The organism is Pseudomonas sp. AC229, assembly GCF_979254655.1.
Genome location: NZ_CEEDHK010000004.1, coordinates 56628 through 114298 on the forward strand (window position 1 = coordinate 56628; position 57671 = coordinate 114298).

At 61.0% G+C, this 57671-nt stretch carries 43 protein-coding genes and 1 tRNA gene (1 of these 44 only partly in view); 12 read left to right on the forward strand and 32 right to left on the reverse strand.

The window, feature by feature from the left end; all coding sequences use genetic code 11:
• Positions 1–106: 106 nt before the first annotated feature.
• Positions 107–2425: a YgiQ family radical SAM protein gene (locus AC0IW7_RS06860; RefSeq protein WP_463384765.1), complete on the reverse strand. Its 2319-nt coding sequence runs from the start codon at positions 2423–2425 to the stop codon at positions 107–109.
• Between the two features lie 226 nt (positions 2426–2651).
• Between AC0IW7_RS06860 and AC0IW7_RS06865 the strand changes: the two genes are divergently transcribed.
• A complete protein-coding gene (locus tag AC0IW7_RS06865) occupies positions 2652–4544 on the forward strand; it encodes a diguanylate cyclase domain-containing protein (protein WP_471817006.1) in 1893 nt (630 codons plus the stop codon).
• 96 nt (positions 4545–4640) lie between these two features.
• Here AC0IW7_RS06865 and alr read toward each other — a convergent pair whose 3' ends face one another.
• Positions 4641–5714: an alanine racemase gene (gene alr / locus AC0IW7_RS06870; protein WP_471816641.1), complete on the reverse strand. Its 1074-nt coding sequence runs from the start codon at positions 5712–5714 to the stop codon at positions 4641–4643.
• A 180-nt stretch (positions 5715–5894) separates the two neighbouring features.
• Between alr and AC0IW7_RS06875 the strand changes: the two genes are divergently transcribed.
• The gene (locus AC0IW7_RS06875) at positions 5895–6260 is read left to right on the forward strand and encodes a VOC family protein (protein ID WP_471816643.1); all 366 of its coding nucleotides are present in this window, start codon (positions 5895–5897) and stop codon (positions 6258–6260) included.
• A 51-nt stretch (positions 6261–6311) separates the two neighbouring features.
• Positions 6312–7013 carry a helix-turn-helix transcriptional regulator gene (locus AC0IW7_RS06880; protein WP_471816645.1) on the forward strand — a complete coding sequence of 234 codons (702 nt, stop codon included), beginning with the start codon at positions 6312–6314 and terminating at the stop codon, positions 7011–7013.
• Positions 7014–7095: 82 nt separating this feature from the next.
• Here the strand turns inward: AC0IW7_RS06880 and dnaB are convergent, their stop codons facing one another.
• The 7 genes from dnaB to rnr form a co-directional block, all read right to left on the reverse strand.
• Positions 7096–8493, reverse strand: coding sequence for a replicative DNA helicase (gene dnaB, locus AC0IW7_RS06885; protein ID WP_122451570.1), 1398 nt, complete (start codon positions 8491–8493; stop codon positions 7096–7098).
• Positions 8494–8614: 121 nt separating this feature from the next.
• The gene (gene rplI, locus AC0IW7_RS06890; RefSeq protein ID WP_122491944.1) at positions 8615–9061 is read right to left on the reverse strand and encodes a 50S ribosomal protein L9; all 447 of its coding nucleotides are present in this window, start codon (positions 9059–9061) and stop codon (positions 8615–8617) included.
• Positions 9062–9082: 21 nt separating this feature from the next.
• Positions 9083–9973, reverse strand: a complete 891-nt coding sequence (locus AC0IW7_RS06895; RefSeq protein ID WP_471816647.1) for a hypothetical protein — start codon at positions 9971–9973, stop codon at positions 9083–9085.
• 36 nt (positions 9974–10009) lie between these two features.
• The gene (gene rpsR, locus AC0IW7_RS06900) at positions 10010–10240 is read right to left on the reverse strand and encodes a 30S ribosomal protein S18 (protein ID WP_002551829.1); all 231 of its coding nucleotides are present in this window, start codon (positions 10238–10240) and stop codon (positions 10010–10012) included.
• 28 nt (positions 10241–10268) lie between these two features.
• Positions 10269–10694, reverse strand: coding sequence for a 30S ribosomal protein S6 (gene rpsF, locus AC0IW7_RS06905; protein ID WP_122451573.1), 426 nt, complete (start codon positions 10692–10694; stop codon positions 10269–10271).
• A gap of 270 nt (positions 10695–10964) precedes the next feature.
• Complete coding sequence (gene rlmB, locus AC0IW7_RS06910) at positions 10965–11723, reverse strand: 23S rRNA (guanosine(2251)-2'-O)-methyltransferase RlmB (protein ID WP_471816649.1); 759 nt, start codon at positions 11721–11723, stop codon at positions 10965–10967.
• Positions 11720–14263: a ribonuclease R gene (gene rnr / locus AC0IW7_RS06915; RefSeq protein WP_471816651.1), complete on the reverse strand. Its 2544-nt coding sequence runs from the start codon at positions 14261–14263 to the stop codon at positions 11720–11722. The genes rlmB and rnr overlap by 4 nt, the downstream gene beginning before the upstream one ends.
• 210 nt (positions 14264–14473) lie before the next feature.
• On the opposite strand from rnr, the gene AC0IW7_RS06920 reads away from it, so the two are divergent.
• Positions 14474–14560: transfer RNA gene (locus AC0IW7_RS06920), tRNA-Leu, on the forward strand.
• Between the two features lie 132 nt (positions 14561–14692).
• Here AC0IW7_RS06920 and AC0IW7_RS06925 read toward each other — a convergent pair.
• From AC0IW7_RS06925 to AC0IW7_RS06985, 13 genes are all read right to left on the reverse strand, one after another.
• The gene (locus tag AC0IW7_RS06925) at positions 14693–16627 is read right to left on the reverse strand and encodes a methyl-accepting chemotaxis protein (RefSeq protein ID WP_471816653.1); all 1935 of its coding nucleotides are present in this window, start codon (positions 16625–16627) and stop codon (positions 14693–14695) included.
• 163 nt (positions 16628–16790) lie between these two features.
• Entirely contained in the window at positions 16791–18083 is a 1293-nt protein-coding gene (locus tag AC0IW7_RS06930; protein WP_463384056.1) for an adenylosuccinate synthase, read from the reverse strand.
• A gap of 50 nt (positions 18084–18133) precedes the next feature.
• A complete protein-coding gene (locus AC0IW7_RS06935; protein ID WP_471816654.1) occupies positions 18134–19321 on the reverse strand; it encodes an ATP phosphoribosyltransferase regulatory subunit in 1188 nt (395 codons plus the stop codon).
• 32 nt (positions 19322–19353) lie between these two features.
• On the reverse strand, positions 19354–19539 hold the full coding sequence (locus AC0IW7_RS06940; protein WP_471816655.1) for a DUF2065 domain-containing protein: 186 nt from the start codon (positions 19537–19539) through the stop codon (positions 19354–19356).
• A gap of 110 nt (positions 19540–19649) precedes the next feature.
• Positions 19650–20519: a protease modulator HflC gene (gene hflC / locus AC0IW7_RS06945; protein ID WP_471816656.1), complete on the reverse strand. Its 870-nt coding sequence runs from the start codon at positions 20517–20519 to the stop codon at positions 19650–19652.
• Positions 20519–21685 carry an FtsH protease activity modulator HflK gene (gene hflK / locus AC0IW7_RS06950; protein WP_471816658.1) on the reverse strand — a complete coding sequence of 389 codons (1167 nt, stop codon included), beginning with the start codon at positions 21683–21685 and terminating at the stop codon, positions 20519–20521. Before hflK ends, hflC begins: the two co-directional genes overlap by 1 nt.
• A 96-nt stretch (positions 21686–21781) precedes the next feature.
• Positions 21782–23083 (reverse strand): ribosome rescue GTPase HflX, encoded by a 1302-nt coding sequence (gene hflX / locus AC0IW7_RS06955; RefSeq protein WP_463384058.1) that lies wholly within the window; start codon positions 23081–23083, stop codon positions 21782–21784.
• Positions 23084–23095: 12 nt separating this feature from the next.
• Positions 23096–23356 (reverse strand): RNA chaperone Hfq, encoded by a 261-nt coding sequence (gene hfq, locus AC0IW7_RS06960; protein ID WP_108097895.1) that lies wholly within the window; start codon positions 23354–23356, stop codon positions 23096–23098.
• A gap of 93 nt (positions 23357–23449) precedes the next feature.
• The gene (miaA, locus tag AC0IW7_RS06965) at positions 23450–24424 is read right to left on the reverse strand and encodes a tRNA (adenosine(37)-N6)-dimethylallyltransferase MiaA (protein ID WP_471816661.1); all 975 of its coding nucleotides are present in this window, start codon (positions 24422–24424) and stop codon (positions 23450–23452) included.
• A gap of 12 nt (positions 24425–24436) precedes the next feature.
• Positions 24437–26338, reverse strand: a complete 1902-nt coding sequence (gene mutL, locus AC0IW7_RS06970) for a DNA mismatch repair endonuclease MutL (protein ID WP_471816662.1) — start codon at positions 26336–26338, stop codon at positions 24437–24439.
• Positions 26335–27765: an N-acetylmuramoyl-L-alanine amidase gene (locus AC0IW7_RS06975; protein ID WP_463384061.1), complete on the reverse strand. Its 1431-nt coding sequence runs from the start codon at positions 27763–27765 to the stop codon at positions 26335–26337. The genes mutL and AC0IW7_RS06975 overlap by 4 nt, the downstream gene beginning before the upstream one ends.
• Positions 27766–27769: 4 nt before the next feature.
• On the reverse strand, positions 27770–28252 hold the full coding sequence (gene tsaE / locus AC0IW7_RS06980) for a tRNA (adenosine(37)-N6)-threonylcarbamoyltransferase complex ATPase subunit type 1 TsaE (RefSeq protein WP_471816664.1): 483 nt from the start codon (positions 28250–28252) through the stop codon (positions 27770–27772).
• The gene (locus AC0IW7_RS06985) at positions 28240–29730 is read right to left on the reverse strand and encodes an NAD(P)H-hydrate dehydratase (RefSeq protein WP_471817008.1); all 1491 of its coding nucleotides are present in this window, start codon (positions 29728–29730) and stop codon (positions 28240–28242) included. The genes tsaE and AC0IW7_RS06985 overlap by 13 nt, the downstream gene beginning before the upstream one ends.
• Before the next feature lie 71 nt (positions 29731–29801).
• On the opposite strand from AC0IW7_RS06985, the gene queG reads away from it, so the two are divergent.
• The gene (queG, locus tag AC0IW7_RS06990) at positions 29802–30863 is read left to right on the forward strand and encodes a tRNA epoxyqueuosine(34) reductase QueG (RefSeq protein WP_471816665.1); all 1062 of its coding nucleotides are present in this window, start codon (positions 29802–29804) and stop codon (positions 30861–30863) included.
• Between the two features lie 541 nt (positions 30864–31404).
• Here queG and orn read toward each other — a convergent pair.
• A complete protein-coding gene (gene orn / locus AC0IW7_RS06995) occupies positions 31405–31950 on the reverse strand; it encodes an oligoribonuclease (protein ID WP_471816667.1) in 546 nt (181 codons plus the stop codon).
• 152 nt (positions 31951–32102) lie between these two features.
• Between orn and rsgA the strand changes: the two genes are divergently transcribed.
• Positions 32103–33134 carry a small ribosomal subunit biogenesis GTPase RsgA gene (rsgA, locus tag AC0IW7_RS07000; RefSeq protein WP_471816669.1) on the forward strand — a complete coding sequence of 344 codons (1032 nt, stop codon included), beginning with the start codon at positions 32103–32105 and terminating at the stop codon, positions 33132–33134.
• Positions 33135–33182: 48 nt separating this feature from the next.
• Here the strand turns inward: rsgA and motB are convergent, their stop codons facing one another.
• Together motB and motA are read right to left on the reverse strand one after the other, a co-directional pair.
• Entirely contained in the window at positions 33183–34244 is a 1062-nt protein-coding gene (motB, locus tag AC0IW7_RS07005; protein ID WP_471816671.1) for a flagellar motor protein MotB, read from the reverse strand.
• A gap of 3 nt (positions 34245–34247) precedes the next feature.
• Positions 34248–35099, reverse strand: a complete 852-nt coding sequence (gene motA, locus AC0IW7_RS07010) for a flagellar motor stator protein MotA (protein ID WP_110615721.1) — start codon at positions 35097–35099, stop codon at positions 34248–34250.
• Between the two features lie 130 nt (positions 35100–35229).
• On the opposite strand from motA, the gene AC0IW7_RS07015 reads away from it, so the two are divergent.
• The 5 genes from AC0IW7_RS07015 (at position 35230) to AC0IW7_RS07035 (ending at position 42687) form a co-directional block, all read left to right on the forward strand.
• On the forward strand, positions 35230–36750 hold the full coding sequence (locus AC0IW7_RS07015) for an HDOD domain-containing protein (protein ID WP_471816673.1): 1521 nt from the start codon (positions 35230–35232) through the stop codon (positions 36748–36750).
• Positions 36751–36799: 49 nt separating this feature from the next.
• Complete coding sequence (locus tag AC0IW7_RS07020) at positions 36800–37618, forward strand: rhodanese-like domain-containing protein (RefSeq protein WP_471816675.1); 819 nt, start codon at positions 36800–36802, stop codon at positions 37616–37618.
• 34 nt (positions 37619–37652) lie between these two features.
• A complete protein-coding gene (asd, locus tag AC0IW7_RS07025) occupies positions 37653–38510 on the forward strand; it encodes an archaetidylserine decarboxylase (protein WP_471816677.1) in 858 nt (285 codons plus the stop codon).
• 228 nt (positions 38511–38738) lie between these two features.
• Positions 38739–40553, forward strand: a complete 1815-nt coding sequence (locus AC0IW7_RS07030; RefSeq protein ID WP_471816679.1) for a molecular chaperone — start codon at positions 38739–38741, stop codon at positions 40551–40553.
• Positions 40554–40617: 64 nt separating this feature from the next.
• A complete protein-coding gene (locus tag AC0IW7_RS07035; RefSeq protein ID WP_471816681.1) occupies positions 40618–42687 on the forward strand; it encodes an EAL domain-containing protein in 2070 nt (689 codons plus the stop codon).
• A 144-nt stretch (positions 42688–42831) separates the two neighbouring features.
• Here the strand turns inward: AC0IW7_RS07035 and secB are convergent, their stop codons facing one another.
• From secB to AC0IW7_RS07050, 3 genes are read right to left on the reverse strand one after another with little or no spacing between them, the layout of a single operon-like run.
• Positions 42832–43320 (reverse strand): protein-export chaperone SecB, encoded by a 489-nt coding sequence (secB, locus tag AC0IW7_RS07040; protein ID WP_122451596.1) that lies wholly within the window; start codon positions 43318–43320, stop codon positions 42832–42834.
• A gap of 47 nt (positions 43321–43367) precedes the next feature.
• Positions 43368–43622 carry a glutaredoxin 3 gene (gene grxC / locus AC0IW7_RS07045; RefSeq protein ID WP_471816683.1) on the reverse strand — a complete coding sequence of 85 codons (255 nt, stop codon included), beginning with the start codon at positions 43620–43622 and terminating at the stop codon, positions 43368–43370.
• Position 43623: 1 nt separating this feature from the next.
• A complete protein-coding gene (locus AC0IW7_RS07050) occupies positions 43624–44037 on the reverse strand; it encodes a rhodanese-like domain-containing protein (RefSeq protein ID WP_471816685.1) in 414 nt (137 codons plus the stop codon).
• A 209-nt stretch (positions 44038–44246) separates the two neighbouring features.
• Between AC0IW7_RS07050 and gpmI the strand changes: the two genes are divergently transcribed.
• Positions 44247–45782: a 2,3-bisphosphoglycerate-independent phosphoglycerate mutase gene (gene gpmI, locus AC0IW7_RS07055; protein ID WP_471816687.1), complete on the forward strand. Its 1536-nt coding sequence runs from the start codon at positions 44247–44249 to the stop codon at positions 45780–45782.
• Between the two features lie 52 nt (positions 45783–45834).
• Here gpmI and AC0IW7_RS07060 read toward each other — a convergent pair whose 3' ends face one another.
• The 4 genes from AC0IW7_RS07060 to AC0IW7_RS07075 form a co-directional block, all read right to left on the reverse strand.
• The gene (locus AC0IW7_RS07060) at positions 45835–47370 is read right to left on the reverse strand and encodes a DUF2235 domain-containing protein (protein ID WP_471817010.1); all 1536 of its coding nucleotides are present in this window, start codon (positions 47368–47370) and stop codon (positions 45835–45837) included.
• 287 nt (positions 47371–47657) lie between these two features.
• Positions 47658–48398 carry a SapC family protein gene (locus tag AC0IW7_RS07065; protein ID WP_122491971.1) on the reverse strand — a complete coding sequence of 247 codons (741 nt, stop codon included), beginning with the start codon at positions 48396–48398 and terminating at the stop codon, positions 47658–47660.
• A gap of 24 nt (positions 48399–48422) precedes the next feature.
• Positions 48423–50075, reverse strand: a complete 1653-nt coding sequence (locus tag AC0IW7_RS07070) for a ShlB/FhaC/HecB family hemolysin secretion/activation protein (protein ID WP_471816689.1) — start codon at positions 50073–50075, stop codon at positions 48423–48425.
• A protein-coding gene (locus tag AC0IW7_RS07075; RefSeq protein WP_471816691.1) for a leukotoxin LktA family filamentous adhesin crosses the window boundary here: on the reverse strand, positions 50063–57671 show its end. Its footprint extends 10388 nt past the window's final position; the window shows 7609 of its 17997 coding nt (coding positions 10389–17997); the start codon falls outside the window, past its right edge; it ends in the stop codon at positions 50063–50065. The genes AC0IW7_RS07070 and AC0IW7_RS07075 overlap by 13 nt, the downstream gene beginning before the upstream one ends.

Genomic DNA, 57671 nt, shown 5'->3' on the forward strand with positions numbered 1-57671 from the left:
CCTCGCCCGCTTGCGGGAGAGGGGCTGGGGGAGAGGGCCGGGGCAGACTCGGTCACATACAAAAACGCCAACCCGAAGGTTGGCGTTTTTTGTTCATGCACAAGCCTCAGCGCGGAAACACAGGCTGCCGCGCCGGCTTCTTGCCGCCTTTGCCGCCCTTACCCTTGCCGCCTTTGGCCGCGTCGTGACGGGCTTTAGCGTCTTCCTTGCTCTTGGCAAACGCCGCCGCTTTGGCTTGCTCACGTTTGTCCCACGGATTGCCGCCGTCGCTGGCGCGCGGGGGCAGGCCGGTGTGCTGGGTGAGGATTTTGGTTTCCTTGGCCACTTTATGGCTGCCGGCCGGCGTCGAGTTTTTCCGCCGAGCGCTCTGGTAGCTGTCGGTAGCCGGCTGGTGCAGCGGAATGAGCTGGTTCTTGCCCGGCCCAATCAAGTCGCCACGGCCCATGCGCAGCAGCGCTTCGCGCAACATCGGCCAGCCTTTGGGGTCGTGGTAGCGCAGGAAGGCTTTATGCAGGCGGCGCTGCTCTTCGCTTTTAACGATGGTCACGCCGTCGCTCTTGTACGTGACTTTGCGCAGCGGGTTTTTGCCCGAGTGGTACATCGCCGTGGCGGTGGCCATGGGCGAGGGGTAGAACGCTTGCACCTGGTCGGCACGGAAGCCGTTGCCTTTGAGCCACAGGGCCAGGTTCATCATGTCTTCATCGGTGGTGCCCGGGTGCGCGGCGATGAAGTACGGGATCAGGTACTGCTCTTTGCCCGCCTCTTTCGAGTACTTCTCGAACATGCGCTTGAACTTGTCATACGAGCCAATGCCCGGCTTCATCATCTGATTCAGCGGGCCTTCCTCGGTGTGTTCCGGGGCAATTTTCAGGTAGCCGCCGACGTGGTGCGTGACCAGTTCTTTCACATATTCAGGCGATTCCACGGCCAGGTCGTAACGCAGGCCAGAGGCGATCAGAATTTTCTTCACGCCGGGCAACGCGCGGGCGCTGCGGTATAGCTGAATCAGGCTGGAGTGGTCGGTGTTCAGGTTCGGGCAAATGCCGGGGAACACGCACGACGGCTTGCGGCACGCGGATTCGATTTCCGGGCTCTTGCAGGCGATGCGGTACATGTTGGCGGTCGGCCCGCCGAGGTCGGAAATCACGCCGGTGAAGCCTGGCACTTTGTCGCGGATTTCTTCGATCTCGCGAATGATCGACTCTTCCGAGCGGTTCTGGATGATGCGGCCTTCGTGCTCGGTAATGGAGCAGAAGGTGCAGCCACCAAAGCAGCCACGCATGATGTTTACCGAGAAACGGATCATGTCGTAGGCGGGAATTTTCTCTTTGCCATAGGCCGGGTGCGGCACGCGCTGGTACGGCATGCCGAATACGTAATCCATTTCCTCGGTGGTCATGGGAATGGGTGGCGGGTTGAACCACACATCCACTTCGCCATGCTTCTGCACCAATGCGCGGGCGTTGCCTGGGTTGGTTTCCAGGTGCAGCACGCGGTTGGCGTGGGCGTACAGAACCGGGTCGTTGCGCACCTTTTCCATGGACGGCAGGCGGATCACGGTTTTGTCGCGGGTCATGCGCGGGCTGGCCAGAATCTGCACGACTTTGGCTTCTTCCGGGTCTTCAACCGGGCCCTTTTCCTGCTCGATGGCGCAGGCCTGGGTGTCTTGCGTGTTCACGTACGGGTTGATGATCTTGTCGACCTTGCCCGGACGGTCGATGCGCGTGGAGTCGACTTCGTACCAGCCCTGGGGCGTGTCGCGGCGAATAAACGCGGTGCCGCGCACATCGGTGATGTCTTCGATTTTCTGCCCGTACGACAGGCGCTGGGCCACTTCGACGATGGCGCGCTCGGCGTTGCCGTAGAGAAGAATGTCGGCGCTGGCGTCGATCAGAATCGAGTTGCGCACGCGGTCTTGCCAGTAATCGTAATGCGCGATGCGGCGCAACGAGGCTTCGATACCGCCGAGCACGATGGGCACGTTTTTGTAGGCTTCTTTGCAACGCTGGCTGTACACCAGGCTGGCGCGGTCCGGGCGTTTGCCGGCCAGGCCGCCAGGCGTGTAGGCGTCGTCGGAGCGAATTTTCTTGTCGGCGGTGTAGCGGTTGATCATCGAATCCATGTTGCCGGCCGCGACGCCGAAGAACAGGTTCGGCTCGCCGAGCTTCATAAAGTCGTCTTTGGACTGCCAGTTTGGCTGGGCAATGATGCCCACGCGAAAGCCTTGCGCTTCCAGCAGCCGGCCGATGATCGCCATGCCAAACGAAGGATGATCCACATACGCATCACCGGTGACGATGATGATGTCGCAGGAATCCCAGCCAAGCTGATCCATCTCTTCCCGGCTCATCGGCAGGAAAGGTGCAGGCCCGAAACACTCGGCCCAGTACTTTGGATAATCGAATAGCGGCTTGGCTGCTTGCATGGGGGAACCGTATGGCAGTTGCATGGAAAATCGCGGGCGCGGAATATAGCACAAAAAATGTACAGAATCCGACTGTGTCAGTCAGCTACTGGCCGATGGATCAAGAAAGTCGCTCAAGCCCTGTCATCAATTTCCGATACTGATAGCTATACTCGATCCAGTTTTAATCGCCCGGCCGCAGCGCTTGGCTTCAAGGAGTTATGCGGTGCGGCTGAACATTGTGCGGATGTGCCTGTATGCCTTGTTGACCGTGTGCGCTGCCCACGCGTCGGCGGCGGCGCCCATGCTGCTGGACCGCAGCAGCAGCGGGCAATCGCTGAACGGGCAGATTGAGCTGCTCGAAGATGTCGGCGCCACGCTGAACATTGCCGACATGGCCAAGCCCGACATTCAACAGCGTTTCGTGCCGGCCAACGGCAAGGCCAGCGTCGGCCAGAGTCGCAACCCGTGGTGGATTAAAGTCACCCTGCAACGGCGCAGCGATGCACCGCCGCTGTGGTGGCTTGAGATCGGTTCTGTCACCCAACTGAACATGCAGCTCTACCTGCCCGGCCCGCACACCGGTTGGCAACAGCGCCAGAGCGGCGAAGTGGTGAATTACGCCGAAGGTCGCGACTACCCGTACCGCCGCACGTTGTTCAAGCTGCCTGAGCTGGGCGACGAACCGCTGACCTTTTATTTGCGCAGCTACGACCCGGCGGGCAATTCGTTTCCGCTGAAGGTCTGGCAGCTCGATGATTTGAGCCAACTGGCCGCCACCGAAAACATCGGCCTGGGGCTGATCTACGGGGTCATCACGGCGCTGCTGCTGTACAACCTGTTTATCTTTTTCAGCCTGCGCGATGCGGCGTACTTCTGGTACGTGCTCGCCACCGGCGGCGCCCTGCTGTTTATCGTCAGCATGACCGGCCACGGCTTCCAATACCTGTGGCCCAACCACCCGGTTCCGGTGTGGCTCGACCGCATTGTGCTGCCCTCGCTGTGGGGCATTTTCGCCACGCGCTTTACCCAAACGCTGATGCAGACCAAGCGCTATGTGCGCTGGGCCCATCACCTGCTGAACCTGGCGTGCGTGGTGTACGTGGTGGCGATTGCGCTGGACGTTGCCGGACAGCGCGGCACGGCGGCGTGGATTATTGCGCTGCTGTCGTTCACCAGCATTCCGGCGGCCTTGGGCGCGGCGTTTATCCGTTGGCGGCAGCATTACTTCCCGGCGCTGCTTTATCTCTGCGGCTACGGCCTGATTCTGGGCAGCACCGGCTTGCTACTGCTACGCACGACGGGCGTGGTGCAACCGGCTGGCTGGAATGCGTACGTATTTCCGCTGGCGGTGGCGGCGGAGTCGATCTTGTTTTCCTTCGCCCTCGCCTACCGCATCCAGACCCTCAAGCAAGACCGCTCCACAGCGCTGCAACAAGCCGACCGCGAGAAGACCGCGCGCTTGTCGCAGATACAAGCCAGCGCCGACGAGCTTCAGCGTGCCGTGGAAGTGCGCACCGCCGAACTGGCGCAGGCCAACCAGCAACTGCGTGAACGCGAGCAAGCCCTGCAACACGCGGCCTTTCACGACCCGCTAACCGACCTGCCCAACCGCCGCTACCTGATTGAGCGCGTGGAAACGGCGTTGGCCGACGCCAGCCGCCGTCACGAGTCTGTGGCGCTGTTGCTGGTGGACCTCGACCACTTCAAACCGATCAACGACCGCCACGGCCACGACGCCGGCGACCTGATGCTGCGCACCATTGGCCAGCGCCTGCGCGAGCATGTGCGCAGCAATGACATGGTGGCGCGACTGGGCGGCGACGAATTCGCCATCGTCATCAGCGGCCCGGAAGCCGAGCAGCACGCGCAGGAAATTGCCGTGCGCTTGCTGAGCGAACTGGCCAAGCCGGTGCTGTATGGCGCGAACAATCTGGCCGTGACCATCAGCATTGGCGCAGCGCTGTTTCCGCAACACGCCAAGCAATTCGCCGGGTTATACAAGGCGGCGGACGAGGCGCTGTACCAGGCCAAGAGCCAAGGGCGCTCCGGCTGCATCATTCGCGGTAAGGATGGCTCGCTGACGCCGGAGCAGTGCCTGTTTCTGGATGTGCTGCAGGTGCCGACGGGGTTGGTGTAAGGGGTCCGCTAAGTTGGGTGCGGCTGGGCGGCATGCCGATCAAGCGCGATGTGGTTGGAGAGCATCGCGGCTGAAGCCGCTCCTACAGGGGCGGGGTTAGTTGTGATAGCGGCGCGGCACGCGGCCGGTCACTTTGGTCAGCAATTCATAGCCAATGCTGCCGCAGCGCTGGGCCAGTTCATCCACGGGCAGTTGCGCGCCCCACAATTCCACCGCATCGCCCACCTGCGCGCCGGGCACGTCCGTTAGGTCGATGCTGAGCATGTCCATCGACACCCTGCCCGCCAACGGCACGCGCTGGCCGCGCACCACCACTTCGGTGCCGGGCGGTGCGTGACGCGGGTAGCCGTCGGCGTAGCCGCAGCTGACGGTGCCAATCAGCGAGGGCCGCTGGGCGATCCAACTGGCGCCATAGCCCACGCTTTCGCCGGCCGGCACTTCACGCAGGGCGATCACCTGTGCGGTGAGCGTCATCACCGGCTGCAATCCCAACTCCTTGGCGCTTAGCTCGGCAAACGGCGTGGCGCCGTAGAGCATGATGCCGGGGCGCTGCCAGTCCATATGCGCGGCGGGAATGGTCAGCAGCGCGGCGGAATTGGCGAGCGAGCGCTGGTCGAAGTCGAGATCAAGAAGACTCAAAAACTGCTCGACCTGCTGCTCATTCAGCTCATGGCCGCGCTCGTCGGCGCAGGCGAAATGACCGAGCACATTGAGCTCGGCCACGTTCGCGGTGCCTGCCAGACGGCCATGCCATTCGCGCAACTCGGCGACCGAGAAACCCAGGCGGTGCATGCCGCTGTCGAGCTTCAGCCACACGTTCAGCGGCTGCGACAAGGCTGCTGACATCAGCGCCTCGGCCTGGGCGGCGTTATGCACCGCGACGTCCAGATTTAACGCGGCAGCCTGCTCGTATTCAGCCGGCTCGAAACAGCCTTCCAGCAGCAACACGCGCGCCTGCGCATTCACCTCACGCACGGCGTGCGCCTCTTCCAGGCAGCACACGGCGAAACCGTCTGCGTGCGCCAGCGCTGCCACCACTTCGCGCACGCCATGGCCGTATGCATTGGCCTTGACCACGGCGAACGCCTGCCGCCCCGGCGCGCAGCGATGGGCGACGGCATAGTTATGGCGCAGGGCGGCGAGGTCGATGGTGGCGATTAACGGACGCATAGCAGGCTCGGCAGCATGGAAAAAAGGGACGGCAGTTTAGCCCAGCACGGCGCAGAAATATCGGCGCAGGCTACTGACAGAATGCTGTCAGTAGCCTCCTCGTAAAGTGCTCGCCAGCAGCACGCAACGGCGCCCCGCCGACGGCTGCCGACTCCCTCAATACGCCAAGGAATGAATGCCATGAACGCCGTGAACTGGTTTGAACTCTACGTCAGCGACTTCGACCGTGCCCACACCTTCTACCAGCGCGCGCTGGATATCTCGATGCCGATTGTCGATGGGCCGATGTCGCGTATGGGCATTTTTCCCGGCGAAGAAAACGGCGGCGTCGGCGGCTGCGTGTGTGCGATGGCAGGTATGCATCCGGGCACGGGCGGCACGCGCGTTTACCTCAATGTGGAAGGCCAACTCGACGCCGTGCTGGACCGTGTCCCCAATGCCGGCGGCGTCATCCTGCAGCCCCGCACCGAGATCGCGCCGCACGGTTTCATTGCCTTGATTAAAGACAGTGAAGGCAATAGCGTTGGGCTGCACAGCGTGTCCTGACGTTTAAAACATCGCGGCGTTGGCCGCGATGGCCCACCACCGAGACCAGCCATGAGACGCGCCGACCGCCTCTTCCAGATCGTGCAGTTTTTACGCAGCCGCCGCCTGACCACGGCGCAGTGGCTGGCCGAACGGCTGCAGGTGTCGGTGCGCACCATCTACCGCGACATTCAGGATTTGTCGCTCTCCGGCGTGCCGCTGGAGGGCGAAGCGGGTGTTGGCTATGTGCTGCGCCAGCCCATGGATTTGCCGCCGCTGATGTTCGAGCGCGAGGAGATCGAAGCGCTGATGATCGGCGCCAAAATGGTCAAAGCCTGGGCCGACCCGGCCCTGCAACGTGCGGCCGAATCGGCACTGGCGAAAATCCACAGCGTGCTGCCGGGCGACCTGCGCAGCGAACTCAACCGCCACAACCTGTTCGCCCCCGAAACCAACCTGTACCCCGTGCATTGGCTCGGCCAACTGCGCCTCGCCATCCGCCAGCAACGTAAGCTCCAACTGAGCTACAAAGACGAAAAAGGCCAGAGCAGCGAACGCTGCATCTGGCCTTTGGGGCTGTTCTTCTGGGGGCAGACCTGGACGCTCTGCAGCTGGTGCGAACTGCGCGGCGCCTTTCGTAATTTCCGCGTTGATCGCCTGGATACGCTGACCGATACCGACGAACACTTCGAATGTGCCGACGGGCAGCGGCTTGAGGATTACCTCGCGCCGTATGTGGACGCGGATTTTATGACGCCGCGTTATAAGGCGTAGGGGTGGGTTCGCGGTGAATGTTGCTAGTGACTGCGATTTTGGCGAGCACCGCGCGACGCAGCCAGAACGTCGCGCAGTAGGTCTACTCGTCGTCGTCGAAGTTGTAGCTGCCGGGGGCTAGATTCTCGAATCTTGTGTATTTGCCCAAGAACGCGAGTCGAATAAAGCCAATCGGACCGTTCCGCTGCTTGCCGATGATGATTTCGGCCACGCCTTTGTGTTCGGTTTCGGGGTGATACACCTCGTCCCGGTACACGAACATGATCACGTCGGCGTCCTGCTCGATGGCGCCGGATTCACGCAAGTCGGAGTTCACTGGGCGCTTGTTGGGGCGTTGTTCCAGGGAGCGGTTGAGCTGGGACAGCGCGACCACGGGGCAGTTGAATTCCTTGGCCAGGGCTTTCAAGGAACGGGAAATTTCCGAAATCTCGTTGGTCCGGTTGTCGCCGCTGGAGCCTGGGATCTGCATCAGTTGCAGGTAGTCGATCATGATCAGGCCGACGTCGCCGTGTTCACGCACCAGACGACGGGTTCGCGCACGCATTTCCGAAGGGCTGATGCCGGCAGTGTCGTCGATAAAAAGCTTGCGGTCGTTGAGCAGGTTGACCGCCGAGGTCAGGCGCGGCCAGTCGTCATCGTCGAGCTGACCGGAACGCACTTTGGTCTGATCGATACGGCCGAGGGAGGACAGCATACGCATCATCAGCGATTCGCCTGGCATCTCGAGCGAGTACACCAGAATCACCTTGTCGCTGCGCAGTACGGCGTTTTCCACCAGGTTCATGGCGAAGGTGGTTTTACCCATCGACGGACGACCGGCGACGATGATCAGGTCCGAGGGCTGCAGGCCGCTGGTTTTGTCGTCGAGGTCGGTGAAGCCGGTGGACAGACCGGTGATGCCTTCGCCGGTATTGAACAGCTCGTCGATGCGGTCGATGGCTTTGGTCAGCAACGCGTTCACGCCAACCGGGCCGCCGGTTTTGGGCCGCGCCTCGGCGATCTGGAAGATCTGCCGCTCCGCTTCATCGAGAATTTCGGCGGCTTGCCGGCCTTGCGGGTTGAAGGCGCTGTCGGCGATTTCGGTGCTGATGCCGATCAACTGGCGCAATGTGGCGCGCTCACGAACGATCTGCGCATAGGCCTTGATGTTGGCCACCGACGGGGTGTTTTTCGCCAGCTCACCGAGGTAAGCCAGACCACCGGTTTGCGAGGTCTGGCCTTCTTTGTCGAGTTGCTCGGAGAGCGTGACGACGTCGAACGGCGAGTTTTGGTCGGCCAGCTTGGCGATGGCGCGGAAAATCAGGCGGTGGTCATGGCGATAGAAGTCACCGTCCGAAACCTGGTCCAGCACCCGCTCCCAGGCGTTATTGTCGAGCATCAAACCACCGAGCACGGCCTGTTCGGCCTCGATGGAATGGGGCGGGACCTTTAGCGCAGCGGTTTGCAGGTCGAACTGTTCGGGATCGGAAATATCGTTCATGGCCACACGGAATCAGGAATGCAAAACAGGGAATACAGAAAGACAAAGGGCACGATCTGCGAGTGCAGATCGTGCCCGATGTAAACCGCTCACACCAGAGGTGCGGGGCGATTGGCGTTACTTAAGCAGCTACCACGACAACGCGGACAGTGGCTTCAACGTCGGAGTGCAGGTGCACCGCTACGTCGAATTCGCCCACGTTACGGATGGTACCGTTCGGCAGACGCACTTCCGATTTAGCCACTTCCACGCCAGAGGCGGTCAGGGCGTCGGCGATGTCGTGAGTACCGATGGAACCGAACAGCTTGCCTTCATCACCAGCGGTGGCAGTGATGGTCACTTCCAGCTCAGCCAGTTGAGCAGCACGAGCTTCAGCCGAAGCTTTCTTCTCGGCAGCCAGTTTTTCCAGCTCTGCACGACGCTCTTCGAACGCAGCAACGTTCGCAGCGGTAGCGGCAGTTGCTTTGCCTTGCGGCAGCAGGAAGTTACGGCCGTAACCAGCCTTAACATTCACTTTGTCGCCCAGGTTGCCCAGGTTGGCGATTTTTTCCAGCAGGATGACTTCCATTTGGGTCTTACCTCTTAACTTTTAACCTTCACCGTTCGCGGGGCCGGCACCGTTGCGTGCGTGGCGTCCGCGAAAATCAATCAGACTGTCGACAATGGCCAGAGCCACCAGTAACGGATAAATCAGCTGCATAAACAGCAGCAGGCCTATGTACATCCCGACCAGCCAGAACTTGCCCAGTCGTCCCACAAAAACCAGCCCGTGCAACAAGGCCAATCCTGCAAACGCCAGCGGTACGCTGCACAGCGGTGTAAGCATGGCCAATTGCGGTCCAATGTTCGGACCCAGCAGCATGCACACCAACAGCCCCATCGCCAACGCTCGCGGCAGTCGCAAGGCGCGAAACTCGAGCCCGAAACCACCAGGGTTGTACAACGCAGCCTGCCAATAACGCCCGAGAATCAGGCATAGCAGACTGACGATTTGCAGCACAGACGCCAGCAATCCTGTCAGCACCGGCACTAGCAAGGCATCCAGTCGAGCCCGTTCTTCCACCGGCAATTGCTGGTGGAGTTCCCCGAGGGCCTGCGGCAGGAGTTTCTGCAACTCCGCCGCCACCGCTTCGAGAAATTCACGGTACTGCGAACCCAATACCCAACCGTATACCAAGCCCAAAGCCACGCTGCACAACAGCACCCGGTTCCACGACCCACCAGCGCGCAACACCAGCGCCAGACCCAGCGCGCCCAGCAACACCAATAAGGTGCGCGGTTCGCCGAAGTACCACCAGACCATCGCTGGCAGCAGAGCCCAAACCAGAACGCCAGCAGCGTCCTTCAAACCACGCCGCAGTAGCACAAGGCAACCTGCAGCAGCACTCAACCAGAACAACAGCGGCAATGCCGCACTACCCACCACCACAAGAGTGGCTTGCATGCGACCGCGCATGATGAACTCAGCAACTGCGCGCATGCGATTTATCCCTTACTACGTATCGACCTTCCGGTCTCAGCGGCCGTGGCTGTCGGTGTAGGCGAGCAGGGCCAGGAAGCGGGCGCGCTTGATAGCGGTAGCCAGCTGACGCTGATAACGAGCCTTGGTACCGGTGATACGGCTTGGAACGATTTTGCCGGTTTCAGAAACGTAGGCTTTCAGCGTGTTGAGATCTTTGTAATCGATCTCCTTCACGTCTTCAGCGGTGAAACGGCAGAATTTACGACGACGGAAGAAACGTGCCATGAGATTGGCTCCTCAATAGATCCGTGGATTACTCGTCAGCGTTATCGCTGTCGCTGTTGTCGTTGTCATCGTTGTCGCCATCGATGGAATCGGCTTCAGGACGGTCACGACGCTCGCGGCGCTCGCTGCGGTTTTCTTCAGCCTTGAGCATCTCGGACTGGCCAGTTACGGCTTCGTCGCGACGGATGACCAGGTTACGGATCACGGCATCGTTGTAACGGAAGTTGTCTTCCAGCTCAGCCAGGGCTTTGCCGGTGCATTCAACGTTCAGCATCACGTAGTGAGCCTTGTGAACATTGTTGATTGCGTAGGCCAGTTGACGACGGCCCCAGTCTTCCAGGCGGTGAATTTTGCCGCCGTCTTCTTCGATCAGCTTGGTGTAACGCTCAACCATGCCGCCGACTTGCTCGCTCTGGTCCGGGTGAACCAGAAAGATGATTTCGTAATGACGCATAAATGCTCCTTACGGGTTGTAGCCTGCCGCTTAGCGCGGTCAGACAAGGAGTGAATGACACTGTTAGCTCACCAGACAAAAGGGCACGTATGCGCCTGCCGTCACGGCAAGGGGCGCAATTGTAGAGAAGGGGGCTGGGTGGCGCAAGGCAATTGGTGATTATTTGAACAGTTGCCAGAGAGGCAGAGAAACCTGTAGGAGCGGCTTCAGCAGCGATGCCTTTTATCCAAAAGCATCGCGGCTAAAGCCGCTCCCACAGGCGGTGCAGCGTTATTTCCCGGCCTTGGCCTTCACGCCGCGCTGGCGCATGGCTTCGAACAGGCAGACGCCTGTGGCTACCGAGACGTTAAGACTGCTGACGCTACCCGCCATCGGCAGGCGCACCAGGTAATCGCAGTGCTCGCGGGTCAAGCGGCGCATGCCCTTGCCTTCAGCACCCATGATCAGGATGGTCGGACCGGTCAGATCCTGCTCGTACAATTCCTGCTCGGCTTCGCCAGCCGTGCCGACGACCCAGAGCCCGCGCTGCTGGAGTTTTTCCAACGTGCGGGCAAGGTTGGTCACCGCCACCAATGGAATCACCTCCGCCGCGCCGCATGCCACTTTGCGCACGGTGGGGTTGAGCGTTGCGGATTTATCTTTCGGCACGATCACGGCCAACGCGCCGGCGGCATCGGCGGTGCGAAGGCAGGCGCCAAGGTTGTGCGGATCGGTTACGCCATCAAGCACGAGCAACAGCGGATGGCCTTCGCTGCGATCGAGCAACTCATCGAGCATCGCCTCGCCCCACACCTGACTGGGGCTCACTTCCGCGACCACGCCCTGATGCACGCCTTCAACCCAGGCGTCCATTTCGCGGCGCTCGGCTTGCCCGACCGCTACGCGCGATTGAGCCGCCAATTCCAGCAATACCTGGACGCGCGGATCATTGCGCCCTTCAGCGAGCCAGATCTGTTTGACGCGCTTGGGATGGTGCCGCAGCAAGGCTTCTACGGCGTGCACACCGTAGATTTTTTCCAACTGACTCATGCTTTACCCTTTGGCTTGCGAGCGCCGCCGCTTTTGCTCGGTGCTGCAGCGCCAGCCTTCGGCGGGCCTTTGCGATGCGTGCTGGGCTTGGCACTTTTGCCAGCGGTGCTGGCCTTGCCTTTGCTTTTCGCTTCAGCGAGCAACGCGCTTTTCACTTCGCGGCTGCGCTTGACGTCAGCGCTGCCGGAAGTAGGTGCTGCGTTCGCCTTCTCAGCACGCTCACGCGCACCGCCTTTGGCCGCCGTCGATGTGCGGCCCTTACGGCCGATTGGCGCATCGATAGTGGCTTGCGCAAGCTCGAAGTCGATTTTGCGTTCGTCCAGATCAACGCGCATGACTTTGACGTCGATGCTGTCGCCGAGACGGAAGCTGCGGCCAGTGCGCTCGCCCGCCAGACGGTGGTGAACCGGGTCGAAATGGTAGTAGTCGCCCGGCAAGGCGGTGACGTGCACCAGGCCTTCGACGTAGATGTCTTTGAGCTCAACAAACAAGCCAAAACCGGTCACAGCCGTGATCACGCCCGGGAAGCTTTCGCCCACGCGGTCTTTCATGAATTCGCACTTGAGCCAGTTCACTACGTCACGGGTGGCTTCGTCGGCGCGGCGTTCGGACAACGAGCACTGCTCGCCCAATTGCTCTAGCGCGGGTTCGTCGTACGGATAAATGCGCGCTTTCGGAATCATCATTGCGCCGGCGCGCTTAACGTGCGGCGTGTCCATCTTCGAGCGAATGACGCTGCGAATGGCGCGGTGCGTAAGCAAATCCGGGTAACGACGAATCGGCGAGGTGAAGTGCGTGTACGCCTCGTAATTCAGGCCGAAGTGGCCCTGGTTATCGGCGCTGTAAACCGCCTGGCTCAACGAGCGCAACATAACGGTTTGAATCAGGTGGTAATCCGGCCGTTCGCGAATGCCTTCCAGCAACGCTTGGTAGTCCTTGGGCGACGGACCTTCTTTGGATTTGCCGCGTTGCAGCGATAAGCCCAGCTCGCCGAGGAATGCTTTGAGCTTTTCCAAACGCTCCGGCGGCGGGCCATCGTGCACGCGATACAGCGCAGGAATCTCATGCTTCTTAAGGAACTCGGCGGTGGCCACGTTGGCGGCCAGCATGCATTCCTCGATCAGCTTGTGAGCGTCGTTACGAGTGGTAGGACGGATCTCAGCGATCTTACGGCCGGAGCCGAAGATGATGCGGGTTTCCTGGGTTTCGAAATCGATGGCGCCGCGCTCATGGCGAGCAGCCAGCAGCACCTGATACAGCGAGTACAGCTGCTTGAGGTGCGGCACAACGTCGGCGTACTCGGTACGCAGGGCTTTCGCTTCAGCGCTTTTCGGCGTTTCGAGAATGGCGCTGACCTTGTTGTAGGTCAGGCGCGCGTGGGAGTGGATGACCGCTTCGTAGAACTGATAGTCGGTCATCTTGCCGGTCTTGGAGATGCTCATCTCGCAGACCATCGCCAAGCGGTCGACCTTCGGATTCAACGAGCAAAGGCCGTTCGACAGCTCTTCCGGCAGCATCGGTATTACGCGCTCGGGGAAGTACACCGAGTTGCCGCGCACTTGCGATTCGTCGTCCAGTGCCGAGCCGATTTTCACGTAGTGGGAAACGTCGGCGATGGCCACGTAAAGCTTCCAGCCACCAGAGAACAGGCGCCAGTTGCTGCCGTTCTTTTCACAGTAAACCGCATCGTCGAAGTCGCGGGCGTCTTCACCGTCGATGGTTACGAACGGAAGGTGACGCAGGTCGATGCGCTTTTCTTTGTCCTTCTCTTCCACTTCAGGCTTGAGCTTGGCGGCTTCTTTGAGCACTGCTTCAGGCCAGACGTGGGGAATGTCGTAGCTGCGCAGCGCCACGTCGATTTCCATGCCCGGCGCCATATAGTTGCCGACCACTTCAACCACGTCGCCCTGAGGCTGGAAGCGCGGCGTTGGCCAATGGGTAATCTTCACCTCAACGAACTGGCCTTGTTTGGCGCTCGCGTTGCGACCCGGCGTGACCAGCACTTCTTGCTGGATTTTCGGATTGTCTGCGACGACAAATCCGATGCCGCTTTCTTCGTAGTAGCGACCAACGATGGTTTCGTGGGCGCGGGAAATGACTTCCACTACCGCACCTTCACGACGACCACGGCGGTCAAGGCCGGTGACGCGCGCTAGGGCACGGTCGCCATCGAAGACCAGACGCATCTGAGCAGGACTCAGGAAAAGATCGTCACTACCGTCATCCGGAATCAGGAAACCGAAGCCATCGCGGTGACCGCTGATGCGACCGAGGATCAGGTCCAGCTTGTCGACCGGCGCATACGTGCCACGACGGGTGTAGATCAACTGGCCGTCACGCTCCATAGCGCGCAGACGACGGCGCAAGGCTTCGAGTTGTTCTTCCGTGGTGAGGCCGAACTCTTCTACCAACTGCTCGCGGTTGGCTGGCGAACCGCGATCCGCCAGATGCTGAAGAATCAGCTCACGACTTGGGATAGGGTTTTCGTATTTTTCCGCTTCACGAGCGGCCTCGGGATCGAGGGATTGCCAATCGGCCATTAGAGAGGGTTCGCCTTATCTATATAGAGAAGTAAGTGTCTTGCGCCTATTGAAGCGCGAAAACGCTATCTTGGTCTGCTCACGTGAACGAATAAAGTTTTTTTTCACATCAGGGGTTTACAACATTCAAACTGGTCCGTATATTTCGCGCCCACAACGACGGCAAACGTTGTTGTAGTTGAAAGTACTTGAGCAATCAACGAACTCAACGCCCAGGTGGCGGAATTGGTAGACGCACTAGGTTCAGGTCCTAGCGATGGCAACATCGTGGAAGTTCGAGTCTTCTCCTGGGCACCAATTTAGACTGAGGTACTACCAACCTCAGCAACAAAAAGACCGGCTTAGGCCGGTTTTTTTGTGCCTGCGATTTGGCCAATGGCGAGCGTTAAGGAAGCCGGGAACATCCCGACTCCTTTAACGCAGGCGCCGTTAAACGCGGAACTGACCCAGGCTGGATTTCAACCGCGAAGCCAACCCATCCAGCACACGACCGCTCGCCGCTGTCGCCGCACCCGCTTCCGCAGCGCGCTGCGCTTCAGCGTGGATAACTTCCACGCGCCCCCTTACGGCATCGGCGCCCTCAGCTTGATGCGCGGCCGCCTGAGTGGCCGCCTTGATTGCGGCATGAACGTCATCCACCGCCGCCTGCACCGACAACTGCAACCGCTCGCTATCACGCAACGCAGCCAAACCTTCATTGGCCTGCTGACCCGCACGACCAATCACCGACACCGCCTCACGTGCACCTTGCTGAAGAGCAGTGATATGCGACTGGATATCACCCGTGGACTGCTGCGTCTTACTGGCCAGCGCGCGCACCTCGTCCGCCACCACAGCGAAGCCGCGACCGGTCTCGCCCGCACGCGCCGCTTCGATTGCCGCGTTGAGCGCCAACAGGTTGGTTTGCTCGGCGATGCCATGAATGACGGTCAACACCATCTCGATCTGCTCACTCTGGCGAGCCAAGCGCTCGATGACTGCCGAACCGGCATCAACGCGCGACACCAGCTCTTCAATCAAGGCGCCGACTTTCGTGGCGATTACGGCGTTCTCGTTGGCGTCTTGACGAATCGACACCACGCGCTGCAAGGCCGCCTGCATAGCGCGACTTTCAGCCTGCGCATCTCCAGCCATCACCGCCAACGCCTCGAGACTGCCCGCCACTTCATCACGCTGGCGCTCAGCCGCCGCTTCGGCCGCAACACTGCGAGTGGCCAGACCTTTGATTTCCACACCGGTACTCACTGCGACCTCACCCGCCTCACGCACGATCGGCTGCAATTTCTCGACGAAGCGATTTACGGCAATGGCCATGTCGCCGATTTCGTCGCGACTGGTGACTTCAATGCGACGAGTCAAATCGCCCTCGCCGGCCGCCAGATCGTTCAGCGCGGCGATCTGCAGATGCAGCTTGCTCACCACCCGCCGTCCCAGCACGATCGCCAGCGTCAGCAGTACGCACAAGCCCACCAACGCCAGGCCCAAACCGATCCGCCATTTCAGCGTGGCTGCCGATTGCTGAACGGAGGTGCGAGCGCCTTCGGCCATACCGGCCGTTTCGGTTTGTGCCGCTTTCAGCCGCGCAGTCAAAGCGGCGGTACTTTCAGTAGCAGCGCCGGACAAGCTGTCGGCGACCAGCTGATCGCCACTGGCAATCAGCGCGGAGAAGCGCTTGTCGAGCGCCACCAGCTGCTGCTCGACCGAAGACGTGGAAACGCCCATGAGCACTTTGCCGATTTCCACGCCGTTAGGGCTGATGGGCGCTTCGATTAGGTATACAGATTTGTCGTTACGGGCGGCGTTGAGCACCTTGTCCAGCGCCCGCTCACCCTCGCCTTTTTCCATCAGCGCTTTGATCAGCGGATTTTCTCGGTTGAGGTAGCGAGTCAGATGCTGACCTTGCGCATCGTCGTATACAACGAACAGCACGTTCGGATTGCGCTGCGCACGCCGAGCGAATTCGGAGAGTGCCGGGCCGTCGTTGTCCCACATCGCACGGGGCGCCACAGCCGCCAACAGCTGCGCCATGTCGTTGGCTGAGTCCTTGAGGTTCTGTTCGAGCGCAGCGCGCATTTGCGCTTGCTCTTCTTTAAGGCGCCCGGACAAACCGGCGGCCAGGCGCTCGCGGGTGCGTGTAGATAAGGTGCCCAGGCCCGAAGACAGTTCGCGCCCCGCCTCCTCCAATTCGGACTCAAGCCGCTGGGTGTCCGAACCCAGGCGCGTGCCCAGATCGACCTCCAGCGCACCGACCGTGCTCCGAGTTAGTGCAACGGCCACCAGGACCTGCACCAGCAGTGCAATTCCGAGTGCAATGAAGACCGGGCGCAGCAAGCGGCTACGCAAGAGAGAAACGATGGCTGACACGACAAACCTCCAATATCCGTCACCTGATGTGACGGCAACTGCTGGGATAACTTGAGCACAGCAAGGGCCATGCCGCTACACCTGACCAGACGCTCAGAAACGAAAAAGGGCCGCCAATTGGCGACCCTTTTTCGTTAACCGTCGTAAGCGACGGCGCTAGCCCTTAGGCGAACGGGTGACGCAATACGATGGTTTCGTTGCGGTCCGGGCCGGTGGAGATGATGTCGATCGGCGCGCCGACCAACTCTTCCACGCGCTTGATATAGGCGCGGGCATTAGCCGGCAACTCATCCAAGCTCTTGGCGCCCAGCGTCGACTCGCTCCAGCCCGGCACTTCTTCGTACACCGGCTCCAGGCCGATGTAGCTGTCAGCGTCAGTCGGGGCGTCGATCACCGCGCCGTTTTCGTTTTTGTAACCCACGCAGATGCGGATGGTTTCAAGACCGTCGAGCACGTCCAGCTTGGTCAGGCACAGGCCCGAGATGCTGTTGATTTCGATGGCACGACGCAGGATGACGGCGTCGAACCAGCCGCAACGACGGGCACGGCCGGTGGTGGCGCCGAACTCGTGGCCACGCTTGGCAAGGAACGCACCGACATCGTCGAACAGCTCGGTCGGGAACGGACCCGAGCCAACGCGCGTGGTGTAGGCCTTGGTGATACCGAGGATGTAATCGAGGTACATCGGACCAAAACCCGAACCGGTCGCGATGCCGCCGGCGGTGGTGTTGGAGCTGGTGACGTAGGGGTAGGTGCCGTGGTCGATGTCGAGCAACGAACCCTGGGCGCCTTCGAACATGATGTCTTTGCCGTCGCGGCGCATGTCGTGCAATACGGACGTCACGTCAGCCATCATCGGCTTCAGCAGCTCGGCGTATTCCATGCACTCATCCAGGGTTTTCTGGAAGTCGATGGCCGGCTCTTTGTAGTAATTCACCAGCACGAAGTTGTGATAGTCCAGCAACTCGCCGAGCTTGGCGGCAAAACGCTCGCGGTGGAACAGGTCACCTACGCGCAGACCACGACGGGCCACTTTGTCTTCGTATGCCGGGCCGATGCCGCGACCGGTAGTGCCGATTTTGGCTTCGCCACGGGCGCGCTCACGGGCCTGATCCAGCGCCACGTGGTACGACAGGATCAGCGGGCAGGCCGGGCTGATGCGCAGGCGATCACGCACCGGAACACCCTTCTCTTCCAGCTTGATGATTTCGCGCATCAGGGCGTCAGGTGCAACCACCACGCCGTTGCCGATCAGGCACTGAACGCCGTCACGCAGCACACCCGACGGGATCAGGTGCAAGACGGTTTTTTCGCCGTTGATCACCAGGGTATGACCTGCGTTGTGACCACCCTGGTAGCGAACGACCGCAGCCGCGTGTTCAGTCAGCAGATCAACGATCTTGCCTTTGCCCTCATCACCCCATTGGGTGCCCAGGACGACGACATTCTTACCCATAACACTTGTCCTCTTCGAAGCTTGATGCCGGCAGCAGCCGGCGGAAATCTTTAAACAGCTAACGGCTCAACCTGCCAGCGCCCATCAGCGAGCACTAACTGGCGATCACAGCCCGCCTCGCGCGCGGCAGAAACGTCCTGCCCCGGCAGCGCCTGCACAACGCGCGTGTTTTGCCCGCGCAACTGGCGAACTGCCTTCCATAGATACAAGTCGTGATTGTCTGGCGCCCAAACCCCGGCCTCTGGCTCGTCGAGCTGCATGGAGCCTAGCGTTACCAGGGTTTTCAGGTCGGTCGAAAAACCGGTGGCCGGACGAGCGCGACCGAAGTCAGCGCCGATGTCATCGTAACGGCCGCCTTGCGCGATGGACTGGCCAACACCGGGAACGAACGCGGCGAACACCACACCGGTGTGATAGTGGTAGCCGCGCAACTCGCCGAGGTCAAAGTACAGCGGCACTTCGGGGTAGCGGCGTTCAAGCGTGTCGGCAATGGCGATCAACTCGTCCAGCGCCAGATGCACGTCTTCAGGCGCCTCGACCAGGCAGGCTTGAGCCAGGTCCAGCACTTCGCGCTCGCCGCACAACTCGGCAAGGGCACGCAGCATTTTCTGCAATTCGGTGGGCACGTGCTCAGTGAGCGAAGCCACTTCATCGACGGCTTTTCGCTGCAGCGCATCGAACAGCTGCTGCTCGACTTCGCCAGAAAGACCCGCCGCGCGGGCAAGCCCCCGGTAGATGCCGACATGACCAAGGTCGATATGCACGTCAGGAACGGCGGCAAGCTCGAGCATTTCCAGGAGCAGGCTGATGACTTCCACGTCACTGGCCGGGCTGGCATCGCCGTACAGCTCGGCGCCCAGTTGAATCGGGCTGCGCGAGGTTGTCAGCGCGCGCGGCTGAGCATGCAGCACGCTGCCGGCGTAGCACAGACGGTTCGGGCCTTCGCGACGCAACGTATGCGCATCGATGCGAGCCACTTGCGGCGTGATGTCAGCGCGAAAACCCATCTGCCGACCGGTTTGCGGATCGATCACCTTGAAGGTGCGCAAATCCAGATCCTGGCCCGCGCCGGTGAGCAGCGATTCCAGGTATTCAATATGTGGAGTGACGACGAACTCATAGCCCCAGCGCTGGAACAGATCCAGTACCTGGCGGCGGGCCGCCTCAATGCGCGCCGCTTCCGGCGGCAGTACTTCCTCGATGCCATCTGGCAGCAGCCAGCGGTCTACCGTTGCCATTTCGCCATTCCCCTCGTTGCGGGCGGCAGCCATTAATGAAGCCAGTAAAGGAGGACTGTACCCAGCAACATGCTGGCAAGCCCGATTAGACGTAAGTGACGATCAGGCAGCTGCAACAGCTGCATAAATGTCTCACGCCAACCTCGTGGATATAGGAACGGCAGGATGCCTTCCAGCACCAGCACTAAACACAACGCGATGCCGAGTTCCTGCCACATGGTTCCCACAGACGCAAAAAAGCCGGGAATTTCCCGGCTGACCAATCATAACACGTTTCCCTGACGGGTCACCCCGACGGACGACTAGCGTCCGCCGGAAGCGACTGACATCAAGGTTTCGATTTCTCCAAATAGCGGAAGAAATCGCTGCTTGGATCAAGGACCAATACGTCACGCTTGTCAGCAAAGCTTTCACGATAAGCGCGAAGACTGCGGTAGAAGCCGTAGAACTCTTGGTCCATGCCGTAGGCTTTCGCGTAGATCGCAGACGCTTTTGCATCGCCGTCACCGCGCATTTCTTCCGCCTCGCGATAGGCTTCAGCCAGGATCACACGCTTCTGACGGTCGGCATCGGCACGGATACCTTCTGCCAGCTCCTTGCCTTTAGCGCGGTGCTCGCGCGCTTCGCGCTCACGCTCCGAACTCATACGGTCGAATACGCTGCGGTTAACTTCCTTGGGCAGGTCGATTGCCTTGACGCGAACGTCGACAACTTCGATACCCAACTCCTTCTGCGCAGCCTTATTGAGGGTCGCAGTCACGTCAGCCATTAGCGCATCACGCTCGCCCGACACCGACTCGTGCAGGGTGCGCTTACCGAACTGGTCGCGCAGCGAAGCTTCAAGACGGCGCGACAAACGCTCGTCGGCAATCAACTTGATTCCGGACGTAGCGGTGTAGAAACGCTCAGCATCGAGCACACGCCATTTGGCATAGGCATCGACCATCAGCGCTTTCTTTTCCAGCGTGAGGAAACGCGAAGTGGAGGAGTCCAGCGTCATCAGCCGCGCATCAAATTTGCGCACCTGGTTAACGTACGGAATCTTCACATGAAGGCCAGGCGGCACATCGGTCTGAACGATGCGACCAAACTGCAGCATCACCGCACGCTCGGTTTGCGCCACGATATAGAAGCAATTCCAGCCAACCAGCACAGCGACAATGGCGACGATCAGGACAGCCAGTGATTTATTGCTCATCAGCGAGTCTCCCTTGTCCGCAGATCACGCTGTTGCAAATCAGCATTTACACGCGCGCCCAAATCAGCGGCTGCCGCGTTACTGGAAGCGCCCTGAGCAGGTGCAGCGGCACGGCTTTCGATCATCTTGTCGAGCGGCAGGTAAAGCAGATTGTTCTGCCCTTTCTCGCCGGTCACCAATACTTTGCTGGTGTTGCTCATCAGCTCTTGCATGGTGTCGAGATAGAGACGCTCACGGGTAACTTCAGGGGCCTTGCGGTACTCGGCGACCAACTTGGTAAAGCGATCTGCCTCACCCGTAGCGCGGGAAACCACCTCGTCGCGGTAACCGCTGGCGTCTTCAATTAGGCGCTGGGCCTGACCGCGTGCCTCCGGCACTACGCCGTTGGCATACGACTCAGCCAGATTCTTCTCACGCTGCTCATCTTCACGGGCACGGATAACGTCGTCGAAGGCTTCCTGAACTTCACGCGGCGCAGCAGCGCTCTGCAAGTTCACCTGCGTAACGGTGATACCGGTTTTATAGGTGTCCATGAAACGCTGCAGGCGCTCTTTGACTTCGCTGGCCATCAGTTCACGGCCTTCGGTCAGCACCTGGTCCATTGCGGTGGAACCCACTACATGACGTACCGAGCTGTCGGTGGCCTGCTGCAGGCTCACTTCCGGCTGATCAACGTTGAGCACGAACTCTTGCAGGTTGCTGATCTTGTATTGAACAGTCAGCGGCACCTCGATGATGTTCTCGTCTTCGGTGAGCATCTGCCCTTGCTTGCTGTAAGCACGCTCGCGGGTGACGTTCTCCTGGTACTTGCGATCAATCGGAGGGAAATAGATGTTGAGGCCTGGGCCGACAGTTTCGTAGTACTTACCGAAGCGCAGCACGACGGCTTGCTCCTGCTCGTCGACGACATAGACGGCGCTGTACAGCCAGATGGCTGCCACCACGGCAACGACCACAGCGATAAGGCCAAAGCCACCGCCACCGCCGCCACTGGAACCGCTATCGCTGTCACGTTTTTTACTGCCACCGAACAGTCCGTTCAGACTGTCCTGCAGCTTGCGGAAGGCTTCGTCGAGATCCGGTGGACCTTTGCGGTCACCGCCGCCCTTGCGTCCACCCCAAGGGTCTTGATTATTCGAGTTGCCACCCGGCTCATTCCAAGCCATAGCGCTCTCCATACTGATAAAGCAAAGACGCGCCCACGGCGCGCCCGCCAATGCTACAGATGCCGTCCAGCAGCAGCAAAGCCGCAGTCGCAGGCTTTATTGCAAAGTGTGTTGCTCTAAAAACTCTGACGGTTGCCAGCCTTCACGGCTGATCAAGCGGTTCAATTCAACCCGCGGAACCCGCACAGACAGCAAGCTTGCGCCGTGCTCATCATGCTCTTCGGTTTGCACAACGCCCAACTCAAAAAACTGAGCGCGCAGGCGCCCCAGGCGTTGCGGCAGACACAAGGTGCCGACAAACAAATCATTGCCCAGCAGTTCAGCAACCGCTTGCTCGAGCAAATCCAGGCCACGGCCGTCACGGGCAGAAAGCCAAACGCGTTGCGGGCGCCCCGCTTCGTCACGTTGAATTTGCGGCTCAACGCCTTCCAGCATGTCGAGCTTGTTGTAGACCTCGAGTATCGGCAACTCATCCGCACCGATTTCCGTCAGCACCGCCAACACTTGCTCGATCTGTTGAGTACGGTCGGGTTCGTGAGCGTCGATCACGTGCAGCAGCAAGTCGGAATTGCTCGACTCCTCCAGCGTAGCGCGGAAGGCCTCGACCAGCTTGTGCGGCAGATGACGAATAAAGCCCACGGTGTCGGCCAGCACGATTGGGCCCAAGTCGTCTAATTCAAGACGGCGAAGCGTCGGATCCAAAGTGGCGAACAATTGATCAGCCGCGTACACCTCAGACTGGGTCACGGCGTTGAACAAGGTCGATTTACCGGCGTTGGTGTAACCCACCAATGATACGGAAGGAATATCCGCACGCTTACGGCCGCGACGCGCCTGCTCTCGCTGGCTGCGAACGCGCTCAAGCTTTTGCTTGATCTGCCCGATGCGCACTCTCAGCAAACGACGGTCCGTTTCAAGCTGCGTTTCACCGGGTCCGCGCAGACCGATGCCGCCTTTCTGGCGCTCCAAGTGCGTCCAACCTCGAACCAGGCGGGTGCTCAGGTGATCGAGCTGAGCCAGCTCCACCTGCAACTTACCCTCATGGGTGCGTGCACGTTGGGCGAAAATATCCAGAATCAGCCCCGTACGGTCCAGCACGCGGCACTCGAACACGCGCTCGAGGTTACGTTCCTGGCTAGGGGTGAGGATGTGATTGAAGATAACCAGATCGGCCTGTTCGGCCTTGACCAGGTCGCGTAACTCTTCGACCTTGCCACTGCCAATCAGAAATTTTGCGGTCGGCCGATGACGTGGCACGTTAATGAACGCCACCGTGTCCGCACCCGCCGAATGGGCGAGCTCTTGGAACTCCTGCGGGTCTTCGCGCGCCTCTGGGTCTTGGCCTTCCAGATGAACCAGAATGGCCCGCTCACCACCTTCATGACGCTCGAAGAACAAAGCAGACTCCTATCAGGCGTTACCTGGTTCTGCTTCGACTTGCTCGCCTTCTGTCGCGCTAGGCAGACGAACCGGACGGCTCGGTACCACGGTGGAGATGGCGTGCTTGTAGACCATTTGGCTGACAGTGTTCTTCAGCAAAATAACAAACTGGTCGAAGGATTCGATCTGGCCTTGCAGCTTGATGCCGTTAACCAAATAAATTGAAACCGGTACGCGTTCCTTACGCAGGGTATTGAGGTAAGGGTCTTGTAGCGAATGCCCTTTTGACATGTGCCGCACTCCTTTGGAGATCGATAGTTATAGTATGGAAAGTGGTGGACTTCGCCGCAGTACCCCCAAGGATAGACGGCTATAAGCAAGGTCTCAGTCCAATATGGAGACCGACTTCAAGTATTTCAAGGTGCGCGGTAGATTGTCGCAAGCCAGACTGTCTAGCCAGTGCAGATTGGACCATCCGCGCAACCAGGTGAACTGTCTTTTGGCTAATTGACGGGTGGCGATAATGCCACGCTCGACCATTTGCTCTCGCGTCAGGCTGCCGTCGAGGTAATCCCAAACCTGTCGATAACCCACAGCCCGTATAGACGGCAATCCCACGTGCAGGTCACCTCTATTTCGCAGGTTTTCGACCTCTTCGACAAAGCCCTGTTCCATCATGGCCACAAATCTTTCGGCAATGCGCGCGTGCAGTACGTGGCGCTCTGCCGGTGCGATGGCCAAACTGGCGACAGTATAGGGGAATTGCGAGCCCCCAGCTGTGCTAGAACCGCCGTTTTGAGCGGCTTGACGCTCTCGATGCGACGTCATGGTCTGACCGCTGACCAAATACACTTCCAGCGCGCGTGACAGTCGCTGCGGGTCGTTTGGGTGAATTCGCGCCGCCGACTGCGGGTCTACCGCCGCCAATTCGCGGTGCAATACATCCCAACCGTGCGCTGCGGCGCGCTGTTCCAGCTGCGCACGAACGGCCGCATCGGCGGGCGGCATATCCGCCAAGCCATCTTGAAGCGCCTTGTAATACAACATGGTGCCGCCCACTAGGAGCGGAATCCGGCCCCGCGCCGTGATGTCAGCCATCGCCGCAAGGGCATCGGCGCAAAAGTCTGCTGCCGAATAGGGCTCAGACGGGTCGCGGATATCGATAAGCCGGTGCGGATACTGGGCCAGCAGCGCTTTGGACGGCTTGGCCGTGCCGATATCCATGCCGCGATACACCAGCGCCGAGTCGACGCTGATCAACTCGCAAGGCAAATGCTTGCTCAGCTCAATGGCCAGGTCGGTCTTGCCGGCGGCCGTCGGCCCCATCAAAAAAATCGCCGGAGGCAGGCGACTGGACATAACGAAGGTCCTTTAGCGGCCGCGCATGAAGAGTTTGTCGAGATCGTCCATGCCCAGCTGCGTCCAGGTCGGCCGACCGTGGTTGCACTGCCCACTACGCTCGGTGCTTTCCATATCCCGCAGCAGACCGTTCATTTCCGGAATAGTCAGACGCCGATTGGCGCGCACCGCACCGTGGCAGGCCATGGTGCCCAACAGCTCGTTGAGATGGGCCTGAATACGGTCACTGGTGCCGTATTCCATCAGATCAGCGACTACGTCATGCACCAGTCGATTGGCCTCAGCCTGCTTGAGCAACGCCGGTATCTGGCGAATCGCCAGGGTTTCCGGGCCAAGCCGCTGCAGTTCAAAGCCCAGACGCTGGAACCACACCGCGTGCTCTTCGGCGCAGTCCGCTTCACGCTGGCTCACGGCAATCGATTCAGGCACCAGCAACGGTTGCCCGCTCAAGCCTTCGCTGGCCATGGCGATTTTCAGGCGCTCATAAGTGATGCGTTCATGGGCCGCATGCATGTCGACCAGCACCATGCCGATGGCGTTCTCGGCGAGGATGTACACGCCTTTAAGCTGCGCCAACGCATAGCCCAACGGCGGAATGTCGCCTTGGTTTTCCGGCAAGGCCGTTGGCGCGCCGCCGGCAGCCAGCGGAGCGAAATAGTCGCGATACACGCCCTGGGTTTCTGCCGCAGGAAGGCCTTGCGAGGGACGCGGCGCCTGATAGCCGCCCTGATACCCACTGCCCGGCGCACGCCAGACGTTGTCGGATGCCGGACGCTCCAACACATTCGCCGACAGGCTCATCTCATTTTGCGGACCGAACTCCCCCGCCGCCTGCCCGGTAGGCCGCAGCATGCCGGCCACCGCTGCCGGTGCGGCCAGTTGGTCTTCCGGGCGAACCTCACCCAGCGCGCGGTGCAAGGTGCCATATAGAAAGTCATGCACCATGCGCCCATCACGGAACCGCACTTCATGCTTGGTCGGGTGCACGTTGACGTCGACCACCGACGGATCAATTTCGAGGAACAGAACAAACGTCGGATGACGACCGTTGAACAGCACGTCTCGATACGCCTGGCGTACCGCATGGGCGACCAGCTTGTCGCGCACCGCCCGGCCGTTCACATAGAAATATTGCAGGTCGGCCTGGCTACGGGAGAACGTGGGCAGCCCAACCCAGCCCCACATGCGTAAACCGTTGCGCTCGATTTCGATTGGCAGCGCCTGCTCCAAAAATGCCGGGCCACACACCGCCGCAACTCGGCGAGCGCGTGCGGCCTCGTCATGGGCTTCGTGCAGAGCGAGCACGCTTTTGCCGTTATGGCGCAGATGAAACGCCACGTCGAAACGCGCCAATGCCAGGCGTTTGACCACCTCTTGAAGATGGTCGAATTCGGTTTTTTCCGCCTTGAGAAACTTGCGCCGCGCTGGGGTGTTGAAGAACAGGTCGCGTACTTCCACCGAGGTGCCGACCGGATGAGCCGCCGGCTGTACGCGGGGCGCCATGTCGCGGCCTTCGGTTTCAACCTGCCAGGCTTGCTCGGCATTTGCCGTGCGAGACGTGAGGGTCAAGCGCGCTACAGAACTGATGGAGGCCAGCGCCTCACCGCGAAAGCCCATGCTCATGACGCTTTCGAGGTCTTCAAGCTCACGAATCTTGCTGGTCGCGTGACGCGCCAGTGCGAGCGGCAAGTCGTCGGCAGCGATACCACTGCCGTCGTCGCGCACGCGCAAAAGCTTGGTTCCGCCCAATTCGGCATCGACATCAATACGCGATGCGCCAGAGTCGAGGCTGTTTTCCAGCAGCTCTTTGATCACCGAGGCCGGACGTTCAACCACCTCGCCAGCAGCGATCTGGTTCGCCAGCCGAGGGCTCAGCAGCTCGATACGCGCTTGCGTCAACTCCGCCACCGTCATGGCTGCGCCGCCAAAGCCGTCGGTGGAATTTGCAGATGCTGGCCAACTTTCAGGGAATCGGTTTTCAAATTGTTGGCCGAGCGAATCGCGGCCTGCGTCACCTGATAACGCTGGGCAATCATCGCCAGGCTTTCACCGGGGGTCACCAGATGGTCACGCGGGCCGGGGGCGATCTTGCCGGAGTCACGCATCCAGGCAATGTAGGTGCCCGGTGGCGGGTTCTGTTGGAAGAACTGGCGCACGCCGCTGGAGATCGAGCGCGCCAGCGATTGCTGGTGGCTGCCGCTGGCCAGTTTCAAGGATTCATTCGGGTTGGAAATAAACCCGGTCTCTACCAGGATGGAAGGAATATCCGGAGACTTCAGCACCATAAACCCGGCCTGTTCAACGCGGCGCTTGTGCAGTGAGGTCACGCTGCCAAGGTTGGTGAGCACCTTCTGGCCGACGTTGAGGCTGGAGGACAGCGACGCCGTCATCGACAAATCGAGCAGCACACCGGCCAGCATCGGATCTTTGTCGTCGAGGCTGACGTTGCCCGCGCCACCGATCAAGTCGGAGCGGTTTTCACTGTCGGCAAGCCAGCGCGCCGTTTCCGAGGTGGCGCCGCGATCTGACAGGGCGAACACCGAAGCACCGAACGCGGACTTGCTCGGCGCGGCGTCAGCGTGAATCGACACAAACAGGTCGGCGCCCTTCTTGCGGGCGATCTCGGTGCGTTTGCGCAGCGGAATAAAGTAGTCGCCGGTGCGCACCAGCTCGGCGCGGTAGCCTTTGGTGCCGTTGATTTGGCGTTGTAGCTCGCGGGCGATGCCCAGCACCACATCCTTCTCACGAGCACCACGCGGGCCGAGGGCGCCGGGGTCTTCGCCGCCGTGACCCGCGTCGATAGCGATAACGATGTCGCGCTTGCCGCTTGGGTCCGGCGGCGTCAGCTTGGGCAGCGGCTGGGTCGGCGTTACCGGCACCTGCGGCGCGGCAGCGGTGGTGGTCGACGGCAGGCTTGGGGAACTGTCGGCGCCTTGGTCGAACAGGTCGACTACCAGACGGTCACCGTACTGCTGGTTCGGCGCCAGGCTAAAGCTCTTGGGCGTGACCGGGGAGGACAGGTCAATAACGATGCGCAGGTCGGTGGGCGAACGCTGCGCCGAACGCACGCTGGTGATCGGCGTATTGGCAATCGACAGTTGTTCTAGCTTGGTCGCCAGCGTCGCGCCGTTTACGTCAATCACGATGCGGTTGGGTGAAGTCAGGGTGAAGACGCTATGGGTAACCGGACCTGAAAGGTCGAACACCAGGCGGGTGTTATCCGGGGCGCGCCACAGCCGCACGCTTTTGATATCGGCCGCAGCCACTAAATCGGCAGCCAATACGGCAAGCAGCACAGCAACCCCGGTAACTAGCGCGCGCATGCGCATACCCAACCCCACTCTCTTATTCATGCTTTTCGTATTTGGCTAAGGCGGCACACCAGGCCTCGCCCAATCCGTTGTGCGGCGTAAAACGCAGCAGGCGCCCGCTCTTGTGGGGGCTAATGGTAATGTCCATGTCCGCCTTTGGCAAAACGCCAACACCGCGCTGCGGCCATTCGATCAGGCACAGGGCATCGCCTTCGAAGTAATCGCGAATGCCCAGAAACTCTAGCTCTTCGGGATCGACGAGGCGGTAAAGGTCAAAGTGAAAGGCGCGAACCTCGCCCAGCTCATAGGGTTCGACCAGCGTGAACGTCGGACTTTTCACCGCACCGGTATGACCCAGCCCGCGAATAATGCCGCGCGACAGCGTGGTCTTGCCCGCGCCCAAGTCGCCATGCAGGTAAATGATGCCGCGCCCGCCGGTGACCTCCGCGATTCGCGCACCCAGCTCCAGCATCGACGCTTCGTCTGCTTTATAGATATCCACACTCACATCAGACATGGCGACTGTTCCTGCAAAAGCTGACGAATTACCGCAATTAAATCACTGGCGGCCAGACCGCGGCCCTGCTCGCCCAATTGCTCACCGGCGCGGGCGTGTAGCCACACTGCCAAGCACGCGGCATCGAACGCCAACATACCCTGAGCCAACAGTGCGCCGACGACTCCGGCCAGCACATCGCCCAAGCCTGAGCCGGCCATCGCCGGGTGGCCGTGATCGCAAACACATAGCCGCCCATCCGGCGAGGCGACCAAACTACCTGCGCCTTTGAGCACCGCTACGGTCGCAAAGTTTTTCGCCAAAGCACGCGCCGCTGCTGGCCGGTCGGCCTGCACCTGGGCAGTGGAGATACCGAGCAGGCGCGCCGCTTCACCTGGGTGCGGCGTGATCACACTGTTGGCAGGAAGCACTGCAGGCTTGTGCGCCAACAGATTGAGTGCATCGGCATCCCACACTTGCGGCAAATCGGCATGGCGGGCGACGGAAAACAAACTGCGCCCCCAGGCTTCCTGCCCTAAGCCGGGGCCCACGACCAATACTTTGGCGCGCTGACTAAGCGCCGTTAACTGATTGGCCGAGCTGATGCCCGCGCACATGATTTCCGGGCGACGCACCAGCGCGGACGACACATGCTCCGGGCGCGTTGCCAAGGAAACCAGGCCGGCGCCGCAGCGCAAGGTGCTCTCGGCGGCAAGCAAGGCGGCGCCGCCAAAGCCACGATCGCCACCGACCACCAGCACATGACCGAACTGACCTTTGTGCGCGGTCGCCGAGCGAGGCGCCAGATGCGCGAGGGTGGCAGCGCTTAGCCGCTGGGCCACATAAGCCGTTTCGGCGACCAACTTCGGCTCGGCGCGCAGGTCATCGAACACCAACTCACCGACCAGCGCCGGCGCTTCGCCAGTGAACAGCCCGACTTTCAATGCAATAAAGGTGACGGTGAGGTCGGCGCGCACGGCCTCGCCCAGCGCGGTTCCGGTGTTGGCACACAGCCCCGACGGCACATCCAGCGCCAGCACCGGCAGACCGCTGGCATTGATTGCGCTGATCACGTCGGCATAGGGAGCCCGAACCTCGTCGGTTAGCCCCGTGCCAAGCAAGCCATCGACCACAACGCCGGCCAATGGCGCATCGGCGTGCCACGGTTGCGCCGTTATCCCGGCCTGCTTGGCTTCAGCGTAAGCAGAGGCGGCATCGCCAACCAGTCGCGCCGTATCGCCGACGGCATACAGATGAACCTGCCACCCGGCACGCTGGGCCAGGGCCGCGAGCAGATACGCGTCGCCGGCATTGTTGCCATGCCCCGCCACTACCGTGACTTCATTCACCTGCGGCCAGCGCTGACGCAACGCTCGCCAAGCACCATGGGCGGCACGCCCCATCAATTCAAAGCCGGGCGTGCCGGCCGCAATAAGGCGGGCGTCGAGATCACGTACCTGGGCGGCACTGTGCAAAGCGGTGGGGAGGGTGTCGTTGATAGGCGGCATGCGTCAGTCGGCTCGGATGTCTGGCAGAATTATACGCACCTCTGCCTTAGTTGCCTGCGCCCATGTCCAACCCTGCCCTTGATGTTGCCAGCCTCGCCCAGTCGATCAAAGACTGGGGGCGCGAGCTTGGCTTTCAGCAAGTCGGCATCGCCGGGCTGGACCTGGGCGAGCATGAAGCGCACCTGGAGCGCTGGTTGGCGGCGGGCTACCACGGCGAGATGGACTACATGGGCGCCCATGGCAGCAAACGCTCGCACCCCGAACAGTTAGTGCCCGGCACCTTGCGCGTGGTCTCGCTGCGGATGGACTACCTGCCCGGCGACACGCTGATGGCGCAGCGTCTGGGCCAACCGGAAACCGCTTATGTGTCGCGCTACGCACTGGGCCGCGACTACCACAAGCTTATTCGCAAACGCCTGCAGCAACTGGCCGAACGCATTCAGCAAACCATCGGCCCGTTCGGCTACCGCGCATTTGTCGACAGCGCGCCGGTGCTGGAAAAAGCCATCGCCGAGCAGGCCGGGCTTGGCTGGATCGGCAAGAACACCTTGGTCCTGAACCGCAAGGCCGGCAGCTACTTTTTCCTGGGCGAGCTATTTGTCGACTTGCCGCTGCCGGTCGATGCATCTCACACCAGCGAACACTGCGGTCGCTGCACCGCTTGCCTGGATATCTGCCCGACCAACGCCTTTGTCGGCCCGTATGTGCTTGACGCCCGCCGCTGCATTTCTTACCTGACCATCGAGCTGAAAGGTCCGATTCCTGCCGACCTGCGCCCCCTGATCGGCAACCGGGTGTTTGGCTGCGATGACTGCCAGATCGTCTGCCCCTGGAACCGTTTCGCCAAGCCGACTGAACAGAGCGACTTCGCCCCGCGCCACAGCCTCGACAACGCGCAACTGGCTGAACTGTTTCGCTGGAACGAAGAAGAATTTCTGAGCCGTACCGAAGGTTCGCCCTTGCGGCGTGCGGGTTACGAGCGCTGGTTGCGCAACTTAGCGGTAGGACTGGGCAATGCACCGTCGAGCATTCCGGTTATCGAAGCGCTGGAGCTGCGCCGGGAGGATGCGTCAGACATGGTGCGCGAGCACGTGCAGTGGGCGTTGGCGCGGCACGGCCGCTAGCGCGTTTGGTTTCTGTAGGAGCGGCTTTAGCCGCGATGCTCTTGAGGGCAAAAAGCATCGCGGCTAATCGGAATGCCGCCCAGCCGCTCCTACAGGCTACCTAGCATCAGCCCACCCCCGTCGTCCTCGCGAAAGCGGGGACCCAGAATGCCGGAACGGACGATGAACGCCTGAACGACTCTGGATTCCCGCCTACGCGGGAATGACGGTGTAAGTCCCTAACTGCGCAGTTTGGTTTCTGGAGGAGCGGCTGGGCCACCTAGCATCAGCCCACCCCCGTGGTTCTCGCGAAAGCGGGGACCCAGAATGCCGGAACGGGCGATGAATGCCTGAACGACTCTGGATTCCCGCCTACGCGGGAATGACGGTGTAAGTCCCTAGCTGCGCAGTTTGGTTTCTGGAGGAGCGGCTGGGCCACCTAGTATCAGCCCCCCCGTCGTCTTCGCGAAAGCGGGGACCCAGAATGCCGGAACGGGCGATGAATGCCTGAACGACGCTGGATTCCCGCCTACGCGGGAATGACGAGGTGAGTCCAAGTGCATCAAAACTGCTTAATAAAATGCTCGCGGTAGTACTTCAGCTCGGCAATCGAGTCGTAGATGTCGTCTAGCGCCAAGTGGCTGCCCTTTTTGCTGAAGCCATCACGAATCTGCGGCGCCCAGCGAACCACCAACTCTTTCAGGGTCGACACGTCGAGGTAGCGGTAGTGAAAGTACGCTTCCAGGTTCGGCATGTAGCGGTAGAGGAAGCGGCGGTCCTGGCCGATGCTGTTGCCGCAGATGGGCGACTTGCCTTTGGGTACCCACTGCTCCAAAAACGCGATGGTCTGGGCTTCGGCTTCCTGGGCGCTGATTTTGCTGTCGCGCACGCGCTGGGTCAGGCCGCTTTCGCCGTGGGTGCGGGTGCACCATTCGTCCATGGCCGCCAAGGTTTCATCACTCTGATGCACCGCAATCACCGGCCCTTCGGCCAGCACGTTGAGGTTGCTGTCGGTGACGATGGTGGCCATTTCAATGATTACGTCGGTTTCAGGATCCAGGCCGGTCATTTCCAGGTCGATCCAAATAAGATTCTGCGGGTTTTGCATGGTGCGGCTCCTCTGCGTAGCTGCCCAGTTTAGCTCAGCCATGGCGCGCGGCGGCGATCTCGGGCGGCGTGCTAAACTCGCCGGCCATCTGCATCGTTGCAGGCAGCGCAGCTCGCGCTCGCCAATTTGTTGCTTATTTAATCGGAAGTCCCATGGCCAAACGCCAGCTCAACCGTCGTCAAAATTGGCGCATCGAGAAGATTCAAGGCGAGCGCGCCGCCCGCGCCGCCAAGCGGGAGTCGCAATCACTGGAGGCACTGGAAGGCGGCGATCTCGGCCCCGAGCAGGTGGGCCTGGTGATTGCGCACTTCGGCGTGCAAGTTGAAGTCGAGGCGCGTGACGGCGAATTGGCCGGACAGGTTTTCCGCTGCCACCTACGGGCCAACCTGCCAACGCTGGTGACCGGCGACCAAGTGGTGTGGCGCGCGGGCAACCAAGGCATCGGCGTGATCGTGGCGCAATTGCCCCGTCACACCGAACTGTGCCGGCCCGACACCCGCGGTCAGCTGAAGCCCGTGGCCGCTAACGTCGACCTGATCGTTATCGTCTTCGCGCCGCTACCCGAACCTCACGCCAACCTCATCGACCGCTATTTAGTAGCAGCCGAACACGCCGGCATCCGGCCGTTGCTGCTGCTCAACAAAGCCGACCTGATCGATGACAAAAACGCCGTAGCGCTCAACGCGCTGCTCGGCGTATATCGGCAGTTGGGCTACCCGCTGCTGGAAGTCTCCGCCCATCACGGCAACGGCATGCAGCTGTTGCAGGCTGAGCTGGATGGACATGTGAGCGTGTTTGTGGGGCAGTCGGGCGTGGGCAAGTCGTCGCTGGTCAACAGCTTGCTGCCGGAAGTCGACACCCGCGTCGGCCCGCTGTCCGAGCTGACTGGCAAGGGCACGCACACCACGACCACGGCGCGCTTGTTCCACTTCCCCAACGGCGGCGAGTTGATCGACTCCCCGGGCATTCGCGAATTTGGTTTGGTGCATGTCAGCCGCGATGACGTCGAAGCCGGCTTTATCGAGTTCCACGACTTGCTAGGCCAATGCCGCTTCCGCGACTGCAAGCACGACCGCGAACCGGGCTGCGCACTGCTCAAAGCGCTTGAAGACGGGCGCATTCAGCCGCAGCGAATGGCGAGCTACCGGCACATCCTCTCGACTCTTCCCGAGTCGGATTACTGAAACTAAAAGGCCGCGTCGATACGCGGCCTTTTACGTTGGACTCGGCACTCAGTTCTCGCGCGCCTGATCCACGCGCAAGGCACCGTTATCAAACACGTTGAGCTTTTCGCGAAATTGCTCTGGCGAGGTTTGCGCGCCGGGCGCGGTTCCGGTTGGCGCGGGAGAGGCGCCTGGCGCCGGCGCTGCGCCGGGTGCGGCCGGAGCGCCTTCGACTGGCGGCGCCTCACCCTCTTCACCGCCCTGCTCGCCTTCAATAGCGCGCTGAGCCTTTTTGGTCAGCACGATGATGTCGATCCGACGATTCACCGGGTTCATCGGGTCTTCGCGATCAAACAGCGCCGAGGAGGCGTAGCCGACCACGCGGGCGATTTGCTCTTCCGGGTAACTGCCTGCCACCAACGTGCGCCGCGCCGCGTTGGCGCGCTCGGCCGACAGCTCCCAGTTGCCGTAATCACCACGACCTACAAACGGTTTGGCATCGGTGTGGCCGCTGACGCTGATCTTGTTGGGCACCGCCTTGATGGTGTCCGCCATGGCGATGAGGATGTCCTCGAAGTACGTTTGCAAACGGGCGCTGCCGCTGTCGAACATCGGGCGATTGGCGGCGTCCATGATCTGAATACGCAATCCGTCCTGGGTGATCTCGAACAGGATCTGATCCTTGAAGCGCTGCAACTGCGGGTTCTCGTTAACCTTGTTTTGCAGTTCTTGCAGCAGCAGTTCCAGGCGCTCTTTTTCCAGTTTTTCGGCGATGTTTTCCGCTTGCGTTTCGCTCGGAGAAATATCGCTTTCGGTATCGGACGCGGTGTCGGTGGCGGCCTTGGCGTCTTTCACGTCGGGATTGAGCGTTTTGTCCGGCGCCGGCGTTGGCGTGCCGCCCAGGTCAATCACATAGGGGCTGGCGCTTTCACTAAAACCGACGGGGTCCTGGAAATAACCGGAGATGGCCTTCTTCTGCTCCGGCGTGGCAGAGGACATCAGCCACAGCACCAGGAAGAACGCCATCATGGCAACGGCGAAGTCCGCGAACGCAATTTTCCATGCGCCACCGTGGTGGCCGGCGGCAAATTTCTTGACGCGCTTAACGATGATGGGTTGGTTGTTGTCCATCTATCAGCGACCGCGAATCGCTTGTTCCAGCTCGCTGAAACTGGGTCGATGCGCCGGGAACAACACCTTACGACCGAACTCCACCGCCAACGACGGCGGCATGCCCGAGGCCGATGCAACCAAAGAAGCCTTGATGGCTTCGTACACGTTCAGCTCTTCCTTGGCATCGTGCTCAAGGCAAGTGGCCAATGGCCCGAAGAAGCCATAGGCCGCGAGAATACCGAGGAACGTACCCACCAGCGCCGCGCCCACGTGTTGGCCCAAGGCCGATTGCTCGACCTGCCCCAACAGGGCCATGGTCACCACGATACCGAGTACCGCTGCCACGATACCGAAACCGGGCAAGCCGTCGGCGATACGGGTTACGGCGTGGGAGTTGTGTTCGAGTTCTTCTTTAAGGCTGCCCAGTTCCATGTCGAACAGGCCTTCAAGTTCATGCGGGGCCATGTTGCCGGACGACATGATGCGCAAGTAGTCGCAGACAAAAGCAGTCATGCCGGCGTCTTTGAGCAGGCCTGGGTATTTGCTGAAAATGGCACTGGCGGCGGGGTCTTCGACGTCGGCCTCGATGGCCATCATGCCTTCGCGGCGGCTTTTGTTGAGGATCTCGTAGAGCATGCTCAACACTTCAAGATAGAACGCGTGGGTGAAGCGGTTGCCGAACATTTTCAGTGCTTTTTTGAACACTGACATGAACGTGCTGCCGGGGTTGGCTTGGAGAAATGCACCCAGTGCCGCGCCGCCAATGATCATCACCTCGAAAGGCTGAATAAGCGCCGCGATCTTGCCGTGGGACAAAATGTACCCGCCCAGTACCGAAGCGAACACAACAATGATGCCGATGATTTTTGCCATAGAGGATTACTTAGAAAGTCAGGAAGACGCAGCCAATGAGAAGGGCATAAAAATCACCCCTTCTAATTATCGGAACTTATACGCCAGACTATAGCCAGTTAAGGTTAAAAGCCAATGGGCTCACAACAACATGCCGACCTTGCCACCCGTACCATCAAGCCTGAAAACCTGGCTTAAGCACCTCGACAATGTGCGTCTGCCAATACTGGCGACGACCCATGAACGGGTTCGGCGTTCCCTGCTCAATAGCAGCAGTTCGTTGCGCGATGTCGCCAATGTGATCGAAGCGAGCCCCTCGCTTGCCCTGTTGGTTTTGCGTGAAGCCAACCGCAGCAACAACAGCTTGAGCGAGCCGGCGGAGAGTCTCGAAATAGCCATCACGCGCCTGGGTTTGAAGCGCACCGAAGACCTTCTAAATATGTTGCCGGTGATTGCCGAGGAAAAAATCCCCAAGGCACTGCGACAAATCCAGCTCATCAGTCAGCATGCTTCGCAGCAGGCCAGCGGTTTGTTTGCCAATCGCCTGGCACGGCTGTGGCAGGAAATTCACTGGAGCAGTCTGCTCTTTCTGTCGCCACTCTGGCCGTTGGCTGCGGCGCATCCCGGGCTGGTGGATAAATGGGAACAGCGGGTGCTCGGCAAGGGCGAGCCGACCCACAAGGTCGAGCGCGAACTGTTCGGCGTCACGCTACCGACGCTCTGCCTGGCACTCGCTGAGCAGTGGCGCCTGCCGGAATGGATCATCCAGGCGTATCGCCTGCTCGCGACCGATCGCCGCCTGCTGGCGAAAGCGCTGCACATCGCGCGCAATAATGAAGAGCCGCTGCACCAGCAACAATTACTCGACGCCGACCCGGCGCTGTCGCGTTGGCTGACGCATCCGGGCAACACCATTTTATTCGCCAATGCTTTAGCGCTGAGCTCCCACCAAGCCTGGGAGTGCCCGCACAGCCTGCGCTGGCAGCGCATCACTGCGCTTTATTTGCAGCTGCCGCTGGCAGACCTGCAGCAACTGACGCACCAACAAGCAGTCACCAGTGCGCGGCAATTTCCCGGAACCGATTTATGGCACCCGGCTCATGCCCTGCTTTGGCCGTGGAATGCCCGTCACCTGCAAGCCATAGCTGAACCCGCGCCGCCGCCGAAGGACACCTCCCCCGCGTGGCAACAATACTGCCGCGAGCTGCTGCGCGAACCGAGCGCCTTCGCCAACCTGCTGCAACTGACCGCCTGCATTCGCGACGCGCTGGACGCTTGCGGCATGAGCCGTGCGCTGGTGTTGTTGGCTGATAAAACGCAAACGCGCCTGGTGACGCAACAGATCGTCGGCCTGCCGAAAGAAGCGCAAGCGCTGACTCTCGATGCCACGCAGAGCCAAGTGCTCAAACGCTTGCTGTCACAACCGGGGCAACTGCGCCTGAGCCCGGACAACATCGCGCAATTCTCGGCCTTGTTGCCCGGCACCTTGAAAGCCCTGTTTCCCGGCGAGCACACCCTGCTGCGCTCGCTGGCCAACAACGGCAAGGTGGTCATGATTCTGGTGGTCGACCAGCAAGGCACGCCACTGAGCGAACCGTGCGTGCAGGCGTTTGGCAAAATATCGCAATGCATCGAGCGCGCCCTGGCCAGCTTTGCCAAACGCGGGCGCTAACCTTTCCGCTACAATTTGCCCCCTTATTCATTTGGCCCGGAGGCCATGCATGTCTGCCTTCACTGGTTTGCCGCTGGTCATCGAACCCGCTGAACTCGCCTCGCGCCTGAATGCTCCCGAGCTGATTCTGGTCGACCTCACCAGCGCCGCCCGCTACGCCCAAGGGCACATTCCGGGCGCGCGCTTCGTCGACCCCAAACGCACGCAACTTGGCCAACCACCCGCGCCAGGCCTGCTGCCAGAACCCGCGCAGCTGCAAGCGCTGTTCGCCGAACTGGGGCACAACCCCGACGCCGTTTATGTGGTGTATGACGATGAAGGCGGCGGCTGGGCCGGACGTTTCATCTGGTTGCTGGATGTGATCGGCCATGGCCACTACCACTACCTCGACGGCGGCCTGCTGGCCTGGCAATCGGAAGCGCTTGAACTCAGCACCGACACCCCGGCGCCGACCACACAAGCGCCGGTTGCCGTGCAGATTCACGAGGCCCCAACCGCCACCCGCGAGTACCTGCAAAGCCGCCTGGGCAGTGACGATCTCGGCATCTGGGACGCCCGCGCGCCGTCGGAATACCGCGGCGAGAAAGTTGTCGCAGCACGCGGCGGCCACATTCCAGGCGCGGTGAATTTCGAATGGACCGCCGGCATGGACCAGGCCCGCGCCCTGCGCATTCGCCAGGATATGCCAGCCATTTTGGAAAGCCTCGGTCTGAGCAAAGACAAGGAAATCATCACCCACTGCCAAACCCATCACCGCTCCGGCTTCACCTATCTGGTGGCCAAGGCGCTGGGCTATCCGCGAGTGAAGGCATACGCCGGCTCTTGGGGCGAGTGGGGCAATCTGCCGGATACGCCAATCGAGGTGTAAACCTCGGCTACTTATTCAACGTTTAGGAACATCCATGAAAGATCGTTTGTTTATCCTCAGCCAATACTTGCTGCCCCATCACCTGCTGTCGCGGGCCATTGGCTGCATTGCCGAATGCCGCGCTGAGTGGCTGAAAAATCCGCTCATCAAGTGGTTCGTCAAACAGTATCAAGTGGACATGAGCGAAGCGCAGGTCGAAGACCCGACCGCCTACGAAAACTTCAACGCCTTCTTCACTCGCGCGTTGAAAGACGGCGCACGGCCATTGGACGAAACCCCTGGCGCGGTGCTCTGCCCCGCCGACGGCGCGGTCAGCCAACTGGGCCCGATTGAACACGGCCGTCTGTTCCAAGCTAAAGGCCATAGCTTCAGCGCCGTGGAACTGCTGGGCGGCGATGCCGAACGCGCGGCGCCGTTCATGGGCGGCGAGTTCGCCACCATTTATCTGTCGCCCAAGGATTACCACCGCGTGCACATGCCGTTGGCCGGCACGCTGAAGGAAATGGTTTACGTGCCGGGGCGACTGTTCTCGGTTAACCAAACGACGGCGGAAAATGTGCCGGAGTTGTTTGCACGCAATGAGCGTTTAGTCTGCATTTTCGACACCGAGCGCGGCCCCATGGCGGTGGTGCTGGTGGGCGCGATGATCGTTGCGGCCATCGAAACGGTGTGGGCCGGCCAGGTTGCGCCACCGACACGCCTGCTGAAAACCACCCGCTATGACGCAGCGGCGCGCGGCCCCATTGAACTGGCAAAAGGCGCTGAACTGGGCCGCTTCAAGCTGGGCTCCACGGCCATCGTGCTGTTCGGGCCGAACCAGGTTAAGTGGGCCGAACATATGGTTGCCGGCAGCGCAACGCGCATGGGCGAGCGCCTGGCCGACGCGCGCTGAAATGCGTGCACGGCACGAGCCCCGTGCAGTGCCGTTGAACATCTGAGTCCGGCTTGAGGTCCTACGCTTTACAAACCTCGACCGGCAAAGGCAAATCGCCATCTTGGCCATACCCCCGATTGGCTGCGGGTATGGCAAGATGCTGCTAGAGTTCGGAAAACCGACATTCAGATCGACTCGCCACGCCACCGTGCGCAGGAGTGTCCAGCCAGATGGATTACGAGTTACATGGATAAACAGAATCCCCACCTGCTGCTACGTGTACCGACGCCAAACCAGCAGAAACTTTCGTTCTGTGACTCCAGCCCTCGCGATCTCAAACGCTGGATCGCCGGCCTGCCGAAGGCCAATTTGGGCGAAACAGCCCGCCAGCTTTATCAATGCCTGGTCGAGCTCAACCAACTGATCACCCCTGCTGAAAACCGCCTGCAGTTGCTTGAACTGTTGCGCGCTGAAGTCTATTTCGTCAGCAAGCACCTGGAACGTCACTTCCTCAACCAAGCCATCGTGCTGGATGAGCGTCCGCGCAAAGTGGCCAACCTTTGCCAGGCCCTGGAAAACCATCTCGCGGCCGGCTACAAACTGATCGTCTCCCAGGAAGCGCCGCGCAATAGCCGCGAGCGCAGCCAGATGCAGCTGCTGACCATCGCCATTCAACGCGCCTGCCATTGCTTGTGCGGCCCGCTGATTCGCGCGAGCCAGTTGTATTGCCCGGTGCCCGAGGGGCTCTGGCTAGAACTGCACAAGCTCTACCAAATTGCCCAGAACAGTGCGCTGCAAACCATCGTCGTGCGCGACGACATGGCGCTGCACACCAAAGGGCTGAGCGTTGAACAGACCTACCTGATCGCCTTGCTGCTGGGCTGCGCGCGCACCAACCAGATGCGCCAGAACGGCATCGCCAAGCTGGCCGAAGTACTTGGTGCGTGGAGTTCGCTGGTGCACCTTCAGGCGGCCGACGAACCCGGCAGTCTGTTCGCCGTGCCTTCCCAGGTGGACGGCCCGCCGCGCTACAAATCGCTGTTCCAGGACAACGAACTGCAAAGCTTGCTTGGCATTGATCCGCAGCCTTTGGTGGATGCGATCAAAGAGCACCTGATGATGGAGCCCGAGAGCCGTGCGGCGTCGCGCTTGCTGGTGCCCGAAGGCATGAGCATCGACCTGCTGCAACACCTCGGCTCGGCCTGGGGCGACATCGCCGAACGCACCTTCCAACGCAACGCCGGCCACGGCAGCTTGCGACTGTGCCTGGGCATGAGCGCTTTGCATTTTTTCCTGGCCGGCGGCAAGCCGTTCAACGAAGTGCTCAAGCGCCAGGAAGAACGTCAGACCGCCAGTTTCAAAGCCGTTAATGCCGACGCCAAAGACATCTGGCGCAATGCCTTCGACGCGCAAGCCAACGTGGATTGGAACGGTGGCCTGCCCCACGAAGAAATCCAATACCAACGGCCGGCGGGTGAAGCCGAGTCCGCCACAGGCTCTGCGGAAAACAACTACGCGACCTTCGAGCTTCCTATCGTCAACCACAGCCCCGGCGGCTATTGCCTGAGTTGGCCGAAAGAAGTGCCCAGCCAGCTGCAAGCCGGCGAGCTGCTCGGTGTGCAAGACTCACCCGAGCAGAGCTGGAGCGTGGCGTTGGTGCGCTGGATTCGCCAAGTGCGCGGTGGCGGCACGCAAATGGGCATTGAGCTCATCGCACCGCACGCCCAGCCGTGCGGCCTGCAACTGCTGCGTAAAGCGGATCAGAACAGCCAATACCTGCGTGCGCTACTGCTGCCCGAAATCAGCGCTATTTCGCGCCCCGCCACTGTCATTACAGCCCGCTTGCCATTCCAGGAAGGCAACAAGGTGCAGATCAATCTGAACGGTGAAGAACGCCGCGCGGTGCTGAGTCGTAAACAAACCAGTACCGGCAGTTTTAACCAGTTCGAGTACCGCGTTGTAGAGCAGGCGCCCCCCGAACAAGGGAAGCCGGTCACACCGCCGAAAACCCAAAGCGCGGGCGGCGAGGAAGACTTTGACTCACTTTGGAAGTCACTGTAGATTGCGCCGCACACCCCCTTTTGTCGCCTTTTCGCGCCCGTTCGGCGCAGTCTAAGCACACGCCATGGCCATCGAAAAGAAAACCATCCGGCTGCTGATTCTCGAGGACTCGCAGAACGAGGCCGAGCGTCTCGTCAGCCTGTTCCGCAATGCCGGTCGCGCCACGCGCGTGCACCGTCTGACCTCCAGTGACGACTTGGCTACAGCACTCCAGCAGAGCTGGGATTTGCTGATTGCCGCGCCGAGCAGTGAAAACCTTGAGCCCAGCGAAGCGATCAATGCGATTCGCCGTCAGGCCAAAGATATTCCGCTGATTCAGCTCACCGCTGACAACGACCCTGACGCCATCACCGAAGCCCTCGCGCTCGGCGCGCAAGACGCCTTGCCGCAAGGTGAAGACGAGCGCCTGATTCTGGTCGCCAACCGTGAGCTGGCCAACCTCGAAGAACGTCGTGGCCGCCGCGTCGCGGAAATTGCCCTGCGCGAAGCCGAGAAACGCTGCCAGTTGCTGCTCGACAGCTCGGTGGATGCCATCACCTACGTTCACGACGGCATGCACATTTACGCCAACCGCGCGTACTTGAAGCTGTTCGACTACGAAGATGCCGACGAGCTCGAAGGCATGCCGATGATCGACCTGATCTCCGGCTGCGATCACGCCAATTTCAAAGACTTTCTCAAGAACTACCAAAGCGCTGAAGGCAGTGCCGAGCTGACCTGCAGCGGCGTAAAAGCCAACGGTCAGACGTTCCAGGCGCGCATGAGTTTCTCGCCCGCCACCTACGACAGCGAACCCTGCATTCAGGTGGTGATCCGCGCCGAAACCGGCAACGCCGAGCTGGAAGAGAAGCTGCGTGAAATCAGCAGCCAGGATCTGGTCACCGGCCTGTTCAACCGCAGCCATTTCATCGAGCTGATGGACGCCGCCGCCGAGCGCGCGGTAAACGCCGGCCAACCGGGCACGCTCAGCTATATTCGCGTCGACCGCTACAGCAACCTGCTGGCGGAAACCGGGCTGGCGGGCATCGACCTGCTGCTCACTGATCTGGCCAACCTGCTGCGCGAGCACTTCAGCGACGACTCGCAACTGGCCCGCTTCGGTGATGACGTATTCACCGTATTGCAACCGGGCAAGACCCCGGAACAGGCGCAAGGCGAGCTTGCCGCTCTGCTGAAGAAAGTGGAAGGACACATGTTCGACGTCAGCGGCCGCACCGTGCAGACGAGCCTGTCTATCGGCGTCGCTGGCCTCAACGAGAAGACTCCAAAAGCTCAGGAAGTCATCGACCGCGCCCACCGCTGCGCCGATGAGCTGGGTGATGGCAATGCCATAAAACTGTACAACCCAGCTCAGGAATTGGCCGCTGCGGCGAATCGCGGCAATATCGTCGCCATGGTTCAGCAGGCGCTGGAAAACAACAGCTTCCGCCTGCTGTTCCAGCCGATTATCAGCCTGCGCGGCGACAGCAATGAGCACTACGAAGTGCTGTTGCGTCTGCTCAACCCGCAAGGCGTTGAAGTGCCGCCCGGCGAATTCCTCGAAGCGGCGCGCGACGCGGGCCTGGCCGAGAAGATTGATCGCTGGGTAATTCTCAACTCCATCAAGCTGCTCGCCGACCACCGCTCAAAAGGCCACAACACCTGCCTGTTCGTGCACCTGTCGCAAGCCAGCGTGCAAGACCAGACGCTGCTGCCGTGGCTGAGCGTGGCGCTCAAAGCCGCCCGCTTGCCGTCCGATGCGCTGGCCTTCCAGCTCAGCGAGCCGGATGCCACCACCTACCTGAAACAGGCCAAGGCGCTGACTCAGGGGCTGGCGGAACTGCATTGCAAGGTTGCCCTCAGCCAGTTCGGCTGTGCGCTCAACCCGTTCAACACGCTGAAGCACCTGAGCGTCGACTTCGTCAAAGTAGACGGTTCGTTCTCTCAAGACCTGAGCAACGCCGACGCTCAGGAAGCGCTGAAAACCCTGCTCAGCAGCCTCCACGCGCAAGCCAAGCTGACCATCGTGCCGTTCGTGGAAAGCGCCAGCGTGCTCGCCACTTTGTGGCAGGCGGGCGTGAACTACATCCAGGGTTACTACTTGCAGGGGCCGAGCCAGTCGATGGATTACGACTTCGCGGCGGGCGATGAGTAAATCTAAACAGCATCGCGGCTAAAGCCGCTCCTACAGGGAAACTTCGATTCCTGTGGGAGTTGCCGGTCCGATCGGCCTCGATGGTCTTGATCTGCTCAAACAAAAAAGGCGCCCCACGGGGCGCCTTTTTTGTATCGGCATCGCTTAGTGCTGAGCAGCACCAGCACCTTCGGCCTGCATACGCGCCAGTTCCTGGGCGTACAGGGCGTCGAAGTTAACCGGAGCCAGCATCAGCGCCGGAAACGACCCACGAACCACCAGGCTGTCCAGGGTTTCGCGCGCGTACGGGAACAGGATGTTCGGGCAGAAGGCACCGAGGGTGTGGCTCATGGACGCGGCGTCCAGGCCCTTGATCAGGAAGATACCGGCCTGCTGCACTTCAGCAATGAAGGCGGTTTCTTCGCCGGTTTTAACGGTAACCGACAGGGTCAACACCACTTCGTGGAAGTCGCCTTCCAAGGCCTTTTGGCGGGTGTTGAGGTCCATGGCAACGCTTGGCGCCCATTCCTGACGGAAGATTTCCGGGCTTTTCGGTGCTTCGAACGACAGGTCGCGCACGTAGATGCGTTGCAGCGAAAATTGTGGGTTTTCAGCGCCTTGAGCAGCGCCTTCGTTGGTCACTTGATCAGTCATGTGCAAAACCTTCTTATCGTTAAGTGCGTACAGATTCGTTCGGGGCGTTACCCCTTGAGCAGTGCGTCCAGCTTGCCGGCGCGCTCCAGGGCGTAAAGGTCGTCACAGCCACCGACGTGGGTGGCGCCGATCCAGATTTGCGGAACGGAGGTGGCGCGGGCTTTGCGGGTCATCTCAGCGCGCACATCGGGCTTGCCGTCGACGCTGATTTCCTCGAACGCCACACCTTTGTTGGTGAGCAACTGTTTGGCGCGGATGCAGTACGGGCACCAAGCGCTGGAATAAACGATGACGGCAGGCATATCACTTCACCACTGGCAGGTTTTCGCTGCGCCAGCTGGAGATTCCGCCAGACAGCTTGGCCGCATTGAAACCGAGTTTTTTCAGATCGCGGGCGACGGCGCCGGCGTGTTGGCCCAGGGCGTCGACCACGATGATGGTTTTCGCCTTGTACTTCTCCAGTTCGGCAACGCGAGTGGCCACTTTGTCGTACGGAATATTCACCGCGCCGACGATATGCCCAGTGGCGAAATCTTTGTTCGGGCGAACATCAAGCACGATGCCTTCGTCACAGTTGACCAGTGCAGTCAACTCGCGCGTGCTCAAGCTGGCGCCGCCTTTGCTCAATTCGGTGAAAATCAGTAACGCCAGCAACACCGCGAAAATACTGCTGAGCACGTAGTGGTTGGTAGCAAATTCAATCAGGTGAGCGAGCATCAATAAGTCCCAGAACGGCAAAATGTCGGCCAGTATACACAGCCCCCAAGGGTGGCCAAACCCCGTCCAGCGGTGACGTAGCCGCCAACTTCGCTTTAAAATGCCGAACCTTTTTAGCCTGACGGAAAACTAATACGCGGGTGAACAATCCTTCACCGCATTTCCTCAGGTAAAACCTCGATCTCCCATTGCCAAAAGCGAGCCGGATAATGACTGCCACGCCCAAACCACTGGTGCTAATCATCCTCGATGGCTTCGGTCACAGTGACAGCCCCGAGTCCAACGCCATTTATGCCGCAAACACCCCCGTCTACGACCATCTGCGTGCCACTCAGCCCAACGGGCTGATTTCCGGCAGCGGCATGGACGTCGGTTTGCCGGACGGCCAAATGGGCAATTCGGAAGTCGGCCACATGAACCTCGGCGCCGGCCGTGTGGTTTATCAAGACTTCACCCGCGTGACCAAAGCCATCCGTGACGGCGACTTCTTCAGCAATCCCGCCTTGGTCACCGCCGTCGACGCAGCGGTTAGCGCCGGCAAGGCTGTGCATATTCTTGGCCTATTGTCTGACGGCGGCGTTCATAGCCATCAAGACCACTTGGCGGCCATGGCCGAAATGGCGGCCCAGCGTGGCGCGGAAAAAATCTACCTGCACGCCTTCCTGGATGGCCGCGACACGCCGCCAAAAAGCGCCCAGCCTTCGTTGCAACTGATGGACGAAACTTTCGCCAAACTCGGTAAAGGTCGCACCGCTACGATTATTGGCCGCTACTTCGCCATGGACCGTGACAACCGCTGGGACCGTGTCGAGCAGGCTTACAGCCTGATCGTCGACAGCAAGGCCGAGTTCGAAGCGGCCAACGCTCAAGCCGCGCTCGAAGCGGCCTACGCCCGTGGCGAGAGCGACGAGTTCGTGAAGGCCACCCGCATTGGCGCGCCCGCCCAGGTTGAAGACGGCGACGCCGTGGTGTTTATGAACTTCCGCGCCGACCGCGCCCGCGAGCTGACGCGCGCGTTTGTCGAGCCAGACTTCGCTGACTTCGCCCGCGCCCGTGCGCCGGCGTTGGCCAGTTTCGTGATGCTCACGCAGTACGCGGCCAGCATCAAAGCGCCCATCGCCTTCGCTGCCAGCAGCCTGGACAACGTGCTCGGCGAATACCTGGCGAAGAATGGCAAAACCCAACTGCGCATCGCCGAAACCGAGAAATACGCCCACGTGACGTTCTTCTTCTCGGGAGGCCGTGAGGAACCGTTCGAAGGTGAAGAGCGCATTTTGATCCCGTCGCCCAAAGTAGCCACCTACGACTTGCAGCCGGAAATGAACGCGCCCATCGTCACCGACCGCATCGTTGAAGCCATCGAACAACAGCGCTACGACGTCATCGTGGTCAACTACGCCAACGGCGATATGGTCGGCCACACCGGCGTGTTCTCGGCGGCCGTAAAAGCGGTGGAATGCCTGGACGAATGCGTCGGTCGCATCGTCGCCGCGCTGGACAAAGTCGGTGGCGAAGCGCTGATTACTGCCGACCACGGCAACGTCGAGCAAATGGAAGACGAAAGTACCGGCCAGGCGCACACCGCGCATACCTGTGAGCCGGTGCCGTTCATTTACGTCGGCAAACGTGCGCTGACGATCCGTGAAGGCGGCGTGTTGGCAGACGTGGCGCCGACCATGCTGACGTTGATGGACTTGCCCAAGCCCGCAGAAATGACGGGGGAAAGCATCGTCGTATTGCAGTAACGGGGCTCGCTGGCGTCGCGTCGGTCGCCGACGCGACGCCAGCATCAGCGCGTTATTCGTTGCCATAAAACGTCCGCTGATTGCCTTTGGCGGGGCGGTTGATGAAGACCGCGTCGAAACGACTGTTACCGCGCCCGAGCGCCGCGTTCCAATTCGCTGAAAGATGAATGTAGTGACGTCGCAGTAGCGCGTACTCCGCATCGGACAACCCCGTTCCGGCTTCGCCCAGCACGGCGGCCTGAAGCTTATCGGCAATGCCGTGCAGCTCTGCGGGCACCGCGAGGCCAGGAGCGGTGATGGGCTTGAACGCCACCCCGGCACGCTCGGCCGCTGCCCGCATAGCGTGCAAATACACAAGCGATAACTCACCGCGCACCTGCCGGCTACCACGCAAGGCGGCATACACCCGCTTTTGCGCGACTTGCCCCTTTTCCCGCCCAGGCACAGGCACATCCCAGGTCACAACGCTCAATTCTTCGGGCGCGAAATACCTCAACCACTGCGCCCGGGTGCGCTCAAGGTGGGCCTGCGTTCGCTGCCAGGCTTGGCTGTGTTCGTTTGCGGTTGTGACGGGGCAGCAAGCACTGTCTGGTCTGCTCAGCAGCACCCTTTCCGTCACGACGGACCGATAACTTCCGCCCACATCGGAATGGCTGCCCGGCACCTCGACGTCGTAGTCGGTGCGCGTCAGCGCGAAGTTCCGCCGGTATTCATCGCGGGCCGCCAACTGCACGATGGCGCGCGCGCAGCCCATTGGCAGATGCAACGGGACCCCGGCGTTGTCGGCACTTGAGGCGTTAAAGGCGATCAACAGCGGTTCGGATAGGTGCGCGACCGTGTCGAACAGGCCAATGAAGTTCAGCGCCAGATCGTGGCCGATACGCCAGTCAAACTCCTGGGGCAGCAACACCGAGCCGGGGGGGATAAAACGCGCCAGTGCAGACGCCGGGCCTTTGCGTAAATCGTTGGCGAAATACCGGGCTGCGGCGGCTCCCCGGCTAAAGCCAAACAGGTCAACGACAATGTCGCGAATGACCAGCCTCGGATTTTGTTTTCGCAGCCTGCGCATTTGCTCGACCACCAACACCGGAACCTGCTCCACGCGGGCCAGCACACCGGTGCTGCCACGGCCCGTACATTCACCGAAAAGGGAGTCGGATCTACCGCTGCGGGTGCCGATGCCCTCGATATACACCGGCAGATACGCCGTCTCGGCATCGGCCGGCAACGGTTCCTCGGCATGATTGGGATACAGGTCATGCAGGCGCGCAATGTTGCTCAGGTCGTTGCCATAGCTGGTATTCGGCGCGGCGCCGGCGTCGGTGCATCCGAGCGTTCGCAGGGTATTTGCCGCGCCTGGGTCCAGGTTCGCGGCGCTGGCCGTGCACTGAGCAGCAGCGGCGTTGAGCTTGTTGTTGCCGGTGCCGTCGAAGAACAAGCCCAGGTGCAACGTAACCGGCTGGTCCGAAGGCGCTTCGCGCAGCCCCGGTGCGGGATAGGCGCCTTGCGGTGATATGTCCAGCGAAGCGCTTGGCGCGGCGGCTGGTGCAAACGTCGGTTCAGTGCCGGTTGCGCTGTCTTTCTGCACCCAACCCAACGACGTTGCCTGAGTGGTTTCGAGGGGAAAATTCACGTTGATTCTGCTCCATTGACTTCAACAACCTGTCCTTTGCCTCTATGGCCGCAAGGCAGTGCCAGGCGGCCCATTGGGCAGGGAGCAGGTTGAAGCCAATGGTGTTGAAAATAAGCAGGATCACTCCGAGCGCGGCTTTCCCCGAGGATTGTTCTGGCCGCGAATGAGCGACGAAAAAACCGGGGTAACGCCCATAAAAAAACCGGGCTCAACGCCCGGTTTTCTTCACATCCAAAGCAGTATCAGTGCTTGGTTTGTTCGCCGGCTTTCTTGGCCAGGTAATGCACGAACAGTTGGTTGGCGTTGCCCAGCGAGGTCAAGTGGGCGTAGATCCAGCCGAGGAAGCCCGAGCGGTGCAGATCGAGAACATGCTCGTCCGCCAAGGCCAGGAATTTCTCTTCGTCAACGGCCAGGAAGTCGCTCAGGACAAACGATTCGCCGCTGGTGTGGCTCAGTTTCAGTGAGCGAGGAGCCAGCAATTCCAGTTCGTTGAGCTTGGCGACGAAGCGGCGGGTGCGCTCCATTTCGGCGGTGAAGTTTTGCAGGAACTGAATCATCTCTTCGAGGAATTCGCTGTTCTGCCCTTCGGTGGTGAACAGCTCGCGGCCTTCGGCTTCGTTCCAGCCGGGGTAGGCGGCGTCGAAGCACACGGTGAAGTTCTCAGCGCCGTCTTGGGCCAGCACGAACGGGTAGCGACGCACGAAGGCAGGAATGTAGGTGTTTTCGGCCCATTGCTGGTCGGCGCCGACGTAACCGTTGTGGCCTTCTTTGAGGCCCAGCAAGGCGATTGGCATGGCGTTTTCGCCTTCGCCGATAAATACGATTGGGTAATGACGTGCGGCTTGGAAGAACTCCAGGCCGGCCAGCGGAACGAGGTGGGTGCTGGCGGCGAATTCGCTGTTGTTGAGGCCGGCGAGCTTGAGGCTTTTGTGCTCGTCGCGGTTAAGGGCTTTGATGTCTTTGTAAAGCAACAAGGTGGTCATGCAGTAACTCCTGAAAATTCTGTTTTAACGAATGACGATCTGGGCCAGAACCTGGCCGCTGTCCTGATCCGCCACCACGTCCTTGAGGGTGTTGGCTGCAACCAGGCTGATGCTTAAATGTTTGCCCCAATTGAAGTTGAGCCCGGCGCCGACGCTTTGCAGGTCGACATCGGCGGTGCCCAGTTCCATGGCGCGGCCGTAGTCAAAAAACACGAAAGGCTGCCAACGTTCGCTGAGGTTCCAGTAACTCTCCAGATTCAGCGTCATGCCTTGCGGCGATGCGATAACCCCTGGTTCGTAACCACGCACGCTGCTGATACCACCAAACTGGTATAGCAAAGTGGACGGCAGAGTCTCAGTATCACTGGCGTACTGCCAACCGAAGCGCCCCACTATCAGAAACTCCTTACCGACATTGCGGCTTACGTACGCGCTGCCATTCAACAATTGGTAGCTGCCGCTTTCGCCGGTGGTCTGGTTGTCGGTATTGGCCTGACGCAGACGCTGTTCGTAGCGCACGTACCAAGGCGCGTCGCGGTATTCCACCTGGCCTTTGAGCAGCATTTCGTCGGCGCTGGTTTCGCTGAGGGTCAGGCTCTCGATGGTGGTTTCCGATTCTTGATGGTTGTAGCCCACGCCGCCGAGCCACTGCCAATGCTCGTTCACCCAGTACGGATGGTCGTAGCCCAGGCCGTAGGTTTGCGATTCGCCTTCAATGTTCAGTGCGGCCAGCGGACCAGTCTGAATCTGCAACGTGTTGGCGCCCGCTTCCACGTACACCACGCCGTTGTAGCGGTTCACCGGACGGCTGTAACGCAGGCTGCCGTATTCCGAGCCGTCGGTGGCCACCGCCACGGCGCTCAAGGCATCGGCTACGCCGGTTGGCGAAAACCAGTTCAGCGTGCCGCCGTACTGTTCGCGGCCGGTGCTTTCGTTGCCGTAATTGTTGACGAACAGCGACCACTGCAAAGGGTCAGGCTCGAATGCCTGCATGTCGACCCGCGTGGTGCCGAAGCTCTGCCCCGGCGCCAGACTGGCGCTCACCTGCGGCCCTGGCGTGGTGGCGTTGAAGCGCTGAATTGAAGTCATCAGCGCCGTGCTATCCAGGGTTTCGCCTTTGCTGACGCTGAGGCGATTTTGATAAAACGCCTCGTCCACGGATTTTCGGTCCTGCCAGGTCACTTCATCGACCTTGGCTTCCACCAGCACCACTTTCAGCACGCCGTTTTCCAGGTTTTGCGGCGGGATGATGGCGCGCGCCGTGAGCTGGCCGCCCGCCTCGTACAAGGCGTTGACCTCACGCAACAGCGCATTCAAATCGGCAAAACTGACCGGCCGCCCCACGTATTTCTGAGCGATGCCTTCCAGCGCTTCCTTGGACAGAAACCCCGATGCGTTAAAGCTGACGCCGCTGAGCTGAAACTGCTCGCCCTGCTCGGGCAGCACCTGGTCGGCCGGCATATCGCCGCGCAGCGCCGGCACTTGCGTGCGCTTGGCGCGTTCTTCGTCGATACGTTGCTGCTGAATGCGTTCGATCTGCTGACGCTGCAGCGTTGGGTCGACCTGCCCCGGAATGCCCGCAGGCACGCCGCTGGGCAACGTCGCGGCCTGAACCGAACCCACCAGCCATAACGCCGTCAGCCCACCGATTACTACCCGCTTGATTACAGATCCCACTTGGTTGCTCCGTCCGTTGTTTCCTGGCCGGGCACGACGCTGTATTGCGGTTGCTGGCTGTCATTCATGTTCATGCGCGAATCCATCCGCATCTGGTTCCAGTTCGGCTGCCAGGTCTGTTCCGGTGCTTTGCCCGCTTTGAACGTATTCAAAATGGACGCCAGACGCTGTGCTGCCAGGCCCTGCGACATCTGTCCTTCGCTAAAGCTGGCGGCCGTGGTGCGCTGGGTGGTCACGCCGGTTTCAGACGGCGTGGCCGCGTGGGTTTCGCTGAAGTTGGTCAGCAACACCAAGTGCGTGTACTTGCGGTGCAGTACGTAGGCGTCGGTGGTGCTGGTGATGGCGTCTTGCTTGAGCTGGAAGGCTTTATCCAGTTCATACAGCTGCACATCCGCCAGCGGTTGATACAGCGGCGACAGGTTGTCCATCAGCACGGTGGCGGCGGCGGTGTAGAGCTTGAGGAAGTCGACGCCAGCGGCATCGCGCAGGTCGATTTTCTGGCCGGTGGTGGTGATGCTGCTGTCCACGGCGTGCAAGCGCGGCGAGACGATGTCGGCCGCGTTCAGCTCGGTGATAAAGCGCTTGGCATTCGCCTCGCCTGTGCCCTCTACCCACAGATTCAGTTGGCCGGCGCCGGTGTGGCGACCGTACAGCCCAATGTCGGCGCCGTGCAGCGCCACCGAGTTGCCGATGCGTGCATCCGCTACGCGAACCAAGTTGCCCGACCACAAGCTCAAGGTTGGCGCGGTGGCCTTGGCCAGCACGATGCTGGCGTTTGTCGCCACGCCATTGCGCCAGCCAGCGTTCACACGGGCGCCTTGGTCGGCACTCAGCTCACGGCCGGTTGTGTCTGTCAGGCTGTCGAGCAGCACCTGCCCGCCCGCCACCAGACGGTCGAAGAAAATGCTGTCGTCAGTCGAGCGCCAGGTCTGGTTTTCGAGGCTGCTGCTGGTGCCTTTCACTTCGATCAGCCCGCGTGCGAGCAGGTCGATGAAGCGGCTGGAGGCGAGGTCGTTGACGCGCATTTCGTTGCCCGACACGGCGCTGATGTGACCTTTGGCAGCCGAGATCAACGGCGTGGTGATGTTGCCCGAGGCATTCAGAACGATATCCCCGGTCTGGCTGACGCCGTTGTAGGGCAGGCCAGTAGAAACGATGCCGCTGCCGACGGTGATATCCCCGTTGCCCGCCGTCAGCAAGATATTGCCGCCGGCCGTCACGCCTTGGCTGATGTTGATGTACTCACCCGACTGAATGCTGGCATTGCGGCCAGCTTTCACGGCCTGCAAATCGACGGCCTTGCCGATTACAAAGCTCAGGTCGCGGCCCGCTTCGGCGACGCCATTAAGGTTAAGGTTACCGCCTACGCCAACCGTCAGATCGCGGCCGGCCTTGAGCGAATAGGTGCCGCCGAATTTCACATCCGGCATCGACATATCGCCGTTGGCGATGATCGCCACGTCCCGGTCAGCCTCGACTTTCAAACCGATGATATTGCCGTGGCTTTTGCTCGGATCCACATCCGGGGTTCCGGTGGCTTGCAGAAACACATCTTCATCCAGGCTCTGCACACGCCCGAAATAAAGATTGCGGCCTACCAGCTTCACCAGCTTGTTAGCCTCGGCGTTGCCACCGACTACGTCGCCATCGGTAACCACCAGAATGTTTGCATCCGACTTCAGGTGCGCCAAATCCAGCACACCGTTCTTGGAGGCATCGGCTTTCTCGCCGAAGCTGATGGTGCCCAGCGAGCCGGCCGTGGTGGTCAAGGTCAGATCACCAACACTGCGCCCAGTGGAGATCGTCAGGTTGCCATTGGTATTGGCGGTTAACGTGGTCCCCGCATTTACTGCGCCAAGCACAGCCGAACCCGCTTCCAGGTCTACCGACTGCGTTTTGCTGTCCAACGCATCCGCCGCAAACAACCCGCCCGCTTTCAGCGACAGCTTGCCGGTGTTGCTCACCACGCTGGCGAGGTCCGCCGAGCCAACGTCGTAGGTGGCATCGCCGGCTACCTGCGCGTTGCCGCCTTTCCAGTCGCCGAGGCCATTCACATTCAACGTGGTGCCTACGCTCAGGTCGCCATAGGTCAGCTGGGTCGCAGGCGTCAGCGCCGGACCGGTGTGGCGCAGGGCCATCGAGCCGCTGGTGGTGGCGGTGGTCAGGTTCAGCAGGCCTGCGGTTTGCAGATCCAGGTTGCCGGTGACGTGCAGATCGCCAATCGCCGAGCCACTGCCCATGTTCAGGTCGGCATTCCCGCCGCTGGTCAGCGACTTCAGTTTCAGATCGCCAGCGGTGGTCAGGCTGGACGTGCCGGTAACGGTGGCCGTGCCGATATCCGCGTTGGCGCTGGTCAGGGTCCACACGCCGCCGGTTTTCAACGTGGTCGCAATCAGGTCGCCGCTGAGGTCCATCAGCACATTGCCGGTAGTCGCCTCGGCGCTGCCCAGGGTCAGGCTGGCGCCTTGCAGGTCGAGGTTGCTGTTGGCTTTCAGGCTGCCGATGTTGACCAGGCCGGTGCCGCGCAATTGCACGCTGGCGTTGTTGCTGGTCACGCTCGTAAGGCTCAGGTCGCCGAGGCTGTTGAGGAACTGGCTGCCGGCGCTGAGCAAGGCGCCGCTGCTGATGCCTGCGGCCAGGTTGGCGTAGATCGCGCCGGTGGTGGCGGCGACGTCCAGCGCCTTGCCCGACAGGGTCAGGTAGCGGCTGCTGGCGCCGATGTTGCCGCCGTAGGCGTTCAGGCGCAGCAGGTTCTGGGTTTTCCACAGGCTGTTGGCGTCGCTGGCGGCGAAGCTGTAGGCGCTGATGTCCAGGTCGGCGGCGCTGGCGGTGGTGGTCAGGTCGCCCAGGGTCGCGGTGCCGGTCACATCGGCGAACAGCCCGTTGCTGGCGGTTACCGAGGCGCCGGAGGCCATGTTCCACTGGCCGCCGAGCGTCAGGTACAGGCCGCCCAGGCTGAAGTCGCCGCTTTGCAGCAGGTCGCGGGTTTGGCCGATGTCGAGCAGACCACCCACGTTCACATCGCCCATGCGCAGCACGCCGGCCTGGCTGGCGGTGCCTTGCAGGCCGCCGATGTAGGCGTTTCCGCCGACGTCCAGTTTGATGCGGTCGTTAACGCCGCCGGTGCCGATCTGAATGCGATCGGCGAGCGTGCCGACGCTGCCGCTGACGTTCAGGTTCACCGCGCCGCCCAACAGGTTTTCACCCAGTTGGCTGGCCGACTTCAGGTTGCCGATCACTTTCAGGGTCAGCGAGTCGACGCCGGTGAGGCGCTGCACCGACAGGTCGCCATGGTTGATCAGGTTGATCAGGTTGGCGCGGGCGGTGAGGTTGCCGTCGATTTGCGTGTTCAAGCCGCCATTGCCACCGATGGCGCCGTTGCCGGCTTCCAGCACCACATCATGGCCAGTGACGACCACGTTGCTGCCGTTGGCGCTTTCGATGTTGCCGTCGGTTTTAATGCGGACGGTCTGGCCTTTGACGTTGTAGATGTTGAAGTCTTGCTGGCCGCCCAGGTAGACGTCGCCATTGGCCGTGGCGGTGATGGTGCCGGTGGCCGTGACGTTGACGTCGTCGCGCTGCACCACGCTGAATTTCAGCGGGTTGGTGTCATCGAAGTAAATGTCGTCCTGCTCGGCACCGGCCAGGGCCGCACGTTGTGCGGTGCTCAGGTTGGCGCCGCCGCCGTTGCTGAGGTCGAACTGCACGTCGGCGTCCAGCGCCTTGCCGATGCGGTTGGCCTGCAGCGTGACGTTCTTGCCGGAAATGTTCATCGCTTCGTGGGTGGCCGAAGAGCTGCTGCCACGGTTAAGCAAGCTGGCGGCAATGGAGAATTGCAGCTGGTCGGTGGTCCAGGCGGCGGTGCTGTTCATTTGCGTCAGCTGCGCGTCGCTCAGGGCGTACTGGTAATTCTCGTGGTAGCTCTTGCCGCCGAACTCGGCGTTCATGGCGGTGTAATCGGCCACGCGACGGGCTTGTTCGCTGGTGACTTGCGCATCGGTCCAGCCCAGGCCCTTGAGTTGCGTGATCTGGGTAGCGCTGAGCAGCGCCTGATTGGCGTCGAAGGCATTCGCTGACCACACGCCGGTGTTGCTGTCGAGGCTCAGGCCACGCTTGGCCCAGTACTGCGAGTAACGCTGATTGCCGGCTTCGAGCAAGGCTGTTTTTTGCGCGGCGAGTGCGTCGGCAGCCTGCGTGCCGGTGAGGCCCATGCTGTTCCACAACGCCTGCATTTCGCTGAGCTTGCGCTCGTCGTAGCTGACCGTGGTGTTGCCATCGAGCAGGTCGCCGTTGCGCACTTTGATGCCGATGTTGCCGCCGGCCAGCACTTGGTCGAGCCACAAATCGCCGCTGGTTTCTTCTACATAGATATCGCCACCGGCCACGGCCTTGAGCATCGCCGAGCCACTGAGGCTGCCGGTGTCGAGGTTGAGCACGGTGTTGGCGCCGCCGATGTTGCCGGCCGCCTGCAAGCTGATGCCCTGCCCCTTGACCACCACGCCGCTGTTAGCGGTGAGGTCGCCCTGGGTGCTGACGTTAACGTTGCCGCCGGCTTGCAGGGCGCTGAGGTTCAGGCCCGCCGAACCGGTGGCCTTGATGCCTTGCAGGTAAATGTTGTTGCTGGCCACCGCCGACAGGTTGTTGCTCACCTGCACACGCAGCGCTTGCGCCGCATCGCCCAGGGCACCGGCCGACAGGTTCAGGTCCTTGGCGGAAATCAGCACCGCGTTCGAGCCTTGGGTCAGTGCCTTGCCGCCGTTGAGGGTGATGCTGGTGGTGCCGCTTTCGTTGAACAGCGAGCCGAGCAGGCTGACGTTGCCGTACGAGGTCACGTCCAGTTTGCCGGCGTCGTAGCCGATGAAGCTGACGGCGATGTCGGAGTCGGCGCGCACGGTGTAGCGGTCAATTTCCTTGAAGCCTTGCTGGGTCACGGTGGTGCGCGTGGTGCGGTACACCTGGCACCAGATGAAGTGCTTCTTGCAGTAGCCGCCCATGTCTTTGCGGATCACTTCGGCACCGGTGGTGGCGTAGCGTTCGTCCGCCTGGGTTTTCACCGCGCCGGTGGCCAAACCGCCCGGTACGTTGCTGGCGTCGCCCATGTACTCGGCGCCTTCAATCGGGGTGCTGGCGCCTTTCACCGTGTTGAGGCTCAGGGTGGAGCCGTCGCCTGAGGGCACGAAGCCCCAGAACTCGTCCCAGTACTCGACCTTGGTGGTGGTGTCGCTGGTGTCGCGACCTTGCAGCCACACGTAGGAACGGTTGTCGGTGGTGTTGTAGCTGGTGTCGCGGCCGTTGGTGGTTTTCACCAGGTACTGCGACGTGGCTTTCACCGCGGTGCTCCAGCCTTCGTATTGCTGCACGGCGTTGCCGGCGTGGGTGTAAATGGTCGACCAGACGTCGTTCGGGTTGGCCGCCACTCGGCCCACGTCGTTGATGCGCAGGGTGCCTTCCACGCCTGAGCCGAGGTCGATGCCGGTGATGTTCAGTTGGCGCGTGGTGTTGTTCACCACCTTCACCTGGCTGTAGCCGTCGAGCACTTTCAGCGCGCCGTTGCCGGTGCTCATGATGTGCCCGGAAAGCTCCATGTAGCCGCCCGCCACTTCCACTTTGTCGAGCACGATGCTCTCGGTGAGGAAGTTGTAGCTGTAGCCGATGGCGCCGCTGCGGGCGTCGGTGGTTGCCAGTTGCACGATGGCCGCGCCGCCGCGTTTCCACGCTGCACGCAGGCCATCGAGCGCGGCGAAGTTGGCGTCGTTGAGGGTCACGCTCCAATCCTGCACACCGCTCTGCACCAGGCCGTTGATGTTCAGGTACAGGGCGTTGATCACCACGTTGTTGCCGGCGACCACGCCGCTGCCCGCAGCCGGGCCTTTGAGCACGCCGTTGGCGTTGTTGCTCGCCGGGTCGCCGCCCATGTGGGTGAAGGCGTCGAGGTTATTGAGCACGAAATCCTGGCCGGCGGTGAGCTTGAGGCTCTGGCCGCGGATGTCGGCGTTGGCGTAGATGCTGCCGTAGCTGGCGGTGATATCGATCAGGCCACGCTTGTTGTTGATGGTGCCCTGCACATAGATATCCGGCGCCGGCATTTTCAGGCCCGAGCTGTCGACGATGCCGTTGGCCGGGTTGAAGGTGTTCTTCACCGTAATCACCGGCGCCGCCGAGTTTTCTGCCACTTCGATGACGTTGAAGTTGGCCGCCGCGTTGCCTCGGTTGGCCGAGGTGATGCCGGCCTTGTTGAGCATCTTGGTGTCGTTGAACAACAGCTGACCGCCCTCGCGGTTTGGAATTTCCAGGCCCGCCAGGCTGAGGAACGCCGCGCTGTCGTTGATGATTTCAATTTTGGCGTCGCCCGGTGCATGCAGCGCGCCGCTGCCCACCAGTTGATCGCCCTTGACGAAGATATTGCCCGGGCGCGCCAGAATCGGATCGACGTTCAGAATCAGCACGTTGAGCTGACCTGGCAGCGTGCCGTCGGCTGCGGTGCCGCCCATTTGCACGTAGAGCTTGTGCAGGGTCTGGTTGAGCAGGTTGAGCTCTGCCTGGAACGCGGCTTTCTCCAACGGCGAGAGGCCGTAGTTGCTGAGCTGCGATTGCAGCTGCGCCACACGGGCAGTCAGCAGTTGCGAGTAATCGCCACTGGTCATGTTCCAGGTGATGCCGTCGCTGATCTGGCTGAACACCGGCAGCACGGTCAGGTTGCCGGTGGTGCTGGCGGTGACGTTTTTCGGGTCCACCACCACGCCATCCACCAGGTACTTGAGGCCGGTGATGTGCAAAATTTGCTGACTGTACACGCCGGTTTCCATCGTGCCGTTAACGGTCACTTTGGCCAGGCCGGCGTTGAGCACGGTTTTGCCGCCGGTGATGTCCAGCGACACGCTGCCGCCCAGCGCCTTGATCAACGCCGCGGCCGCTTCGCGGTACAGGTCTTTGCCGATGCCTTCACCGGTCAGCACGCCGTAGCCGGTACCGGCGTAGGCGTAAATGTCCCCCACGCTGCGCAAGCTGCTGCCGGCGTTGACGGTGACATTGCTGTTGCGCTGGTAGTTGGCTTCGGCCTCGGGGTCGTTCACCACGGGGAACGCGGTGTTGTTCCACAGGTCGGTGCGCGCGGTCAGGGTGGCTTTGTTCATCGCCCCGCTGATGTCGAAACCGCTGTAGAGCTTGGTGTCGCCATAGCTGAAGAGCTTGGCGTTGCTGTCCACCAGCACGGTGTAGTTGGCGCTGACCTTGGCCAGGCTGTTGCCCATCGCGGCGCCGGCCAGGCCGTAGGTTTTGGCGTTGGCACGGGCGTCGATGTCGTACAGACCGCTGGACGACAACACCACATCGCCGACGCTCCAGATGTCGGCGTTTTTGCCCACCGACACGCTGGCGTTGGACTGCTTCACCTCAATGCTCGAATCGGCCTTGGCGATGGAGATCGCGCCGCCGCTGTCGAGCTTCACTTTGTCGCGGCCATACACGTAGTTGTAGGCCTGCACTTTCATGTGCTTCGGGTTACGCCAGTCACCCGCCAGGGTCAGGCGCACGCCGTCGCCCAGGTTGCTTTGCGTGGTCAGGTTAACGGCGCTGCTGCTCAATGCCGCTGCCGCA

What these genes read in the sequence shown, in the direction of transcription:
- rpsR (WP_002551829.1), bottom strand. Translation starts at nt 10,240, where the DNA reads ATGGCACGTTTCTTCCGTCGTCGTAAATTCTGCCGTTTCACCGCTGAA.
- secB (WP_122451596.1), bottom strand. Translation starts at nt 43,320, where the DNA reads ATGACTGATCAAGTGACCAACGAAGGCGCTGCTCAAGGCGCTGAAAAC.
- tsaE (WP_471816664.1), bottom strand. Translation starts at nt 28,252, where the DNA reads ATGTCTGATGTGAGTGTGGATATCTATAAAGCAGACGAAGCGTCGATG.
- alr (WP_471816641.1), bottom strand. Translation starts at nt 5,714, where the DNA reads ATGCGTCCGTTAATCGCCACCATCGACCTCGCCGCCCTGCGCCATAAC.
- AC0IW7_RS06930 (WP_463384056.1), bottom strand. Translation starts at nt 18,083, where the DNA reads ATGGGTAAGAATGTCGTCGTCCTGGGCACCCAATGGGGTGATGAGGGC.
- AC0IW7_RS07020 (WP_471816675.1), top strand. Translation starts at nt 36,800, where the DNA reads ATGTCTGCCTTCACTGGTTTGCCGCTGGTCATCGAACCCGCTGAACTC.
- mutL (WP_471816662.1), bottom strand. Translation starts at nt 26,338, where the DNA reads ATGACGGTGGCGGAGTTGACGCAAGCGCGTATCGAGCTGCTGAGCCCT.
- motA (WP_110615721.1), bottom strand. Translation starts at nt 35,099, where the DNA reads ATGGCAAAAATCATCGGCATCATTGTTGTGTTCGCTTCGGTACTGGGC.
- rpsF (WP_122451573.1), bottom strand. Translation starts at nt 10,694, where the DNA reads ATGCGTCATTACGAAATCATCTTTCTGGTTCACCCGGACCAGAGCGAG.
- rplI (WP_122491944.1), bottom strand. Translation starts at nt 9,061, where the DNA reads ATGGAAGTCATCCTGCTGGAAAAAATCGCCAACCTGGGCAACCTGGGC.
- dnaB (WP_122451570.1), bottom strand. Translation starts at nt 8,493, where the DNA reads ATGAACGATATTTCCGATCCCGAACAGTTCGACCTGCAAACCGCTGCG.
- AC0IW7_RS07065 (WP_122491971.1), bottom strand. Translation starts at nt 48,398, where the DNA reads ATGACCACCTTGTTGCTTTACAAAGACATCAAAGCCCTTAACCGCGAC.
- AC0IW7_RS06860 (WP_463384765.1), bottom strand. Translation starts at nt 2,425, where the DNA reads ATGCAAGCAGCCAAGCCGCTATTCGATTATCCAAAGTACTGGGCCGAG.
- hflK (WP_471816658.1), bottom strand. Translation starts at nt 21,685, where the DNA reads ATGGCTTGGAATGAGCCGGGTGGCAACTCGAATAATCAAGACCCTTGG.
- AC0IW7_RS07030 (WP_471816679.1), top strand. Translation starts at nt 38,739, where the DNA reads ATGGATAAACAGAATCCCCACCTGCTGCTACGTGTACCGACGCCAAAC.
- miaA (WP_471816661.1), bottom strand. Translation starts at nt 24,424, where the DNA reads ATGTCCAGTCGCCTGCCTCCGGCGATTTTTTTGATGGGGCCGACGGCC.
- orn (WP_471816667.1), bottom strand. Translation starts at nt 31,950, where the DNA reads ATGCAAAACCCGCAGAATCTTATTTGGATCGACCTGGAAATGACCGGC.
- motB (WP_471816671.1), bottom strand. Translation starts at nt 34,244, where the DNA reads ATGGACAACAACCAACCCATCATCGTTAAGCGCGTCAAGAAATTTGCC.
- AC0IW7_RS06895 (WP_471816647.1), bottom strand. Translation starts at nt 9,973, where the DNA reads ATGCGCGCAGTTGCTGAGTTCATCATGCGCGGTCGCATGCAAGCCACT.
- AC0IW7_RS06880 (WP_471816645.1), top strand. Translation starts at nt 6,312, where the DNA reads ATGAGACGCGCCGACCGCCTCTTCCAGATCGTGCAGTTTTTACGCAGC.
- AC0IW7_RS06935 (WP_471816654.1), bottom strand. Translation starts at nt 19,321, where the DNA reads ATGGCAACGGTAGACCGCTGGCTGCTGCCAGATGGCATCGAGGAAGTA.
- grxC (WP_471816683.1), bottom strand. Translation starts at nt 43,622, where the DNA reads ATGCCTGCCGTCATCGTTTATTCCAGCGCTTGGTGCCCGTACTGCATC.
- gpmI (WP_471816687.1), top strand. Translation starts at nt 44,247, where the DNA reads ATGACTGCCACGCCCAAACCACTGGTGCTAATCATCCTCGATGGCTTC.
- AC0IW7_RS06875 (WP_471816643.1), top strand. Translation starts at nt 5,895, where the DNA reads ATGAACGCCGTGAACTGGTTTGAACTCTACGTCAGCGACTTCGACCGT.
- hflC (WP_471816656.1), bottom strand. Translation starts at nt 20,519, where the DNA reads ATGAGCAATAAATCACTGGCTGTCCTGATCGTCGCCATTGTCGCTGTG.
- AC0IW7_RS06865 (WP_471817006.1), top strand. Translation starts at nt 2,652, where the DNA reads ATGTGCCTGTATGCCTTGTTGACCGTGTGCGCTGCCCACGCGTCGGCG.
- AC0IW7_RS06940 (WP_471816655.1), bottom strand. Translation starts at nt 19,539, where the DNA reads ATGTGGCAGGAACTCGGCATCGCGTTGTGTTTAGTGCTGGTGCTGGAA.
- AC0IW7_RS07050 (WP_471816685.1), bottom strand. Translation starts at nt 44,037, where the DNA reads ATGCTCGCTCACCTGATTGAATTTGCTACCAACCACTACGTGCTCAGC.
- AC0IW7_RS07015 (WP_471816673.1), top strand. Translation starts at nt 35,230, where the DNA reads ATGCCGACCTTGCCACCCGTACCATCAAGCCTGAAAACCTGGCTTAAG.
- AC0IW7_RS07035 (WP_471816681.1), top strand. Translation starts at nt 40,618, where the DNA reads ATGGCCATCGAAAAGAAAACCATCCGGCTGCTGATTCTCGAGGACTCG.
- rsgA (WP_471816669.1), top strand. Translation starts at nt 32,103, where the DNA reads ATGGCCAAACGCCAGCTCAACCGTCGTCAAAATTGGCGCATCGAGAAG.
- rlmB (WP_471816649.1), bottom strand. Translation starts at nt 11,723, where the DNA reads ATGAGTCAGTTGGAAAAAATCTACGGTGTGCACGCCGTAGAAGCCTTG.
- queG (WP_471816665.1), top strand. Translation starts at nt 29,802, where the DNA reads ATGTCCAACCCTGCCCTTGATGTTGCCAGCCTCGCCCAGTCGATCAAA.
- hfq (WP_108097895.1), bottom strand. Translation starts at nt 23,356, where the DNA reads ATGTCAAAAGGGCATTCGCTACAAGACCCTTACCTCAATACCCTGCGT.
- asd (WP_471816677.1), top strand. Translation starts at nt 37,653, where the DNA reads ATGAAAGATCGTTTGTTTATCCTCAGCCAATACTTGCTGCCCCATCAC.
- rnr (WP_471816651.1), bottom strand. Translation starts at nt 14,263, where the DNA reads ATGGCCGATTGGCAATCCCTCGATCCCGAGGCCGCTCGTGAAGCGGAA.